The 55,686-nt window shown below is 63.3% G+C and carries 57 protein-coding genes and 2 pseudogenes (2 of these 59 cut by a window edge); 24 read left to right on the forward strand and 35 right to left on the reverse strand.

Annotated elements, in window-relative coordinates; genetic code table 11:
* The 3 genes from LB543_RS07355 to LB543_RS07365 form a co-directional block, all read left to right on the forward strand.
* A protein-coding gene (locus tag LB543_RS07355; RefSeq protein WP_224613615.1) for an amidase crosses the window boundary here: on the forward strand, positions 1-1,305 show its 3' portion. 138 nt of this gene lie to the left of the window's left edge; only the last 1,305 of its 1,443 coding nucleotides appear in the window; its start codon lies off the left edge, out of view; it ends in the stop codon at positions 1,303-1,305.
* 94 nt (positions 1,306-1,399) lie between these two features.
* A complete protein-coding gene (locus LB543_RS07360) occupies positions 1,400-2,014 on the forward strand; it encodes a LysE family translocator (protein WP_224613616.1) in 615 nt (204 codons plus the stop codon).
* Between the two features lie 46 nt (positions 2,015-2,060).
* Positions 2,061-2,468 (forward strand): hypothetical protein, encoded by a 408-nt coding sequence (locus LB543_RS07365; protein ID WP_224613617.1) that lies wholly within the window; start codon positions 2,061-2,063, stop codon positions 2,466-2,468.
* 45 nt (positions 2,469-2,513) lie between these two features.
* Here the strand turns inward: LB543_RS07365 and LB543_RS07370 are convergent, their stop codons facing one another.
* Positions 2,514-3,458 (reverse strand): nucleoside hydrolase, encoded by a 945-nt coding sequence (locus LB543_RS07370; protein ID WP_224613618.1) that lies wholly within the window; start codon positions 3,456-3,458, stop codon positions 2,514-2,516.
* A gap of 301 nt (positions 3,459-3,759) precedes the next feature.
* Here LB543_RS07370 and LB543_RS07375 point away from each other — a divergent pair, with 301 nt between their 5' ends.
* Both LB543_RS07375 and LB543_RS07380 read left to right on the forward strand, forming a co-directional pair.
* Positions 3,760-4,185 carry an Hsp20 family protein gene (locus tag LB543_RS07375; protein ID WP_013893014.1) on the forward strand — a complete coding sequence of 142 codons (426 nt, stop codon included), beginning with the start codon at positions 3,760-3,762 and terminating at the stop codon, positions 4,183-4,185.
* A gap of 64 nt (positions 4,186-4,249) precedes the next feature.
* Positions 4,250-4,507 (forward strand): DUF1150 family protein, encoded by a 258-nt coding sequence (locus tag LB543_RS07380; protein ID WP_015315721.1) that lies wholly within the window; start codon positions 4,250-4,252, stop codon positions 4,505-4,507.
* 71 nt (positions 4,508-4,578) lie between these two features.
* Here LB543_RS07380 and ptsN read toward each other — a convergent pair whose 3' ends face one another.
* From ptsN to lptC, 6 genes are all read right to left on the reverse strand, one after another.
* Entirely contained in the window at positions 4,579-5,043 is a 465-nt protein-coding gene (gene ptsN / locus LB543_RS07385; protein WP_010911486.1) for a PTS IIA-like nitrogen regulatory protein PtsN, read from the reverse strand.
* A 57-nt stretch (positions 5,044-5,100) separates the two neighbouring features.
* Positions 5,101-5,685 (reverse strand): ribosome hibernation-promoting factor, HPF/YfiA family, encoded by a 585-nt coding sequence (gene hpf / locus LB543_RS07390; RefSeq protein ID WP_027143036.1) that lies wholly within the window; start codon positions 5,683-5,685, stop codon positions 5,101-5,103.
* A 264-nt stretch (positions 5,686-5,949) separates the two neighbouring features.
* Complete coding sequence (rpoN, locus tag LB543_RS07395) at positions 5,950-7,476, reverse strand: RNA polymerase factor sigma-54 (protein ID WP_224613619.1); 1,527 nt, start codon at positions 7,474-7,476, stop codon at positions 5,950-5,952.
* A 295-nt stretch (positions 7,477-7,771) separates the two neighbouring features.
* A complete protein-coding gene (lptB, locus tag LB543_RS07400) occupies positions 7,772-8,590 on the reverse strand; it encodes an LPS export ABC transporter ATP-binding protein (RefSeq protein ID WP_224613620.1) in 819 nt (272 codons plus the stop codon).
* The gene (locus tag LB543_RS07405; RefSeq protein WP_140756259.1) at positions 8,590-9,198 is read right to left on the reverse strand and encodes an LptA/OstA family protein; all 609 of its coding nucleotides are present in this window, start codon (positions 9,196-9,198) and stop codon (positions 8,590-8,592) included. The genes lptB and LB543_RS07405 overlap by 1 nt, the downstream gene beginning before the upstream one ends.
* A complete protein-coding gene (gene lptC, locus LB543_RS07410; RefSeq protein ID WP_224613621.1) occupies positions 9,185-9,898 on the reverse strand; it encodes an LPS export ABC transporter periplasmic protein LptC in 714 nt (237 codons plus the stop codon). Before lptC ends, LB543_RS07405 begins: the two co-directional genes overlap by 14 nt.
* 355 nt (positions 9,899-10,253) lie before the next feature.
* Here lptC and sppA point away from each other — a divergent pair, with 355 nt between their 5' ends.
* The 4 genes from sppA to LB543_RS07430 all read left to right on the forward strand — a co-directional run bounded on the left by sppA (position 10,254) and on the right by LB543_RS07430 (position 12,984).
* Positions 10,254-11,210, forward strand: a complete 957-nt coding sequence (gene sppA / locus LB543_RS07415) for a signal peptide peptidase SppA (protein WP_224613622.1) — start codon at positions 10,254-10,256, stop codon at positions 11,208-11,210.
* A 79-nt stretch (positions 11,211-11,289) separates the two neighbouring features.
* The gene (locus tag LB543_RS07420; protein WP_006200394.1) at positions 11,290-11,574 is read left to right on the forward strand and encodes an integration host factor subunit beta; all 285 of its coding nucleotides are present in this window, start codon (positions 11,290-11,292) and stop codon (positions 11,572-11,574) included.
* 41 nt (positions 11,575-11,615) lie between these two features.
* Positions 11,616-11,981, forward strand: a complete 366-nt coding sequence (locus tag LB543_RS07425; protein ID WP_140756265.1) for a DUF1049 domain-containing protein — start codon at positions 11,616-11,618, stop codon at positions 11,979-11,981.
* A 37-nt stretch (positions 11,982-12,018) separates the two neighbouring features.
* Positions 12,019-12,984, forward strand: coding sequence for an ornithine cyclodeaminase family protein (locus tag LB543_RS07430; RefSeq protein WP_140756267.1), 966 nt, complete (start codon positions 12,019-12,021; stop codon positions 12,982-12,984).
* Between the two features lie 60 nt (positions 12,985-13,044).
* Here LB543_RS07430 and LB543_RS07435 read toward each other — a convergent pair.
* Positions 13,045-13,152, reverse strand: a pseudogene (locus LB543_RS07435) (transcriptional regulator); the annotation flags it as partial.
* Between the two features lie 82 nt (positions 13,153-13,234).
* Here LB543_RS07435 and LB543_RS07440 point away from each other — a divergent pair.
* From LB543_RS07440 to LB543_RS07470, 7 genes are all read left to right on the forward strand, one after another.
* Positions 13,235-13,720 (forward strand): DUF1772 domain-containing protein, encoded by a 486-nt coding sequence (locus tag LB543_RS07440; protein WP_224613623.1) that lies wholly within the window; start codon positions 13,235-13,237, stop codon positions 13,718-13,720.
* A gap of 90 nt (positions 13,721-13,810) precedes the next feature.
* Positions 13,811-14,893 (forward strand): class I SAM-dependent rRNA methyltransferase, encoded by a 1,083-nt coding sequence (locus LB543_RS07445; protein WP_140811553.1) that lies wholly within the window; start codon positions 13,811-13,813, stop codon positions 14,891-14,893.
* A gap of 1 nt (position 14,894) precedes the next feature.
* Complete coding sequence (locus tag LB543_RS07450; protein WP_140811554.1) at positions 14,895-15,752, forward strand: TrmH family RNA methyltransferase; 858 nt, start codon at positions 14,895-14,897, stop codon at positions 15,750-15,752.
* Between the two features lie 13 nt (positions 15,753-15,765).
* A complete protein-coding gene (lspA, locus tag LB543_RS07455; RefSeq protein WP_140756275.1) occupies positions 15,766-16,263 on the forward strand; it encodes a signal peptidase II in 498 nt (165 codons plus the stop codon).
* Positions 16,264-16,318: 55 nt separating this feature from the next.
* Complete coding sequence (locus LB543_RS07460) at positions 16,319-17,308, forward strand: MDR family oxidoreductase (RefSeq protein ID WP_224597294.1); 990 nt, start codon at positions 16,319-16,321, stop codon at positions 17,306-17,308.
* A 143-nt stretch (positions 17,309-17,451) separates the two neighbouring features.
* A complete protein-coding gene (locus LB543_RS07465) occupies positions 17,452-19,746 on the forward strand; it encodes a PAS domain-containing hybrid sensor histidine kinase/response regulator (protein ID WP_224613624.1) in 2,295 nt (764 codons plus the stop codon).
* 240 nt (positions 19,747-19,986) lie between these two features.
* Positions 19,987-20,862: a GNAT family N-acetyltransferase gene (locus tag LB543_RS07470; protein ID WP_224613688.1), complete on the forward strand. Its 876-nt coding sequence runs from the start codon at positions 19,987-19,989 to the stop codon at positions 20,860-20,862.
* Between the two features lie 149 nt (positions 20,863-21,011).
* Here the strand turns inward: LB543_RS07470 and LB543_RS07475 are convergent, their stop codons facing one another.
* Positions 21,012-21,644, reverse strand: coding sequence for a trimeric intracellular cation channel family protein (locus LB543_RS07475; protein ID WP_140756284.1), 633 nt, complete (start codon positions 21,642-21,644; stop codon positions 21,012-21,014).
* Between the two features lie 141 nt (positions 21,645-21,785).
* The gene (gene grpE / locus LB543_RS07480) at positions 21,786-22,418 is read right to left on the reverse strand and encodes a nucleotide exchange factor GrpE (RefSeq protein WP_140756286.1); all 633 of its coding nucleotides are present in this window, start codon (positions 22,416-22,418) and stop codon (positions 21,786-21,788) included.
* Between the two features lie 239 nt (positions 22,419-22,657).
* Between grpE and LB543_RS07485 the strand changes: the two genes are divergently transcribed.
* Complete coding sequence (locus LB543_RS07485; RefSeq protein WP_224613625.1) at positions 22,658-22,867, forward strand: hypothetical protein; 210 nt, start codon at positions 22,658-22,660, stop codon at positions 22,865-22,867.
* Positions 22,868-22,945: 78 nt separating this feature from the next.
* Positions 22,946-23,968 carry a fatty acid desaturase gene (locus LB543_RS07490; RefSeq protein WP_224613626.1) on the forward strand — a complete coding sequence of 341 codons (1,023 nt, stop codon included), beginning with the start codon at positions 22,946-22,948 and terminating at the stop codon, positions 23,966-23,968.
* Between the two features lie 137 nt (positions 23,969-24,105).
* On the opposite strand, the gene LB543_RS07495 is transcribed toward LB543_RS07490, so the two are convergent.
* The 6 genes from LB543_RS07495 to cysG all read right to left on the reverse strand — a co-directional run bounded on the left by LB543_RS07495 (position 24,106) and on the right by cysG (position 29,858).
* Positions 24,106-24,726, reverse strand: a complete 621-nt coding sequence (locus LB543_RS07495) for a DJ-1/PfpI family protein (RefSeq protein WP_224613627.1) — start codon at positions 24,724-24,726, stop codon at positions 24,106-24,108.
* 244 nt (positions 24,727-24,970) lie between these two features.
* Positions 24,971-25,504: a DUF934 domain-containing protein gene (locus LB543_RS07500; protein WP_224613628.1), complete on the reverse strand. Its 534-nt coding sequence runs from the start codon at positions 25,502-25,504 to the stop codon at positions 24,971-24,973.
* Positions 25,505-25,674: 170 nt separating this feature from the next.
* Positions 25,675-26,439 (reverse strand): phosphoadenylyl-sulfate reductase, encoded by a 765-nt coding sequence (locus LB543_RS07505; RefSeq protein ID WP_140756298.1) that lies wholly within the window; start codon positions 26,437-26,439, stop codon positions 25,675-25,677.
* On the reverse strand, positions 26,414-28,084 hold the full coding sequence (locus tag LB543_RS07510; protein ID WP_140756300.1) for a nitrite/sulfite reductase: 1,671 nt from the start codon (positions 28,082-28,084) through the stop codon (positions 26,414-26,416). The genes LB543_RS07505 and LB543_RS07510 overlap by 26 nt, the downstream gene beginning before the upstream one ends.
* Positions 28,085-28,119: 35 nt before the next feature.
* Positions 28,120-28,413: a DUF2849 domain-containing protein gene (locus LB543_RS07515; protein WP_224613629.1), complete on the reverse strand. Its 294-nt coding sequence runs from the start codon at positions 28,411-28,413 to the stop codon at positions 28,120-28,122.
* Complete coding sequence (gene cysG / locus LB543_RS07520) at positions 28,410-29,858, reverse strand: siroheme synthase CysG (RefSeq protein WP_224613630.1); 1,449 nt, start codon at positions 29,856-29,858, stop codon at positions 28,410-28,412. The genes LB543_RS07515 and cysG overlap by 4 nt, the downstream gene beginning before the upstream one ends.
* Positions 29,859-30,239: 381 nt before the next feature.
* Between cysG and LB543_RS07525 the strand changes: the two genes are divergently transcribed.
* Both LB543_RS07525 and LB543_RS07530 read left to right on the forward strand, forming a co-directional pair.
* Entirely contained in the window at positions 30,240-30,689 is a 450-nt protein-coding gene (locus LB543_RS07525; RefSeq protein WP_224613631.1) for a host attachment protein, read from the forward strand.
* A gap of 222 nt (positions 30,690-30,911) precedes the next feature.
* A pseudogene (locus LB543_RS07530) lies at positions 30,912-31,435 on the forward strand (sodium:proton antiporter); the annotation flags it as partial.
* Positions 31,436-31,460: 25 nt separating this feature from the next.
* Here LB543_RS07530 and LB543_RS07535 read toward each other — a convergent pair.
* Entirely contained in the window at positions 31,461-32,270 is an 810-nt protein-coding gene (locus LB543_RS07535; RefSeq protein ID WP_224613632.1) for an AraC family transcriptional regulator, read from the reverse strand.
* A gap of 96 nt (positions 32,271-32,366) precedes the next feature.
* Between LB543_RS07535 and LB543_RS07540 the strand changes: the two genes are divergently transcribed.
* Positions 32,367-33,287, forward strand: coding sequence for a zinc-binding dehydrogenase (locus LB543_RS07540; RefSeq protein WP_224613633.1), 921 nt, complete (start codon positions 32,367-32,369; stop codon positions 33,285-33,287).
* A gap of 27 nt (positions 33,288-33,314) precedes the next feature.
* On the opposite strand, the gene LB543_RS07545 is transcribed toward LB543_RS07540, so the two are convergent.
* The 3 genes from LB543_RS07545 to LB543_RS07555 form a co-directional block, all read right to left on the reverse strand.
* Positions 33,315-34,067 carry an SDR family NAD(P)-dependent oxidoreductase gene (locus LB543_RS07545; protein ID WP_140756313.1) on the reverse strand — a complete coding sequence of 251 codons (753 nt, stop codon included), beginning with the start codon at positions 34,065-34,067 and terminating at the stop codon, positions 33,315-33,317.
* A 78-nt stretch (positions 34,068-34,145) separates the two neighbouring features.
* Positions 34,146-36,419 carry a transglycosylase domain-containing protein gene (locus LB543_RS07550; RefSeq protein ID WP_224613634.1) on the reverse strand — a complete coding sequence of 758 codons (2,274 nt, stop codon included), beginning with the start codon at positions 36,417-36,419 and terminating at the stop codon, positions 34,146-34,148.
* A 116-nt stretch (positions 36,420-36,535) separates the two neighbouring features.
* Positions 36,536-36,787 (reverse strand): hypothetical protein, encoded by a 252-nt coding sequence (locus LB543_RS07555; RefSeq protein WP_224613635.1) that lies wholly within the window; start codon positions 36,785-36,787, stop codon positions 36,536-36,538.
* A 91-nt stretch (positions 36,788-36,878) separates the two neighbouring features.
* Between LB543_RS07555 and LB543_RS07560 the strand changes: the two genes are divergently transcribed.
* The gene (locus tag LB543_RS07560) at positions 36,879-37,418 is read left to right on the forward strand and encodes an inorganic diphosphatase (RefSeq protein ID WP_224597322.1); all 540 of its coding nucleotides are present in this window, start codon (positions 36,879-36,881) and stop codon (positions 37,416-37,418) included.
* Between the two features lie 42 nt (positions 37,419-37,460).
* On the opposite strand, the gene LB543_RS07565 is transcribed toward LB543_RS07560, so the two are convergent.
* The 6 genes from LB543_RS07565 to LB543_RS07590 form a co-directional block, all read right to left on the reverse strand.
* Positions 37,461-38,471 carry a lactonase family protein gene (locus LB543_RS07565; RefSeq protein WP_224613636.1) on the reverse strand — a complete coding sequence of 337 codons (1,011 nt, stop codon included), beginning with the start codon at positions 38,469-38,471 and terminating at the stop codon, positions 37,461-37,463.
* A 165-nt stretch (positions 38,472-38,636) separates the two neighbouring features.
* On the reverse strand, positions 38,637-38,783 hold the full coding sequence (locus LB543_RS07570; RefSeq protein WP_140756325.1) for a hypothetical protein: 147 nt from the start codon (positions 38,781-38,783) through the stop codon (positions 38,637-38,639).
* 25 nt (positions 38,784-38,808) lie between these two features.
* On the reverse strand, positions 38,809-39,063 hold the full coding sequence (locus LB543_RS07575) for a GlsB/YeaQ/YmgE family stress response membrane protein (protein WP_140756328.1): 255 nt from the start codon (positions 39,061-39,063) through the stop codon (positions 38,809-38,811).
* A 109-nt stretch (positions 39,064-39,172) separates the two neighbouring features.
* Positions 39,173-39,373, reverse strand: coding sequence for a hypothetical protein (locus LB543_RS07580; protein WP_224613637.1), 201 nt, complete (start codon positions 39,371-39,373; stop codon positions 39,173-39,175).
* Between the two features lie 41 nt (positions 39,374-39,414).
* Complete coding sequence (locus LB543_RS07585; protein ID WP_224613638.1) at positions 39,415-40,035, reverse strand: ribonuclease D; 621 nt, start codon at positions 40,033-40,035, stop codon at positions 39,415-39,417.
* Positions 40,036-40,181: 146 nt separating this feature from the next.
* Positions 40,182-41,567, reverse strand: coding sequence for a M20/M25/M40 family metallo-hydrolase (locus tag LB543_RS07590; RefSeq protein ID WP_411908749.1), 1,386 nt, complete (start codon positions 41,565-41,567; stop codon positions 40,182-40,184).
* Between the two features lie 434 nt (positions 41,568-42,001).
* On the opposite strand from LB543_RS07590, the gene polA reads away from it, so the two are divergent.
* Positions 42,002-44,959, forward strand: a complete 2,958-nt coding sequence (gene polA, locus LB543_RS07595; protein WP_224613689.1) for a DNA polymerase I — start codon at positions 42,002-42,004, stop codon at positions 44,957-44,959.
* A 15-nt stretch (positions 44,960-44,974) separates the two neighbouring features.
* On the opposite strand, the gene LB543_RS07600 is transcribed toward polA, so the two are convergent.
* The 8 genes from LB543_RS07600 to LB543_RS07635 all read right to left on the reverse strand — a co-directional run bounded on the left by LB543_RS07600 (position 44,975) and on the right by LB543_RS07635 (position 53,042).
* Positions 44,975-45,379, reverse strand: coding sequence for a Fur family transcriptional regulator (locus LB543_RS07600; RefSeq protein WP_140756338.1), 405 nt, complete (start codon positions 45,377-45,379; stop codon positions 44,975-44,977).
* A 237-nt stretch (positions 45,380-45,616) separates the two neighbouring features.
* Entirely contained in the window at positions 45,617-46,663 is a 1,047-nt protein-coding gene (gene mgrA / locus LB543_RS07605; RefSeq protein WP_224613640.1) for an L-glyceraldehyde 3-phosphate reductase, read from the reverse strand.
* Between the two features lie 132 nt (positions 46,664-46,795).
* Positions 46,796-47,953, reverse strand: coding sequence for a Gfo/Idh/MocA family protein (locus tag LB543_RS07610; protein ID WP_224613641.1), 1,158 nt, complete (start codon positions 47,951-47,953; stop codon positions 46,796-46,798).
* Positions 47,954-47,963: 10 nt separating this feature from the next.
* Positions 47,964-48,710: a sugar phosphate isomerase/epimerase family protein gene (locus tag LB543_RS07615; protein ID WP_224597340.1), complete on the reverse strand. Its 747-nt coding sequence runs from the start codon at positions 48,708-48,710 to the stop codon at positions 47,964-47,966.
* A gap of 76 nt (positions 48,711-48,786) precedes the next feature.
* The gene (locus LB543_RS07620; protein ID WP_224597342.1) at positions 48,787-49,887 is read right to left on the reverse strand and encodes an ABC transporter ATP-binding protein; all 1,101 of its coding nucleotides are present in this window, start codon (positions 49,885-49,887) and stop codon (positions 48,787-48,789) included.
* Positions 49,887-50,798, reverse strand: coding sequence for a carbohydrate ABC transporter permease (locus tag LB543_RS07625; RefSeq protein ID WP_411908751.1), 912 nt, complete (start codon positions 50,796-50,798; stop codon positions 49,887-49,889). The genes LB543_RS07620 and LB543_RS07625 overlap by 1 nt, the downstream gene beginning before the upstream one ends.
* Before the next feature lie 13 nt (positions 50,799-50,811).
* Positions 50,812-51,705, reverse strand: coding sequence for a carbohydrate ABC transporter permease (locus tag LB543_RS07630; RefSeq protein WP_224613643.1), 894 nt, complete (start codon positions 51,703-51,705; stop codon positions 50,812-50,814).
* A 98-nt stretch (positions 51,706-51,803) separates the two neighbouring features.
* Positions 51,804-53,042: an ABC transporter substrate-binding protein gene (locus tag LB543_RS07635; RefSeq protein ID WP_015315675.1), complete on the reverse strand. Its 1,239-nt coding sequence runs from the start codon at positions 53,040-53,042 to the stop codon at positions 51,804-51,806.
* Between the two features lie 403 nt (positions 53,043-53,445).
* Between LB543_RS07635 and LB543_RS07640 the strand changes: the two genes are divergently transcribed.
* The gene (locus LB543_RS07640; protein WP_140756350.1) at positions 53,446-54,498 is read left to right on the forward strand and encodes a LacI family transcriptional regulator; all 1,053 of its coding nucleotides are present in this window, start codon (positions 53,446-53,448) and stop codon (positions 54,496-54,498) included.
* Here the strand turns inward: LB543_RS07640 and gndA are convergent.
* A protein-coding gene (gene gndA / locus LB543_RS07645) for an NADP-dependent phosphogluconate dehydrogenase (RefSeq protein ID WP_224613644.1) crosses the window boundary here: on the reverse strand, positions 54,495-55,686 show its 3' portion. The gene runs 236 nt beyond the window's last position; 1,192 of the gene's 1,428 nt are visible here — the last part of the coding sequence; the start codon falls outside the window, past its right edge; the stop codon is at positions 54,495-54,497. The two genes, LB543_RS07640 and gndA, sit on opposite strands and share 4 nt — an antisense overlap.

Here is a 55,686-nt window from a genome sequence, read left to right on the forward strand (position 1 = left end):
GATGCGGTCAATCCGCAGGTCAACGCCATCGTCTCGTTGCGCGACCGCGCCGACATCCTGCGCGAGGCCGACGCCGCCGATGTCAGTCGGACGGACGGAACCGGCTCCCTTTTTGGCCTCCCCATCGCCATCAAGGACCTTGCCTCGACCGCCGGCCTCAGGACCTCGTTCGGCTCGCCGATCTTCGCCGATTTCGTACCGCAAGAAGACGATTTCTTCGTCGAACGCATCCGCGAGGCCGGCGCCATCATCATCGGCAAGACCAACGTTCCCGAATTCGGGCTGGGCTCCAACACCTACAACAACGTGTTCGGACCGACGCTGAACGCTTTCGATCCGGCGCTCACCGCCGGCGGCTCGAGCGGCGGTGCGGCGGTGGCGCTGGCACTGGACATGGTGCCCATCGCCGACGGCAGCGATTTCGGCGGCTCGCTGCGCAACCCGGCGGCCTGGAACAATGTCTACGGCTTTCGGCCATCGCAGGGGCTCGTGCCCAGCGGTCCCGACTTGGAGGTCTTCCACGCGCAGATGGGCGTCGAGGGGCCGATGGGCCGCAACGTCGCCGACATGGCGCTGTTGCTCGACGTGCAGGCCGGTTACCATCCGCAGGCGCCCCTATCCTATGAGAAGCAAGGCTCCTTCCTCGAAGGACTCGCGGCGGCGGCCGGCGGCCGCATCGCCTGGCTCGGCGACCTCGGCGGCCATCTGCCGATTGAACCCGGCATCCTCGATCTGTGCGAGGCAGCACTCAACCGATTCGCGGATGCCTCCTTCCTGACGGAACCGCTGTTGCCGGATTTCGATTTCGAGGCACTCTGGCAGGCCTTCGTGACGCTGCGCCAGGCCAGCAGCGGCTGCGCCCTCAAAGTGCACTATGACGATCCTGCCAGGCGCGGCCTGCTGAAGCCGGAAGCCGTCTGGGAGGTGGAGAACGCCATGCGGCTGACGGCGCCGCAAATCCGCGCGGCCTCGGTCGTCCGCACCTCCTGGCACCGGGCGCTGCTGTCGATCTTCGACCGCTTCGACCTCATTGCGCTGCCGACCGCGCAGGTCTTTCCCTTCGAGGTCGGCATTCATTGGCCCCGCGAGGTCGCGGGCCAAGCGATGGATAGCTACCATCGCTGGATGCAGGTTTCAGCCTTTGCCACCTTGGGCGGTTGCCCGGCGGTCAATGTGCCGGTCGGCTTCGACGACAGGGGCCGACCCATGGGCATGCAGCTGATCGGCCGGCCACGCGGCGATCTCGCCGTACTGAAGGCCGCGGCCGCCTATGAGACGACGTTGCCCTGGCCGGCCGGCGCCTGAGCCAAGCTTGCCGCGCGCCGGCTTGCGTCGTCCTTGCCGCCATGCATTGATTGTCGTCTGACAGGCCGCGATAGCGGCATTACGAGGGATGGTCATGTCGCTGGAACTCTACGCCGCCTATGTTCTTGCCTGTGTCGTCATCATCCTGGTGCCCGGTCCGACGGTCACGCTGATCATCGCAAACAGCATCCGCCACGGAACTCGTGCCGGTCTCGCCAATGTCGCCGGCACACAGGCCGGGCTCGCCGTCATGATCGCCATCGTCGGCATCGGCCTCAACACGCTGATCTCGGGCATGGGCCACTGGTTCGAGTGGGTGCGTCTGATCGGCGCCGCCTACCTGATCTGGATGGGGGTGCAGATGTTCCGCTCGAAGGGCACGCTGAACGCCGACGGAACCGCCCGCAAACCACGCGGTGGCTTCTTCCTGCAGGGCCTGCTGGTGGCGCTCAGCAATCCCAAGACGCTGATCTTCTTCGGCGCCTTCTTCCCGCAGTTCATCGCGCCGCAGGGCAATTATTCGCTGCAGATCGTCGTCATGGGCCTGACCGCCATGATCTTCGCCGCCATGTCGGATTCGACCTACGCGCTCGCCGCCGGCCGCGCCGGCCGCATGCTGTCGGCCAGCCGTGTCAAGCTCCTGTCGAGGATCAGCGGCAGCTTCATGGTCGGCGGCGGTCTGTGGCTGGCGTTCTCGAAGGCGAAGTAACCATGAAAGCGCCTTCTTCATAAATTTTTGCAGAGACATTGAAGAATTGTACGCTGCTGCACAACTCTTCAACATGCGCAAATCAAACGTTTCCTTTCGGGATCGCTTGCTTATTTGGCAATACGAATACAGCGACGCCGTGATCGGCGTCGCTTTCTTCTGCGCCTTTGCGCTGATGAAATCCATTGCGATTGTGGGGCTTCAGGCCAATCCGGTCGTCGCAACCCAACGCGTGATGGCCGTGGTCGAATACATCAGAGTGAAGCCTATCAGCCCGTACGCCATGGTAGGTCACAATCTATACTACACCTACGATGTGCGCCTTGATGACGACAACACGCGGATATCGATCGACGACGACGTCGAGCGACCGCATCTTATTGGCTCCCTCGTTCCTATTGAACGACAACACCACAAGCACGGCGTCGACACTTATCGATTGCTCAATGGGTGACAACGCGCGCTAGTGACAAGGCTCGCTTGTCGCCTGTCCAAAACGTCAGTTAAGCCGCCCCAGCCTCTCCACCAGCAGTGCGAAAAAGCCGTCATGGTCGATGTCGCGCATCACCATGGCGTTCTTTGCCCGCTTGGTCACGCCCCACCAGTCGATCACGGTCATGCCCATGGTCAGTTCCGAGGCCGTCTCGATGCTGACGTTGCAGTTGCGGCCCTTGAACAGGTCCGGCCTCAACAGGTAGGCGATGACGCAGGGGTCGTGCAACGGCCCGCCGTCGGTGCCGTACTTCTCCTCGTCGTAACGCTCGAAGAATTCGAGCATGTCCGCCGTGGCGATGCCGACCTTGCTGCCAAGCTTGCGGAAGGCTGCGATGCGCTTGGACGTGGTCAGCGCCTTGTGGGTGACGTCGAGCGGCATCATCACGATCGGGATGCCGGACTTGAACACCAGATCGGCGGCCTGTGGATCGACATAGATGTTGAATTCGGCGGTCGGCGTGACGTTGCCGCCTTCGAAGAAGCCGCCGCCCATCAGCACGATTTCCTTGATGCGCGGTCCAATGCGCGGTTCGCGGATCAATGCCAGCGCTATGTTGGTGAGCGGCCCGAGCGGGCAAAGCGTGATAGTGCCGCTCTCCTCCTTCATCAGCGTCTGGACAATGAAATCGACGGCATGCTGCTCCTGCAGCTTCATCGTCGGTTCCGGCAGTTGCGGCCCGTTGAGACCGGTCTTGCCATGCACTTCCTCGGCGGTGACCAGTTCGCGCGCCAGCGGACGGATGGCGCCGGCATAGACCTTGATATCGGGCCGGCCGGCCAGTTCGCAGATCTTGCGGGCGTTCTTTTCGGTCAGTTTCAGCGGCACGTTGCCGGCAACGGCGGTAATGCCGATGATGTCCAGTTCGCTACTGCCGAGCGCCAACAGAATGGCGACGGCATCGTCCTGGCCGGGATCGGTGTCGATGACGATCTTGCGTGGTTGGGGCATTTCAATTCCTTGTTTGGCTGGCCATCAACTCACCGGGCCGATCGTGCGCCCGAAAGACGCCAACCGGCTGCAAGCCGCCGAACCGCTTGACGGGGAACGGTCCCGGCCTGCGCGCTTCTCCTTGCATCCGCGCGTCGTTTCAAGCGCCATGTCGAATATTCCTGTGAGTCCACGATTGGTCTTTTTGGGCGGGTCTTTTGGTGGCTTGAACTTCGCCGCGGGGCGGACCATATCAAGGCCATCGGGAAAAATGCCATTTGGGTTTTTCCAGTTTATGTCGCTCTTGAGAGGACAGTGTAACATGAGCCGAATGACGCCTTTCTCCAGCCCGCTTCTTCTGGGTTTCGACGCCATGGAAAAGACCCTGGAGCGTCTGGCGAAGTCCGGCGACAGCTACCCTCCCTACAACATCGAGCGCCTCAGCGGTGCCGACGGCAAGGCCGAGAGGCTACGCATTACGCTCGCCGTCGCCGGTTTCGCCGAAAGCGATCTCGATGTGACAACGGAGGAAAACCAGTTGGTCGTGCGCGGCCGTCAAACCGACGACACCGAACGCGAATTCCTGCATCGCGGCATTGCCGCACGCCAGTTCCAGCGCTGCTTCGTGCTGGCCGACGGCATGCGCGTGATCGCGGCAGAGTTGAAGAACGGCCTTTTGTCGATCGATCTCGATCGGCCGGAGTCCGAACGGCTGGTACGAAAAATAAATATATCGGTGAAAGACTGATCTTCACTGATGGCTCTTATGCGGGATGGCCTTGAGCGGCGTCCTCGCGCCAAGGAGGCTTGAAATGACCAGAACTGACGAAACCATCACTATGACCAGCGGCGAATTCGCCCATCTCGGCGAGGGCTCGGTCGCCTATCTGCGCAAGGTCTCGAGCGACGAACTGCTCGGCCGGTTCCCCAACATCGGCGAAATCGCGCCCGGTATGGAGCTGTGGGCTCTGTTTGGCGCCAACGGCCAGCCGATCCTGCTTTCCGATGCGCGTGACCGTGCCCTGGCCGGCGCCATGGAAAACGACCTGACCACCGTCGCCATTCACTAAGGCGGGCGGTTGACGGAAACGAAAGGGCCGCTCACTGCGGCCCTTGGGGCGATATCTTAAAAAGGATGGCTTCAGGCCGCGTGCGAGGCCTGCGTGTCCGACAAAAGCGCGTGGATCGCCGTGGCATCACGCGTCCCCCTGATCTTGGCCACAGTGTCGGCGTCGCGCAGCACGCGCGCGATGCGCGACAGCGCCTTGAGGTGATCGGCACCCGCCCCTTCGGGCGCCAGCAGCAGGAACACCAGATCGACCGGTTGGTCATCCAGCGATTCGAAATCGACCGGCGTCTCCAGCCGGGCGAAAACGCCGGCGATGCGTTTCACGCCGGCGAGCTTGCCGTGCGGGATGGCGATGCCGTTGCCGACGCCGGTCGAACCCAGGCGTTCGCGCTGCAGGATGGTGTCGAACACCTCCCGTTCCGGAATGCCCGAAATCGCCGCTGCCCGCTCGGACAGCAATTGCAGAAGCTGCTTCTTGGAGTTCGCCTTCAACGCCGGCAAAATCGCCGGAACGCTGATAAGATCGCTCAGATCCATGCTTGAAAATCCTTGTTCGCCTGCCGCGCCAGTCCCCACCCCTCGTGCGGCCGGCTTTTATCCCTGTGCGACTTTGGTCGTGGACGGATCGATCCAGCCGATGTTTCCGTCGGGCCGGCGATAGACGATGTTGAGATGGTCGGTTCCGGCATTGCGAAAAACAACCACCGGACTGTCCTTGGTATCGAGCTCGATGACCGCCGACGCCACCGACATGGTCTTCAGCGTCATGGTCGATTCTGCGACGATGGCCGGTGCGAAATCCTCCGGGATCTCCTCATCGTCATCGGCAAGCGGTGCCATCACGGTATAGGCAATGTCGGTCAACTCGCCATTGGCATTGCCCGAATTGTGCGATTTCAGACGGCGCTTGTAGCGCCGAAGCCGGGTCTCCAGCCGATCGGCGGCGGCCTCGAAGGCGAGCGTCGGATCCTGGGCATCGCCCGTGGCCTGCAGCGAGGCGCCGGAATCCAGCCGAATCATGCAATCCGCCGAATAGCGCGAGCCCGACTTGATGACGGTGACGTGTCCCGCGAAGCCGCGATCGAAATATTTGCCGATCGCTTCGCCGACACGATCGTTGATGCGTGTGCGGAACGCATCGCCGATATCCATGTGCTTTCCCGATATGCGCAGATTCATCTGAAAACTGACCTTCCTTGCTCAGGCTTCAAACTGGCCCGAGTTTATACTCGTGATCCGTGCGCACAAGCTTTGCGGCGTCACTCGCGCCGATTTAAATCCGAACTTTCCGGTTGATCACAAGCCGCCTTCTTGACCGTCCCGGGTCATTGTCGTGACGGACCATCCGCTAGCGGGCATCAAGCCCATCTCATGCGGGCGGGCTTCTAGCCACTTCACCGTGGCTTGTCAATGTAACTCGAAAACTGTGGAAATCGCGAACGCCTAGCGGCCGGCGCTGGCGAGCGCCCGCTTCTCGCGCCGGCGTTGCACCGACGAGGGAATATTCATGCCTTCCCGGTACTTGGCGACCGTGCGCCGGGCGATATCGACGCCGCTTTCCCTCAGCATGTCGACGATAGCATCGTCCGACAGCACATCGACGGGCTTCTCCTCGTCGATCATTTGCCTGATGCGATCACGCACCGCTTCGGAGGAATGCGCGTCGCCGCCGCCCGAGGCCGCGATCGAGGCGGTGAAGAAATAGCGCAGCTCGAACACGCCGCGCGGGGTGAGCATGTATTTGTTCGCGGTGACTCGGCTGACCGTCGATTCGTGCATGCCGATGGCGTCTGCCACCGTGCGCAGGTTGAGCGGCTTCAGATGGCGTACGCCATGGACGAGGAAAGCGTCCTGTTGGCGCACGATTTCCGAGGCCACTTTGAGGATCGTCTTTGCTCGCTGGTCGAGGCTGCGTGTCAGCCAGTTGGCGTTCTGCAGGCACTCGGCCAGGAAGTCCTTCTCCGCCTGGTTTTTCGCGTGCGGCGATACCTGGGCGAAATAGATATGGTCGACCAGCACGCGCGGCAGCGTTTCGGCATTGAGTTCGACGGTCCAGCTGCCATCATTGGCAGCCCGGACCTCGACATCGGCGACGATGGCGTCGCTCGCGCCGCCCGAAAACGCCATGCCCGGCCGTGGGTCGAGCGCCCGGATTTCGGCCAGCATGTCGAGCAAATCCTCCTCGTCGACGCCGCAGAGCCGCTTCAGCGTCTGGAAATCGCGCCGCGCCAGCAGTTCCAGATTGGCGACCAGGGCCTTCATCGCCGGATCGAGCCGATCACGCACGGCAAGCTGCAGGGAAAGGCATTCCGCGAGATCGCGGGCAAACAGGCCGGCCGGTTCGAAGGTCTGGCATACGGCCAGCACCTTGCCCACCGCCACGCTGTCGATGCCAAGCCGCGCGGCGATCTCCGCCAGATCGGCCCTGACATAGCCGGTCTCGTCGAGCCCGTCGGTCAGCTCTCCGGCGATCAGCCGCCCTACGGGATCGGTGAAGGCGAGTGCGATCTGCTCGCCGACATGGTCGCGCAGCGTGATCGCGCTCGCCGCCATGTCGCCGGCATCGAGCCCCTCGGACGAGGAGCCGCCGCCACTGCCCGAAGCCGATTTCCATTGCGCCGTCAGGTCGGGTCCGAGCCGTTCGCTGGTGCCGGGATCATCGGGAAACAGGTTTTCCAGGGACGCATCGAGCTTTTCCGAGATCGCCTCTGCGCTCCATGCCGTCTCGTTCTCGAACCAGTCGCCATCGGGGGCCGCTTGCGGCTCTGCCTCGGGCTTCTGCGCCTGATCGCTCGCGGCATCGTCCTGCGGCTCGGCGCGCTCCAGGAGCGGGTTGCGCTCGATCTCCTCGTCGATGAAATGCTCGAGCTCGGCATGGGTGAACTGCAGCAGCCGAATCGACTGCATCAGCTGCGGCGTCATCACCAGCGACTGCGACTGTCGGAGCTGTAGTTTCGCCGCTAATGCCATGGTTCGGTTTCAAACGCCTCCTCTACGCGTCCGGACTTCCGGAATGAATTTCCCAGCCGGCCATAGAAACTGGCCCGGCTTTTGCTTGTCAAGGCAAAGCCTAGCAAAACTCGCTTACCGGAGCGTTATTCCGGATCAAAATCGCGGAAAACAGGTCGTCGGCGCGTAAAAAATCGTATCAGGAAACAAATTTCACGCTGAGAGCGATTTCAGGAGCCGGGAAAGAATGGCTTTCCGATCGGAATTCCGTGAAAAAAGAGACGGGGGCGGTTCGCCGTCTCAGACAGTGAACGTCTCAGAGCGTGAAACCCTCGCCGAGATAAAGCCGCCGCACGTCGGCATTTGCCACCACTTCGTCGGCGCGGCCATGGGTCAGCACCTGGCCGGCATGGATGATATAGGCACGGTCGATCAGGCCGAGCGTCTCACGCACATTGTGGTCGGTGATGAGGACACCGATGCCGCGTGCCGTCAGGTGACGCACCAATTGCTGGATGTCGGCGACGGCGATCGGATCGATGCCGGCGAAGGGTTCGTCGAGCAGCATGTAGGCCGGGCGCGTCGCCAGAGCGCGCGCGATTTCCAGGCGCCGCCTTTCGCCGCCCGAGAGCGACATGGACGGCGCCTTGCGCAGATGGCTGATGTGAAATTCCTCGAGCAGTTCGTCGAGGTTGCGCTCGCGGACCTTGCGATCCTTTTCGACCACTTCGAGCACGGCGCGGATGTTCTGCTCGACATTGAGGCCGCGGAAGATCGAAGCCTCCTGGGGCAGATAGCCGATGCCGAGGCGCGCGCGCCGATACATCGGCATCGAGGTGACGTCGAAGCCGTCGATCTCGATCGTGCCTTCATCCACCGGCACCAGGCCGGTAACCATGTAGAAACAGGTCGTCTTGCCGGCGCCGTTGGGGCCGAGCAGCCCGACGGCCTCGCCGGCGCGCACGCCCAGCGTGACGCCGCTGACGACCTTGCGGCCCTTGTAGCTCTTGGTCAGACCCTTGGCGATCAAGGTTCCCTTGAATTTCGCCTTGTCGGCAGTGACGGTGGCCGGAGCCGAAAGCTTGCCTGCGGCCCGTCCCGGGAGACGCGCCGTCAGCGACGACAGGCTGACCATCAGGGGTTCGTCGCTCCCGATTTCGACGCATCCGATTTCGGCGGGGGTGTGATCGACATCTGGACACGCTGCCCAGCGCATGGATCGACCTGGGCGAGCCCGCTTTTCATCTGCACGGTGAGCTTGCAGCCGACCAGGACGTTGTCGTTTTGCGACAGGACGACCTTTTTGCCCGAAAGCACCAGCACCTGGCTCTTCATGTCGAAGCTGCCCTGATCGCCGGTCGCGACCTGCTGATCCGATTTGATGTAGACCTTGTCGGAAATCTCCAGGTGATCGATGTTGGCCGAACCGGTCATGGCTGCCGCCCCGGCGGCTTCGGTACCCTTCGTACCCGCGTTGGGATCCTTGACGTAGTAGACCATCATCTTGCCGGCCTTCATCAGCGTCGGCCCCTGGACGACGGTGACATTGCCCGTGAAGATGGCGACACTGTCGGCCTGGTGGACTTCCAGCTTGTCGCTTTCGATCTGGATCGGCTTGTCGCCGGCCAGCTTGAGACCCGACACCTGGCTGGCCGCCCCCGACTGCGCCAGCGACGGCGCCAGGCTGAGCAGGAACAGCGCCGAAGTCGCGGCCGCAAGCCGTGTCGAACTAGTGAGCCACATTCGCTTCTTCGCCCTTTGCCTCAGCCGCCTTCAGAACGGCGGGATCGATATTGACACGAACTTTGTTCTCGAACACCAGGATCTTGCCATTGTCCTGGACCGACATCGAATCCGCCGTGATCTGCGACCCGCCACGGCTGACATCGACGGGATCATCCGTCTTCATAGTGCCTTTGCCCATGTCGAGGAAGACCGATTTGAACTTGGCCTGCATGCCGTCGGTCGTGGTGATGGTGACGTCGCTGTTCAGTTTCATCGTATTGCCATCGCGATCGTAGGTGCCGCGCGAAGCTTTTACCGCCGCGACATTGTCGGGAGCGATCGGCACCTTGGCGTCGATGCCTTCGAGTTCGATGATGCCTTGCGTGCTCACATCCTGTATCGCCCGCAGCGCCGTCATCGAATAGGGCTGCTTCAGCTTGGTGAAACCATTGAGTTTGGGATTGGCCATCACCAGCTTGCCGTTGGAGAAGGCGGTACCTTCCGCCTGTACCGCGACGGAAACAGGGGCGGCGAAATAGGAATAGACCGGGAAGGCGACGGCGATCAACGCGGCGGCCAAGGGCACGGCGAATTTGAGCACGCGCACGCGGCGCGAATGGCGCTGGGCGCGGTCGAAAGCCTCGCCCCGCGTCCAGCCATCCGCCGGGAGAGCCAACTCCGTCTCCGGGCTGGTCGGTTCATTCGGTCGCGCTAACATGACTGCTTTCTTCTAAAACCCCGCCCCGGGAGCACCGCCTATAGGTGGGACGCCAGCGCCCTCACGCAAGCACAAGCCGACGAAAACCGCAAAAATGTGACAGCTGCCATTGCACAAACGAAACCCGGGTCGGCGCAACAGCCAGTGCTTCATAGCAGAAATAGACGTGTTTGCGTCTTTTTTCATCACCGAAGTTCTTCCCACTTACCTTGCGTCGCTCGTACAGGCCAGTCACAAAACAGACAACATGTGGACCGTCGTGCGCGGATTGCCGCGCCATGTGCGGACGGAACTGCTTCCCGATGAAGACATCATGGTCTAAAAGCGTCTCTTCCCGCTGACTGTGAGGCTGACGATGGCATTGAGAGCCGACGACCTGATCGACCGCCGCCGCTTGCGGCGCAAGCTGACTTTCTGGCGCGTTGCGGCCTTTGGCATCGTGGCGCTCGGGGTGATTATGCTGTCGGCCTGGTTCTATGGCGACGATTTCGGCGGCTCCGCCATCGACCACATCGCCAAGGTCAGGATCGAAGGCACCATCACCGAGGACGACGAACTGATCAAGCGGCTGGAGACCATCCGCCAGTCGCCGAAAGTAAAGGGCGTGATCCTGGTGGTCGATTCTCCTGGCGGCACGACCGTCGGCGGGGAATCGATCTACGAGGAGGTGCGCAAGCTCGCCGCCGACAAGCCTGTCGTGGCCGAGGTCGGCACGCTCGCCGCGTCGGCCGGCTACATGATCGCCAGCGCCGCCGACCATATTGTCGCCCGCAAGACCTCGATCGTCGGCTCGATCGGCGTGCTGATCCAGTATCCTGACGTCAGCGGCCTGATGGACAAGCTCGGCGTCAAGCTGGAGGAGGTTAAATCCTCGCCGCTGAAAGCCTCCCCCTCGCCCTTCAAGCCGACCAATGACGACGAGCGCGCCATGGTCCGCAAGCTCATCCTCGACAGCTACGACTGGTTCGTCGGCATCGTCGCTGAACGCCGCAAGATGACCCACGAACAGGCGCTGGCGCTCGCCGACGGTTCGATCTTCACCGGCCGCCAGGGTGTTGCCAACGGGCTGATCGACGCCGTCGGCGGCGAATCCGTGGCGATCGACTGGCTGGCGACCAAGGGTGTCGACGCCAAACTCAAGGTGGTCGAGTGGAAGGACACGGAACGGCGCGGCGGTTTCCTGTTCTCGAAGGCGATGGCACACACGATCGCCGGCGCGCTCGGCCTGCCGGACTCCGGCGGCGACGTCATCCACGAACTTGGCGCCGACCGCTTGTTTCTTGACGGTCTCGTTTCCGTCTGGCACCCTTGAGACGCGTTGGGACAGCTGAAAAAGCAAATAAAATCATCCTGATAATTTTGGCCGAACTGCTTTCACGGGGACCCGTCTGATGATCAAGTCCGAGCTTGTGCAGATTATTGCCACGCGCAATCCGCATCTTTTCCTGCGCGACGTCGAAAACATCGTCGGCGCGATCTTCGATGAAATCACCGACGCGCTTGCCGAGGGCAACCGGGTCGAATTGCGCGGTTTCGGCGCTTTTTCGGTGAAGAATCGACCCGCCCGCACCGGCCGCAACCCGCGCACCGGCGAATCCGTCGAGGTCGAGGAGAAATGGGTGCCGTTCTTCAAGACCGGCAAGGAACTGCGTGAAAGGCTGAACGGCGGCAAGTAGCCGGACGACCTTGTCCCGGCCCGCTTGCGACGGAAATTATCATGCTCAATCGTTTCATGCTCATCGTGGTCTTCGTGCCCCTGGCGATCATCCTGATCGCCTTGGCCGTCGCCAACCGCGAACTCGTCGCCTTCACGCTGGACCCGTTCAACCCCGGCAATCCCAAGCTGACGCTGACCTTGCCGCTGTTCATCTTCCTGTTCCTGGCGCTCGCCATCGGCATGATCGTCGGCAGCCTGGCGACCTGGGTCAAGCAGGGCCGCTACCGCAAGCTGGCGCGCCAGCGCGGCGTCGAGGCCGAAAACCTGCGCCAGGCGGTCCGCGCGCCTTCAATGCCGCAAGCCCCGGTCCAAGGATCGGCCCAGGGGTCGGCCCAGGGGTCAGCATTGCCGAAGCCCACCAATTGAAGCGCCGGCCGGCCCATTTCTTTTCACGGAGCTTTTCATGCTGACCATTTCGGCGGCGGAGGTCGATCGTGCACTGACCTTTCCTGGACTGGTCGAGACGCTGCGCGCGGCTTTTCGCGAGGGCGCGGTGCAGCCAGTCAGGCATCATCATGCGGTCGAAAGGCCCGACGGTGCGGCGTCGACCCTGCTGCTGATGCCGGCCTGGACCGATTTTCACGCCGCGGGCGGTTCCGCCGGCGGCCATATCGGCGTCAAGATCGTCACCGTCTCGCCCGACAACAACGCGATCGGCAAGCCCGCGGTGATGGGGCTCTACCTCCTGCTCGATGGCGGCACCGGCGAACCGGAAGCGCTGATCGACGGCCAGCGGCTGACGCAGTGGCGCACGGCCTGCGCCTCGGCGCTCGCGGCATCCTATCTCGCCCGCGACGATGCCTCGCGGCTGCTAGTGGTCGGCGCCGGCGCGCTGTCACCCTTCCTGGCCAAGGCGCACAGCGCCGTGCGGCCAATCAAGACCATCCGCATCTGGAACCGTACCCCGGCCAACGCCGAGAAAGTCGCGGCCGAGCTGCGCGCCGAGGGCTTCGCGGCCAGCGCCGCGACCGATCTCGATGCCGAGCTTGGCCAGGCCGACATCGTCTCCTCGGCGACAATCACCACCACGCCGCTGATCAAGGGCGCACTGCTGCGGCCAGGGACCCATGTCGATCTGGTTGGCGGCTTTACCCCGACGATGCGCGAAAGCGATGACGAGGCGATCTTGCGTGCCCGCGTCTATGTCGACACCCGCGCCGGCGCCACCAAGGAGGCCGGCGACATCGTCCAGCCACTGGCCTCCGGCGTGCTGAAACCGGAAGCCATCGTCGCTGACCTGCACGAACTGACGCGCGGCCAGAAGCAAGGCCGCGGTAGCCCTGACGAGATTACGCTGTTCAAGTCGGTTGGCGCAGCACTCGAGGACTTGGCCGCCGGCATTGCCGTCTACAAGGCGCTCAGAGGCTAGCTCAAGCGAGTTTGGCGCCCATCGCCCCTGCGATCAGGGCGAAATCGGCCGCGCCACAAAGGTGCGGACCGAAATCCCGAGATCATCGGCCAGCACCCGCCCGCTCACCGGCCAGCGGTGCCGGCGCAGCGACTTGATCAGATCGAGCAGGCGTTCGGAACGGGACATGGACGACGATAAGGGCCAGGGCTGAGGCAACGGCAAGTGGCGACGGTTAGGAACGGCTTCGGCCCGGAACCGTTGTTGCGTCATGCGAATACATGGCTTCCTGCTGTTCTGGTCTGTCTTGACCGCCACCATCGCTGCGCTCAGCCTCGGACCGTCCTTCGCCCATGTCCTGGAATCGGCGCCCCGGCTCACCCGGTGGTCCCCGGCGCTTTGGCGCGAGGCGACCGTTTTCAATGGCCAGTTCCTGCTCTTCGCAATCGTTGGCGCGCCGCTGGATGTCGCGGCGGTCGCCTGCCCGGGACTGCTGGCATGGCTGCTGCGCGAGGATCGGTCGGCGTTCTCGTTCGCACTCGCCGCCACCTTGCTCTATGCGCTGTCCCTCGTGCTTTGGTTCGTTCTCGTCAAACCGGCCAACAACGTTCTCGCCACCTGGGTGCCAGGCCCGATTCCCGACAATTTCGAAGCCATACGGCTGCGCTGGGAGACCGGCCACATGGCGGTCACGGCAGCCAAGGCTGCCGGTTTCGTTTCGCTGCTTGTCGCCCTGCTTTCGATCGGGCGTGGCTGAGCCGTTCGCAATCGCAATGTCGCGCGGGTTTGTTGCGCCGATGGGCATAGCTGTGGCAGAAGCGGGCCGAACCGCCGGAGAAGCTGCCTCTTGAAGTCTTTTCGCGACAAACGCCGCGACGGCCGACCGCACCCAGCGAAGAGCGGGACCGTAGAGCCGCGCCCCACCGAGAATCGTTCCGCGGTCAAGCCAGATCCCAGGCCGCGCGAACAGCACAATGTGAAACCGGAAAACCAGCCGAAATCCGCGCCGCGCATCCTCGCCCGCCGCGAAGGCGCGCTGCCCGCTGAGCAACTTCCGGTAATTCTCGAAGTAGCTCCCAACGCGGATTACGCGCTGCTCGACAGCGGCGCCGGCCAAAAGCTCGAACAATACGGCCCCTACCGCATCGTGCGCCCGGAGGGCCAGGCGATCTGGCAGAAGGCCCTGCCGGCAAGGGACTGGGAGCGCGCCGACGCGATCTTCACCGGCGACACCGACGAGGAAGGCATCGGCCGCTGGCGTTTTCCCAAGACACCGCTCGGCGAAACCTGGCCGATGAAGCATGACGGTATCGACTATCTCGGCCGTTTCACCTCGTTTCGCCATGTCGGCGTCTTTCCCGAGCAGGCTTCGCACTGGGACCATATGGCGGGCTTGATCGTGGCGGCCGGGCGGCCGGTCAAGGTGCTCAACCTGTTCGGCTATACCGGCCTTGCCTCTCTGGTGGCCGCGCGCGCGGGCGCGGAGGTCACCCATGTCGACGCCTCGAAGAAGGCGATCGGCTGGGCGCGCGAGAACCAGGAGATGGCCGGCCTTGGCGCCAAGCCGATCCGCTGGATCGTCGACGACGCGGTGAAGTTCGCCGAGCGCGAGGAGCGTCGCGGCAGCCGCTACGACATCATCCTGTTCGATCCGCCGGCCTATGGCCGCGGCCCCAAGGGCGAGGTCTGGCAGTTGTTCGAGGACCTGCCTGATCTGACGGACCTCTGTCGCTCGATCCTGACCCCAAAGCCGCTTGCCGTGGTGCTGACCGCCTATTCGATCCGTGCTTCCTTCTTCGCCATCCACGCTCTGATGCGCGACACCTTCGCCGGTATCGGCGGCAAGGTCGAATCGGGTGAGTTGATCATCCGTGAAAAGTCCGCCGGCCGGGCGCTTTCGACTTCACTGTTTTCGCGCTGGGTGGCTTGACATGAACGAACGGCACGCCGGCGCGCCTGGCCAGGTGAAGGAAGTCACCAGCCTCGCCAACCCGCTGGTCAAGGACATCAAGGCGCTCGCCTTGAAGAAATTCCGCGACCAGCAGAACGCCTTCATGGCCGAGGGGCTGAAGCTGGTCATCGACGCGCTCGACTTGGGCTGGCAGATCAGGACACTTGTTTTCGCCAAGGCCGGACGCGGCAACGCGGCCGTGGAAAAAGTCGCGGCGCGCACGGTTGCAGCCGGGGGTACCGTGCTCGAAGTGTCGGAAAAGGTGCTTGTCGCCATCACCCGCCGTGACAATCCGCAAATGGTGGTCGGCGTCTTCTCGCAAAAATTCCTGGCCCTGAAGGACATCCGTGCCGACAATGGCGACGTCTGGGTGGCGCTCGACCGGGTGCGCGATCCCGGCAATCTCGGCACCGTCATTCGCACGGTCGATGCCGTCGGCGCCAAGGGCGTCATTCTGGTCGGCGACACCACCGATCCGTTTTCCGTCGAGACGGTACGCGCCACCATGGGATCGATCTTCGCCGTGCCAGTGGCGAAGGCAACGACCGAAGCATTCCTTGCCTGGCGCGGCGGCTTTTCAGGTCTCGTCGCCGGCACGCATCTGAAGGGCGCGGTCGATTACCGCTCGGTCGATTTTTCCCGCGGGCCAGTACTTTTGATGATGGGCAATGAGCAACAGGGCCTGCCCGAAAGCCTGACGGCAAGCTGCGACAGGCTGCTCAGGATTCCGCAGGCGGGCCGTGCCGATTCGCTCAATCTCGCGGTCGCCACCGGCATCATGCTGTTCGAGATCCGGCGCGGCGCGCTGAAGCTCGAACCAATCCCGGACCAGCAATGAGGGCTGCCCAATCGTGAAATCATGGTCTCCCTACGCACTGCTCGTCATCGTCGCCATCGCGCTCGACCAATGGATAAAGGCACTGGTCGAGGCCGGCCTGCCCTTCCAGGAAAAGCTCGACCTCCTGCCCTTCCTGGCACTGTTTCGCACCTATAATACGGGCATCGCCTTCTCGATGTTCTCCTCCTTCGGCGACACCGGCCTCGTGGTCATCGCCGTGCTGGTCGTGGCTTTCGTGCTTTACCTCGCCACGCGGACGCCATCGGGCCACGTCATCACCCGCATCGGCTTTGCGCTGATCATCGGCGGCGCGGTGGGCAATCTGATCGACCGTGCCGTCTACGGCCATGTCATCGATTACATCCTGTTCCACACGCCGGTCTGGTCCTTCGCCGTCTTCAACCTTGCGGATGCCTTCATTTCCGTGGGCGCGGCACTGGTCGTCTTCGACGAACTCATCGGCTGGCGGCGTGAACCGAAACCTTCGAACGCCAAGCCTTCCAAAGATTGACCCCAAGCGGCCATCGCCGCACAGTCAGACGCCAAGCAAGTTCGCGGAGAGAAAGATGACCGAAACCTTCAAAGCCATCCTCGTTTCGCGCGATGCCGAAAAAAAACAGTCGGTCGCCGTGACCGATCTCACCGACGCCGATCTGATGGAGGGCGACGTCACCGTCGCGGTCGAGGCGACGACGGTGAACTACAAGGATGGACTGGCCATATCGGGCAAGGCGCCGGTGATCCGCCGATGGCCGCTGGTGCCGGGCATCGACCTTGCCGGCACCGTCATCTCCTCTTCCAATCCCGAGTGGCGCAAGGGCGACAAGGTCATCCTGAACGGCTGGGGCGTTGGCGAAACCCATTTCGGCGCCTATGCCGGGCGCGCCCGCGTCAAAGGCGACTGGCTGGTGCCTCTGCCGGAAGGCATGAGCGCGCATGATGCCATGGCGGTCGGCACCGCCGGCTACACGGCCATGCTCTGTGTCATGGCGCTGGAGCGGCACGGCATCCTGCCCGATCGCGGCCCTGTCGTGGTGACGGGCGCCGCCGGCGGCGTCGGTTCGGTCGCGGTCTCGATCCTGTCCAGCCTCGGCTACCATGTCATCGCCTCGACCGGCCGCAATGCCGAAAGCCCTTATCTGATCAACCTTGGCGCCGCCGAGGTGATATCGCGCGACGAGCTCAACCAGCCTGCCAAGCCGCTCTCCAAGGAGCGCTGGGCCGGCGGCATCGATTCGGTCGGCAGTCACACGCTGGCCAACGTTCTGTCGATGACCTCCTATGGCGGGGCGGTCGCCGCCTGCGGCCTGGCCGGCGGCATGGATCTGCCGTCGAGCGTCGCTCCCTTCATCCTGCGCGGTGTCTCGCTGCTCGGCATCGATTCGGTGATGGCGCCGAAAGCCGTACGCCTCGAGGCCTGGCAGCGCATCGGCGCCGATCTCGATGTCGACAAGCTTGCCAGCCTGTCCACGACCATCGGCTTCGACGGCATCATCGGTGCGGCACACGACATCGTCGATGGCAAGATCCGCGGTCGCGTCGTCGTCGACATGTGATCGACACAGGGATCGCAGGCGCCGGACAGAATTGCCACATCGGCTGGCAAATCCGTCGCAGCCGGGTCAAAAATGCCCGATCCGCTAAAATTCGAACGATCCCCCGCAATTTTCCATAATCTCTGTCTGGCAAAGGATTTCGCATGATCGCGGAATCCGACAGCCAACGGGCCGACGCTGGCGACGACACCGATGCGGCACCGGCGCAAGCGCCGGCATCCGCGCGGCGGTTTATCGCCGCGCCGCCGCTGGTGCCCGATCAGCAACCGGCCAAGCGCGAAGGCCTGCCGATACTGACCTTCGTTGCCGTTCTGGTGCTGGCCGGCCTCTCCTACCTGACCGGGGCGCCGGCCTTCATCAGTCTGGCGTTGCTGGTAACCGGCCTTGCCGGCCTGGCCATGCACCTGCACGCCAGACGCAGCGTACGCCGCAGTACGGTGCTGCTCGACGAAACCACCGCCCGCAACCGCGCCGAGATCGAGACGCTGGCCGACCGCATGTGGGAGATGCAGGAAAGCGAGGAGCGCTTTCGCGGTCTCATCGACGCGCTCGGCGATCTCGTCATCCATCGCGACCGCGACGGTTACATCGTCTATGCCAACAAGGTGTTCGCCGACCTCGTCGAAACCGACCAACGCGACCTTGCCGGCAAGACGCTTGCCGAGCTCGGCATCGAGGTCGGCCTCGTTCCCGATGCTGCTTTCTCCGACCATGAATGCCTGAGTTCCACCGACGTTGCCATCCGCACGCCGACCGGCCCGCGCTGGTTCTCGTGGATCGAGCTATCGGTGCGCGACAAGGACAGCAATGCCGTCTCGCATCGCGCCATCGCCCGCGACATCACCGCACGCAAGCGCGCCGAATCGTCCATGATCACCGCGCGCGAGCGGGCAGAGTTCGCAAGCCAGGCAAAGTCGCGCTTCCTCGCCACCGTCAGCCATGAGATCCGCACGCCGATGAACGGCATCATGGGCATGGCCAGGCTGCTCGCCGACACCAGCCTGTCGCCGGAGCAGCAGACCTATGTCGGCGCCATCTCGACCTCGGCCAGCGCCTTGCTTGCCCTGATCGAGGACCTGCTCGACTATTCCAAGATCGAGGCCGGACGCTTCGATCCCGAACCGCAGCCCATGTCCGTGCGCGAGATCGCCGACAACATCATCGAACTGATGGCCGCGCGCGCCTTCGCCAAGAATATTGGCCTCGGCTGCCATGTCGAACCGGACGTGCCGCAATTGATCACCGCCGATCCGGGCCGGGTCAGGCAGGTGCTGCTCAACCTCATCGGCAACGCCATCAAGTTCACCGACGGCGGCGGCGTGCTGGTCAGCGTCGCGCGCGCCCGCACCGAGATCAGCGACCGCATCTGCTTCACCATCGCCGATACCGGTCCTGGCCTGCGCGACGAGGACATGGAGCGCATCTTCGAGGAGTTCGAGCAGGCCGACGGCACCTCGACGCGCACACATGGCGGGGCCGGATTGGGACTTGCCATCTCCAAGCGCCTGGTGACCGCCATGGGCGGCACGATTTCGGTTTCCAGCCGGCTTGGCCAGGGATCGGAATTCGTCTTCGAAATCCCGGCCATGTCGGCCACCGAGCCGCCGCAGGGCCGGCAGAACGCGCTTGCCGGCCGGCGCGCCGTGATCCTGTCCAAGAACACCGTCGAGGCCGACGCCATCGCCCGCACCATCCGCGCCAATGGCGGCGTGGCCGGCATCGCCACCACCGTGGCTCAGGCCGCTTCCTTTGCCGACGGCTGCGACGTGCTTCTGGTCGACGCGGCCATGGAAGAGAGTGACGGAAGGCTGCTCAAGCGGCTTCGCCAGCATGGATTCTCCAATTGCGAAGCCATCACGCTGATTGCCCCCACCGAACGCGGCATGCTTGGCGAGTTTCGCGCCAGCGGCTACGCGACATTCCTTGCCCGGCCAGTGCGCGGAGGAACACTTTTGCGTGTCCTTTTGAGCAGCCACGCACCGGTCCTCGCCCCGCCGCAGCCGGAAAAACGCCGCGCACCGGCACTTCGTCCGTCAGGCGGACGCCAGCAGGGCCTGTCAGTGCTGATCGCCGAGGACAACGACATCAATGCCATGCTGGCCCGCGCAACGCTGCTGAAGGCCGGGCATCGCGTCAAGGTGGTCGGCAACGGCAAGGCCGCCGTCGAGGCGGTCACCGGCGCCGGCCACAACCGCCGCTTCGACGTGGTGCTGATGGATCTGCATATGCCGGTCATGGACGGACTGGACGCCATTGCCGCGATTCGCCGCCATGAGGAGGAGACATCCGTGCCGCCCGTGCCGATCATGGTGCTGTCGGCCGATAGCCAGGAAAAGACCCGCCATGCGGTGCTTGCCCATGGCGCCAGCGGCTTCGTCACCAAGCCGCTCGACCCCGAAGCGCTGGTCAGCGCCGTCGAAGGCCAGGTCGCCGCCTGAGCCCTCTTTTCCCGGTGCGTGGCTGACGAAGACTACCAAAAAAGCAGTCCGGTTTCGGCGCCCGCGAAGGCGACGCGCCCAGGGACTTGTGACGCAACGTAGCCGGTTGACCGTTTTCGCCAGCCGACGAAGTATTGCCCGCGACGCCGTATCACGGTACTGTCACAATCCTGTTGCACCTACACCGTATCCCCGTGCCAAGAGGGATGGCTCGAAGGAGAATCACTCGTGCATACAGTTATGCCGGAATGTGACACTCGGCCGAACGCCAGCAGCGCCTTGCTCGCAGGACGTAATGTCGATTCCGTCATAAAAGGCGCAGCGCTCGGCCGTATCGGCAACCTCGAAGTGCGGCTCGCCCGCAACGAGGCCGAGATCGCGGCTGCGCAGGAAGTGCGTTACCGTGTATTCTATGACGAGCTTGGCGCCAGGAAGGATCTGTTCCAGGCGCATGACCGTCGCGACGCCGACCGCTTCGACCCGCTCTGCGACCATCTGCTCGTCCTCGATACCACGCTTTCCGGACCTGAGCACCGCCGCATCGTCGGCACCTATCGCTTGCTGCGGCAAGAAATCGCGGCAACCGCCGGCGGCTTCTATTCCGAAGGCGAATTCGAGCTGACCAAGCTCATCGCCCGCCATCCCGGACAGCGTTTCCTCGAACTCGGCCGTTCCTGTGTCTTGCCCGAATACCGTTCGAAGCGCACCATCGAGGCGCTATGGCAAGGCATCTGGGCCTATATCAATCATTACGAAATCGGCGTGATGACTGGCTGCGCCTCCTTCCACGGCACCGTGCCGGCCGCGCATGCCGAGGCGCTCACCTATCTCGCCCATCATTGCCGCACCAACTCGGCCTGGGACGTGCGCGCGGTGTCCGGGCGCTATTGCTCCATGGACCTGATGCCGATCGAGGCGGTCAACACCAAGGCGGCGATCGCGGCGATGCCGCCTCTGGTCAAGGGATATCTGCGGGTAGGCGCTCGCATCGGCGATGGTTGCGTCATCGACCGCGAATTCTCCACGGTCGACATTTTCGTCGTGATGCCGGTCAAGGAGATCGGCGCCCGTTACGTCAACTATTATGGCGGGGAAGCGCAGCGCTTCGCCGCGTGAGCGAGTAGGCAGTAGGCAGTAGGCAGTAGGCAGTAGGCAGTAGGCAGTAGGCAGTAGGCAGTAGTGAAGACGCCATGATTCACGCATCGGCGACTACTGACTATTTCCCTACTCCCTACTCCCTACTCCCTACTCCCTATTCCCTCTCTTCACGGAATGTCTTCCGGCCGCCGGCCGGGCCGGCTCTTGTAGGATGGAAACGTCCAGCCGAAACGGAGCGCACCGCCGCGCACCGCGAACGCCGCGGCGAAGCCGGCCAGCTCTGAAACGATCGGCGGCAATCCTGTGACGTCGCCAGCCGTGAAGATTGCAGCGCCCGCGAGAGCGGCCGTAACATAGATTTCCGGTCTCAGCAGCACCGAGGGTTCGCCGGCCAGCAGATCGCGCAGGATGCCGCCTGACGTGGCGGTGAGCACGCCGGTAATGACGGACACGACCGGCGAACCGGTAATGGCCAGCCCCTTGGCAGCACCCATCACCGAAAAAGCGGCCAGTCCGATGGCGTCGAGCCAGAGCAGCCATTTCCAGCGGGACTCGACACGGTGCGCAGCAAAGAACACCAGCACCGCGACCGCCGCGCAGATCAGCACGTAGCTGGAGTTGGCGACCCAGAAAACCGGTAGATTGAGGATGACGTCGCGAAGCGTGCCGCCGCCGATGCCGGTGACACTGGCCAGGAACAGGAAGCCGATAATGTCGAGCTGTTTGCGCGAAGCCGCCAACGCCCCCGTCGCCGCGAAGACGGCAACGCCGGCATAATCGAGAAGGGCGATGGGGTTCATGGGCTGAGTGAGTAGTGAGTAGTGAGTAGTGAGTAGTGAGTAGTGAGTAGTGAGTAGTGAGTAGTGAGTAGTGAGTAGCGGAATAGCACGAAGCCGCAGCTTAGTGTCAGGCCCCTACTCCCTATTCACTACTCACTATCCTCACGCATCCTTCTCGGCCTGCTCATTGACCGGCCCTGGCTCGACCGGCGCGTCGGCGGCAATTTTCGGGCCGCCCTTGGCGACGCCGACCATGGCCGGGCGCAGCACCCGCTCGCCGATCGAATAGCCCGGCTGCACGACCTGGACCACCGTGTTGGCCGGGACATCGGGATTGGGTACCTCGAACATCGCCTGGTGGAAATTGGGATCGAACTTCTCGCCTTCCGGAGCGAGTTTCTTGACCCCATGCCGTTCCAGCGCCGACAGCATGGCACGCTCGGTCAGATCGACGCCTTCGATCAGTGCCTTGAAGCCAGCATCCCCCGACGCCTTGGCCTCGGCGGGAATGGCATCCAGCGCGCGGCGCAGATTGTCCGACACCGACAGCATGTCGCGGGCGAAATTCGCCACCGCATAAGTGCGCGCATCATGCACATCGCGCGCGGTGCGGCGGCGCAGGTTCTCCATCTCGGCCGCGACGCGCAGCGCGCGGTCCTTCAGCTCTTCATTTTCCTTCAGCAGCCGCACAAGCGCTTCATAGTCGCCGTCGATGCCGCCTTCCGTACGCTCGGTATTTGCCTCGGCCGCCTCGGCTTCACTGGGCGCGCGTTCGTCTTTTGCCTGGTCGCTCATCGCCGTTTCCCGTCATCTCGAATGGTGTGGATTTGTGCCCGATATCGAGGTTCGCAGGCCAAAAATCAAGGGGAAAGCGACCGCAAGGACCTTTTGACAGGACCTGGAAGGCGCCAACGCCGCAGTTCGATTTTAATTCAAATTTTACCGTGCTTGCCGGCTTTGCTTGCCACAACGCCGTGATGCGGGAACCATTCCGTCGCTGGAGGAGTTTCGGAACCGACGCAGGATTTGAACCCATGACCCGCAACAAGCTCGAAAAAACAGAAAGGCTCGCTGCGGAGGTTCGGCGCCAGATCGGCGCCGAGGCGATGAAGCGCTTTCTGCGCACCTTGCCAGCCTTCCGCACCGAAGCCGACATCCCGGACCGCTTCGGGCAATTGCTCGATCACCTCGACCGGGTCGAGGAGGGCGACGTCGGCTGGCGACGGGCAGTGAGGGTCGACTAGCCTTACGCGACAATTACGCACAGTAACTTTACGTGATCATCGTCTTGCGGTGGCGGCACACCCTGCCTATGCTTTCTGATGAACATGATTTCCCCCGAAGAGGCGGCCAAGAGCAAGCGCGCCTGGCTCAAGGTCCTGGCGCGCTACAAGAAGCCTGACAGGCGGCGCAGCGCACTCGAACTCGCCATCACCCTCATTCCTTTCGCCACGCTGTGGGCTCTGTCTTCCGCGGCCTATGCCTATGGTCATTGGTGGGGACTGATCCTCATCCTGCCCGCGGCCGGATTCCTGGTGCGGATTTTCATGATCCAGCACGATTGCGGCCATGGCTCCTTCTTTGCCAATCGCCATGCCGACGACTGGATCGGCCGCGCGCTGGGCATCCTGACGCTGACGCCCTACGACTGCTGGCGGCGTGCCCACGCCACGCATCATGCCAGCGCCGGCAATCTCGACGAGCGCGGCATGGGCGACATCAGGACGTTGACCGTCGCCGAGTACCGGCAGATGTCCTGGCGGGGTCGCCTGGCCTATCGTCTCTACCGCCATCCGCTGGTGATGTTCGGCCTGGGGCCGATCTGGCTGTTCATCTTTTCGCAAAGGCTGCCCATCGGCATGATGCGCGGCGGCTTGACGCCCTGGGTGTCGTCGATGACCACCAATCTAGGCATCGCGCTTGCCGCGGCCATCCTCATCTGGATCATCGGTCCCGGCGCGTTCCTGATCGTCCATCTGCCGATCGTCATTCTCGCCGGTTCGGCCGGCATCTGGCTGTTCTATGTCCAGCACCAGTTCGAGGAGACCGAATGGGCGAAGGATGAGGAATGGGAGTTCCAGCACGCCGCTCTGCACGGCTCTTCCTACTACGACCTGCCGCCGGTGCTGAACTGGCTCACCGGCAATATCGGCGTTCACCACGTCCACCACCTCTCCGCCAGGGTGCCCGGCTACCGGCTGCAGGAAGTGCTGCGGGACTATCCCGAGCTGCGCGGCATCGGCCGCATCACGCTGCTTGAGAGCCTGCGCTGCGTCAAACTGGCCTTGTGGGACGAAAGCCGCAGCAAGCTGATATCGTTCCGCGAGGCGCACGCGGCGCTGTAGCGCCTGCCTTTTCCCGGTTCGCGGGACGAGGTGAGGCGTGGTCCGCACAGCGGACGAAAAGCCAATTGCTTGGCTTTTCGAACAACGCTTTCCAATCTGAATTGAGAAGCGTGGACGAGAAGCCGGTTCTCAGAGCCTCAGGCCGCTTGCCGCTCGTCACGCATCAGGATCTCGCCATGGCGGATCTCGGTGCCCAGCACCTTCAGGCATTCGCGTATGAAATTGGACAGGCCCGGCCAGCCCTTGGCCGAAACGAGATTGCCGTCGACATGGGCCCCGTTCGGCGCGACGTCGATATAGATGCCGCCCGCCAGCGTGACTTCCGGCTCGCAATAGTGAAGCGCCGCCACCTCCCTGCCCCGCACCACGCCGTCGACCGCGATCAGGATCTGCACGCCATGGCAGATGGTGAAGATGGGCTTGCCTGCTTCATGGAAGTGCCGCACCAGCGCCTGCACGCGCTTGTCGATTCGGATGTATTCGGGGCCGCGCCCGCCCGCCGCGTAGACGGCATCGTACTGGGCCGGATCCACCTCGGAAAACGTCTTGTTGAGGATGTAATCGTGGCCGGGCTTTTCGGTGTAGGTCTGGTGGCCTTCGAAATCGTGCAGCGATGTCTTCAGCACATCGCCAGCCTTCTTGTCCGGGCAGACGACATGCACGGTGTGGCCGACGGCATGCATGGCCTGTTCGAAGACGAAAATCTCATATTCCTCGCTGAACTCGCCAACGAGCATCAGTATCTTCTTGCCAGCCATTTCCGGTTCCTCCCTTTTGGCAATTTATTTCCGGCCGCGAAATAACAGCGTTATCCTAAGGGCGGGATCACGTGGGGAAAAGCGCAAATCGCACAATTGGTACGACCAGTTTACGCCTTCCCCGATTGAAAGGGCCTTGGGGCCCTTCATAGAAAACGAAAATAGTCCCACTGGTTCGACCAGCAGCGCAATCAGGCGTCAGCCCTGATCATATCGGTTACGGTATAGGCGTGCAGAACTGGCGTCAGTCGCCGCGAACCCGGCGCCAGGAATATTTCGGGCCTTTGGGCTCCGCTATGGCAGCCGGCTGGTAGTAAAGCCCCAACCCGCCGGTACGGCCCTCTTCCAGGCGCTTCAAGAGCACTGGATTCGAGATCTCGAACTCGTCGAAACCAAGCCGCAGCATGTGCGGCAACGGGTCGACCAGAACCTGCCCGGTGGCACGCAGCGCGCCCGTGAAATGATAGCGGCCGCGCAGCAATTCGCCCTTGGAGAAAGAGCGGCCGTCGCCGAAGGCCGGAAAGGCCAGCGCCACTAGCGACAACTGGTCGAGCAGGTCGGCGATCTTCTCCATCTGATCGCCGGGCTGCAGCAGGACGCCGAGCCGCTCCTTCGCCGAGCGGCGCACCTCCGGGTCGAGATCGAGGAACGCCTGCAGCGGCAGGATGAAGCGGCCATTGCCGGAGAGCGCATCGGCGCTTTCGGCATGGGTCCACTCGTCTTCGCGAAAACCCTCCGGGGTCCAGAGCCGGGTCTCCGGTGTCGTCAGTTCAGTCATCAAAATTCCTAAAATTCGAAGAGCTCAAGGGTGTGTTGAAATTCAGGCCAGGCCGCGTCGAAAACGGCTGCTTCCGAGAACCAGAGCGGAGCGTACTTGAAGTACGCGAGCAGCGGAAGCGCAGGAAACTGCCGTTTGCAAGGCCGGCCTCACCTGAATGGCAACATACCCTATAGTGATGCGTCGGTCAGCGACACTTCCAGTCCCGACAGGTGAATGCCGCACTCGGTCTTGGCGTGCCCGGCCCAGCGGCCGCTGCGCGCGTCCTCGCCCGGCTGCACCGGCTGCGTGCAGGGAAAGCAGCCGATCGACAGATAGCCGTAGGCGACCAGTGGATTTTCGCGCAGCGCATGCGCGCGCATGTAGTCGGCCTGGTCCGATGTCGTCCAGTGCGCTAGCGGATTGATGCGGATGCGCGGGCCGACGGCCTCGAACACAGGGAGTGCGGCCCGTGTCGAGGCCTGGAAGCGCTTGCGGCCTGTGAACCAGGCGCGGAAGGGTGCGATGCCACGTGCCAGCGGCTCGACCTTGCGCACGTCGCAGCAGGCGTCGGTGTTGTTCTGGTGCAGATTGCCGGTCGGGTCGATCCGTTCGAGCGCCGCTTCGTCGGGCTTGATCACCCGGATGTTGGTCAGCCCGAAATCGGCGACCAACGCGTCGCGATAGCCGAGCGTCTCCTCGAAATGCTTGCCGGTATCGAGGAAGATGACCGGCAGCGTGCGGTCGATCTTGGCGATCATGTGCAGCAGCACCGCCGAATCCGCGCCGAACGAAGACACGGCGGCGATCTCGTCGTGAAACAGTTCCTTGGCCGATCGTTCGATGATCTCGATCGGGCTGAGATGACCGTAGAGTGCGTCTAACCCCGCCGCCTTGGCGGCGATGCCGTCATCGACGTCGACGATATGGTCAAGCGGCCTTGGCTTCGCCAGCATAGAGCGCCTCCTTGAACGGCGCGGGACCGACACGGCGGTAGGCGTCGATGAATTTTTCCTGCGGGTTGAGCCGAAGGCCGAGATAGGTGTCGACGATCTGCTCGATGGCATCGGTGATTTCTTCCGAAGAGAAGCCGCGGCCGATGATCTCACCGACCGAAGTGTTCTCGTCGGCCGAACCGCCCAGTGTCACCTGATAGAGTTCGGAGCCCTTCTTCTCGACACCGAGGATGCCGATATGGCCGACATGGTGGTGGCCGCAGGCATTGATGCAGCCCGAGATTTTCAACTTCAGCTCGCCGATCTCGCGCTGCCGCTCCAGCGAGGCGAAGCGACGCGAGATTTCCTGTGCGATCGGGATCGAGCGCGCGGTCGCCAGCGCGCAATAATCGAGGCCCGGGCACGAGATGATGTCCGAGATCAGGTTGGAATTGGCCGTCGCCAGCCCGATGTCGACCAGCGCGTCATAGACCGCCTTGAGGTCGGCGCGCGCCACATGCGGCAGGATCAGGTTCTGCTCGTGGCTGACGCGAAGCTCGTCAAAGGCATACTTCTCGGCAATGTCGGCGACCGCTTCCATCTGGCTGTCGGTCGCATCGCCCGGCACCTCGCCGATACCCTTGAGTGAGATCGTCACCGCCGCGTAGTCGGGGTGGCGGTGCGTCACCACGTTCTGGTCGAGCCAGTCCGAGAAGCCCTTGGAATCCAGCCGCGCCAGCTTGACGGCCGCATCGCCGTCCGGCCGCCCGGCCAGCGCCGGCGGGGCGAAATAGGCCTCGATGGCGCGGATGTCCGCCTCCGGCAACTTCAGCTCCGCGTCCTTCAACTCCTGCCACTCGGCCTCGACCTGGCGGGTGATTTCCTCGGCGCCGGTCTCGTGGACCAGGATCTTGATGCGCGCCTTGTACTTGTTGTCGCGGCGGCCATAGAGATTGTAAACGCGCAGGATCGCCGTGCAGTAGGACAGAAGGTCGGCCTCCGGCAGGAAGTCGCGGATCTTGCGCGCCACCATCGGCGTGCGGCCCTGGCCGCCACCGACATAGACGGCGAAGCCGAGCTCGCCGGCGGCGTTCTTTTTCAGGTGCAGGCCGATGTCGTGCGTCTGTATGGCGGCGCGGTCGCGCTCGGCTCCCGTCACCGCGATCTTGAATTTGCGCGGCAGGAAAGAGAATTCCGGATGCACCGAGGACCATTGCCGCAGGATTTCCGCATAGGGACGCGGATCGGCGACCTCGTCGGCGGCCGCCCCGGCAAAATGGTCGGCGGTGACATTGCGGATGCAATTGCCGCTGGTCTGGATGGCGTGCATCTCCACGCTGGCCAGGTCCGCCAGGATCGCTGGAATATCCGACAGCGCCGGCCAGTTGAACTGGATGTTCTGGCGCGTGGTGAAATGGCCGTAGCCCTTGTCGTATTTGCGGGCGATGTGGCCAAGCATGCGCAGCTGCTTGCCGTTCAGCGTGCCATAGGGCACGGCGATGCGCAGCATATAGGCGTGCAGCTGCAGATAGACGCCATTCATCAGCCTGAGCGGCCGGAACTGGTCCTCGGTGATCTCGCCGGACAGCCGGCGCTCGACCTGGTCGCTGAACTCGGCGACGCGGGCCTGGACAAAATCGTGGTCGAACTCATCGTAACGGTACATGCTTAGTCTTTCAGGGCGCGTCCGCCCGTGTCTGGTTAGGCTGCCTGGGCAGCCTGCTTGCCGAGATCGTTGCGGATGGTGGGACCGGCGGCGCGGATCTTCTCGCGCAGCCGCACCGGCTCGACGACGCCGTCGACGACTTCCGCATCGATCAGATTGACGTCGACCACTTCATTGTCGGCGTGGGCCTTGGCGCCGATGGCCTCCAGCCGATCCTCGGCCGCCTTGTCGTGGGCAAGGTCAGCATGGTCCACCGTCTCGGCCCAGCCGCCGTCGGCGTACCAGACGGCAATGCCGTCGCCGAGGCGATTGGCGGTCAGTATCTTCATGGCTGAACTCCCTCGGCGGCCGCTACGGGCGCACTCTCATGTCTGTGTGCCGCGAGCGGCTCCGACCGCTCGAAATTGGCACCGGCGACGGCGTCGCCGATGATGGTCATGACCGGGCCGGACAGATCGGCGCGCGCTTCCAGCGACGGCAGGTCGGCAAGCGTGCCGTGGAAGCGTCGGCGATTGGTCAGGCTGGCATTCTCGACCACGGCGACCGCCGTGTCCGGCGACAGGCCGGCCTCGATCAGCCGACCGGCGACTTCGGCCGCGACCGAGCGGCCCATGTAGACGGCGACGGTAGCGCCGGAAATGGCGAGCTTGGCCCAGTCTGGCAACGAATTGCCCTTGAGATCGTGGCCGGTGGTGAACACCATCGAGGAGGACACACCGCGCAGCGTCAGCGGCAGTTCGAAATCTGCGGCAGCGGCGAAGGCTGCGGTGACGCCCGGAACCACCTCATAGGCGATGCCGGCATCGCGAAGCGCCGCCATCTCCTCGCCGGCGCGGCCGAACACCAGCGGATCGCCCGACTTCAGCCGCACGACGCGCTTGCCCTCAAGGCCAAGCTCCACCAGCAGCGCGTTGATTTCGGCCTGGCTCTTGGTATGGCAGCCCTTGCGCTTTCCCACCGGCAAGCGCTCGGCATCGCGGCGCCCCATGGCGACGACCGCCTCCGGCACCAGCGCGTCATGGACGATGACGTCGGCCTCCATCAGCAGGCGATGCGCCCGCAGCGTGAGAAGGTCCTCGGCGCCGGGACCGGCGCCCACCAGGGCGATGTGGCCGCGAACCGGCGCGTCGGACAACAGGAGATCGGCGGCGGCTTCGTGCGCCTGCGAAAAATCGCCGGCCTCGATGGCGCGCGCTGGCGCTCCGCCGAAGAAGTCACTCCAGAAACGGCGGCGCACATTGCCCCTGGGCAATCTCGCGGCGGCATTGCGGAACGACGCGGCAAGCGCGGCCAGCGCCCCAAGCGACGGCGACAGCATGCCGTCGATGCGGCCGCGCAGCATCTGCGCCAGCACCGGACCCGCACCTTCGGTGCCGATGGCAATGGCGACCGGTGCGCGGTTGACCAGCGCCGGGGTGAAGAAATCGCAGAGGTCCGGCCGGTCGACGGCATTGACCGGAATGCCCAGCCGGCGCGCGTCGGCGGCTACGCGCCGATCGAGCGCCTCGTCGCCGCTGGCGGCGAACACCATCACGGCGCCTTCGAGTTGCGAGGCATCATACGCGCGGGCCACATGGTTCGCGCCGGTTTCGGCGATGAAGGTCAACAGCTCCGGCTCGGCATCGCTGGCGATGATGTGCAGAACGGCACTCGACTGGGCGATCAGCCGCGCCTTGGCCAGAGCCTCCTCGCCGCCGCCGACAATGGCCACGGCTTCGCCCTCGACCCGCATGAAGACGGGAAAGGCGTTGAGCTTGGTGGTGGCTTGCGACATGATAATAGCAATCCGGGAACAGTTTCGCAGTTTTACGCCCAGGCGTAAAAAAGCAGAAGCAAAGCACTCGCGCATCCGGTGATGGCAGGCAATCGCTTTTTCGCAACCGCGAAGGGCAAGAGAAAAATATTCCACGCCCATGCCTTTGGCCAGGCCAGGTCGCCGAAATCGACCTTGATTTCAGGCGCTTCTAGCTGCCTGCGACCTGTCCGGAAAACAGTTTTTTCCAATTTCTACCATTTTAGTAGATTAAAGTCGTCTGGTGACGATTTCATGTTCGGCGCCCGGTCTGCACGGTTATTCGGTCCGTGGCGGGGGTTGGAACGTTGACGGGCGGAAACGCGTTCCCGGTATAGCCACCACGCAACAAGGAGCGTCCTCATGAACACGATCAAACTGAAGCATGGCATTTGGGTTGTGGTGGCCGACGGTGAAAAGGCGCTCCTGCTCAAGAACGGCGGCGACACCAAGTTTCCCAATCTTGAAGTCGTGCAGGTGATTGAACAGGAAAACCCGCCCACACGCGAACAGGGAAGCGACAGCCCCGGCCGATACAATGATGGCCCATCCATGCACCGCAGCGCGGTCGAGGATACCGACTGGCATCGCATAGGCAAGGAACGCTTCGCCGAGGAGATTGCCGCCCGGCTCTACAAACTCGCCCATGACGGCGAGTTCGACAGCCTTGTGCTTGTCGCCCCACCAGTGGTGCTCGGCGCCATGCGCAAGAAGCTGCATAAGGAGGTAGCTGACAAGGTTACGGCCGAAATCCCGAAGACCATGACCAACCACGGCATCCCCGAGATCGAGGCGCTGTTGCAGGCAGCCTGATCGCCAGCAACGGATTGGTCGTCAAGGCGAATATCATAGCCGGCTCAAGCAGATCGGCGGCGTCTCGGTCGCCGGTCCAGCATTTTGTCGCCGCGCCATCGCCTTTCGCACCCTTTGCGGGTTGCATCACAGTTACGCCTTCCACCATGTTGCGAAACAGGCGGCGGCTTAGGGCCGCGCATATCCGACATCGCTGGCTTGAAAGGCGCTCCATAGACAATGCCGCATGACACGCCCCTTATCGCCACCATCAGCCTTGCGCAGATCGGCGAATCCTCCTTCATTCTGGCCGAACTCGGCGTCGGGCTGAAACTCCTGCCCGAGCAAGGCCGCGACCTGATCCTGGCCGGCGCCATCCTGTCGATCGTGCTCAACCCGTTGATGTTCCTGGTCATAGACTGGATGAAGCCGTGGCTCGAGGCCCGTGCCATCAGGACGGCGCCGCCGGCGGACACCAAGCCGGTCGGCCCGGCGACGGAACCGGGCCAGGTGGCCTCCGTCGCCGCAACATCCAGCAAGGAAGACGGTCCTCCGCCGAGGACGACCCTTGCCGGCCATGCCATCCTCATCGGCTATGGCCGGGTCGGTGGCCTGGTCGGTGCCGCGCTGAAGGAAGCGGCACAGCCTTTCCTCGTCATCGAGGACGCGCCGACACCGAGATCATGGGCGAACGCGAGATCGCGCGCGGCATTGTCGAGGAGGTGTTTGGCCACAAGCCGCGGGTCGCGGAACCGTCCGCGGCCTGAGCCGACGTGCCCACGGGCGTGTTAACTATGCCACGAATGCCGAGCCGCCGTTTTGCGCGACGCTGTCGAGGTATTTTGCCGGGGGCTTGCCAAGCGCCTTCTTGAACATGGTGATGAAGGCGGTCACCGAGCCATAGCCGAGATCGCCCGAGACTTGCTGCACGCTGGCACCGGACGCCAGCTCCCGAATGGCGACGATCAGGTGCAATTGCTGGCGCCAGCGCCCGAAGCTCAAGCCAGTCTCCTTGACGACGAGACGCGCCAGACTGCTTTCGCTGAGCGCGACGCGGTTGGCCCATTGTGCCAACGTGCTGCGATCGGCAGGGTGCTGCGCCAATGCCTCGGCGATCCGCCTCAAGCGCGGCTCGGATGAAATCGGCAGATGCAGCTGCTGGATAGGCATGCGCGGCAGTTCTGCAAGCAAGGTCCTGGTCAAGAGATCATCCCTTGCCTGGTCGTCCTGCACGCTGTCGGACAGCTCGACGATCAGTTCGCGCAGCAGCGGCGAGATCGAAAGCGTGCAGCACCGGTCCGGCAATTCGGCGGCTCCCGGCTCGATGTAGACGAAGAATATCCGGGCATTGGCCGTCGCGATGTTGCTGTGCTCCATGGCGCCGGGGATCCATACCCCGCAATGCGGCGGCACCATCCACAAGCCGCTCGGAACGCGGCATGTGACGCCGCCTCCGAGCGCAAAGACGAGCTGGCCCTTGCGGTGCCAATGGGCGGGTACCTCCGCTCTGGTCTCGGTGACGTCGACACGCACGGCGATGGCCGGCGCCAGCACGTCATCGACATCGAAATTGGGCCATGGGTAGCGAAGAGGCTGTCTCATGATTGACTGCTTTTAGCGATTAAATGCCAGGATAGCTAAATTCTTCAAGCGGGGAGGCCGATAAAGTTCCGGCCTCCAGCAAGAAGGTCCGTAACCATGCTCGCCTTAGTCATATCTTCCGACAGCGCCACGGGATTGAGGCTCGCCGAGGTGGAAGAACCTCGGCCCCTTGAGGACGAGGCGCTCGTCTCGGTGCACGCAAGCTCGTTGAATCGGGGGGAACTGCGCCTGCTGACCATCCGCTCGAACGGCTGGATACCCGGCCAGGATATCGTTGGGATTGTCGAACGCGCGGCCGCCGATGGGTCCGGGCCGGCCGCTGGCACCCGGGTCGCGGCTCTGGTCGACCAGGCAGGCTGGGCCGAACGGGTCGCCGTTTCAACCGACCGTCTCGCCGTCCTGCCGGATGAGGTCAGCTTCGTCTCGGCAGCTACGCTTCCGGTGGCGGGCACGACGGCGCTCAGGACCTTGCGCCATGGCGCTGACCTGGCCGGCCTAAAGATCCTGATCACCGGTGCAAGCGGTGCCGTCGGTCGCTTCCAGATCCAGATCGCCCGCGAGCAAGGCGCGTCGGTGACGGCCATCGCCGCCGCCCGGCACCACGAGGATCTGCGTGGACTGGGCGCCGATCGGATCGTCGAGTCGATCGAGTTCGCCGAGGGACCGTTTTCACTGATCACCGAGTCGGTCGGCGGCAAAAGCCTCGCACACGCGATCGAACGCGTCGCCCCCGGCGGGACAATCGTCATGTTCGGTTCGAGCAGTGGCGAACTCACGCCGGTTGGGTTCCGTCAGTTCGTTCCGGGTCACGAAGGGGCGAGGCTTCAGACGTTCGCCTACTACGCGTCCGGTTCGGCCATCGGCGCCGATATCGCCACGCTGCTCGACCTGGCCGTCGCCGGCCGGCTGGATACCCGCATCGCCTTGACCGTGCCATGGACGGACATCGGACAGGCCCTGGACGCACTGCGCCAGCGCGGTATCAGCGGCAAGGCCGTTCTCACCATCGGCAGTTGAGCCGGCCCCAGCCTGAAGTCGACCAGTTCAAACGTGCTGGCCGCCATTGATGTGGATTTCCGAGCCCGTGACGTAGGACGCCTGACCTGAGCAGAGGAAAAAGATGATGTCGGCGACCTCCGCCGTGGTGCCCAGGCGCCGCAGTGGGATGGTCTCGACGATCTTTTCCGTGCCCGGCGATAGGATCGCGGTATCGATCTCGCCCGGCGCGATGGCGTTGACGCGGATGCCGTGCGGGCCGAAGTCATGCGCCATCTCGCGTGTCAGCGAGCCGAGCGCCGCCTTCGACGTCGCATAGGCAGTGCCGGCGAAGGGATGCACGCGGGTGCCGGCGATCGACGTCACGTTGACGATCGAGCCCTTGGCCGCCGCCAATTCCTTGAACAGGCCGCGCGCCAGCATGATCGGCGCGAAGAAATTGACCTGGAACACGTCGCGCCAGACATGCATCGGCGTGTCGATCGAGTCCATGCGGCTGTTGCCATCCCCGAGCTTGGGCGAAATGCCGGCATTGTTGACCAGCGCGTGCAACTGCCCGCCATGCGCTTCGAGCCGATGACGGATCTCGGAGACCGCAATACCGACATCTTCCTGATCGGCGAGATCGACCTTGATGTGGTCCTCCGGACCGGCAGGCCACGGGCAATCCTCGGCGAAGGCCTGGCGCGAACAGGTGATGACGCGCCAGCCCTCGCGCGAAAAGCGCTTGACCGTGGCATGGCCGATACCGCGGCTGGCGCCCGTCAGCACGATGGTCTTTCTGGTGTCGGTTTCGGTCATGTCGCGGTCTCCGGGCTGGACATGTAGCCGAACGCAGCCGGGGTGGCGAGAGGCGGATTGACGCCGCTAGCCGGTTGCTCAGCCGCCGCCAAGAATATCCAGGATCGAGGTCTGCCGCTTCTTGAGCGGACCGCCGACGCTGCCTGGCGGCACCGGATGTCCGACCGAAGCCGTGGTGCCGCCATCCGCCGGCATGTTGAAGCCATCGGCATCGACGGTCTGGGCAGGCCGCGCCGCACGGACCGGCGCTGGCGTCGCCGGTGCCGCCGCTTGCGCGGCCGGCGCTTGCTGTCCAACCGAAGCCGACGGAACCGGTGCCGGCTGGTTGTTGTCTGCCGAGGGAATGTCGTCGGGTACTATCGTGTCCGCCGGCGTCGACTTCCAGGTGCCGGGCAGCGGCCGCACCGGCACGCCCTCATGCGCGGCGACCATGAATTCATGCCAGGCCTGTGCCGGCAACGCGCCGCCGGTGACCTTCTTCATCGCCGTGCCGTCGTCATTGCCGAACCACACGCCGGTGGTGAGATTGGCGGTGTAGCCGACGAACCAGGCGTCGCGCGAATTCTGGCTGGTGCCGGTCTTGCCGGCCGACGGCCAGGCGAAGGCCGCCTTCTTGGCGGTGCCGATCTCGACCGTGCCGGTCATCATCGAGTTCATCATGCCGACGATCTCGGGTTTTACGACACGTGGCGCGGCGCCGCCGGCGGCGTCGTAAAGCACCTTACCCTCGGCGGTCGTGATGCGGCGGATGAAATGGATGTCGGGTTTGTAACCGCCATTGGCGAAAGGCACATAGGCCGAGGTCAGTTCCAGCGGCGTCACTTCCGACGTGCCGAGCGCGATCGAGGTATTGGCCTGCAAATCGGACTGGATGCCCATGCGGTGCGCGGCTTCGACGACCGCGTTCGGCCCGACCTCCATGGTCAATTGCGCCGCAACCGAGTTCAGCGATTTGGCCAGCGCCGTCGCCAGGGTGACCTTGCCAAAGTACTTGCCGCCGTAATTGTCCGGCGTCCAGTTGCCGATCTTGATCGGCGCATCGTTGCGGATACTATCGGGCGTACGGCCGGCCTCGAGCGCAGCCATATAGACGAACGGCTTGAACGCCGAGCCAGGCTGCCGGCGCGCCTCCGAGGCGCGGTCGAACTGGCTGGTCGAATAATCGTAGCCGCCGACCATGGCGCGCACCGCGCCGGAATCGTCGATCGACACCAGCGCGCCCTGGGTGACGTTGAGCTTCTTGCCGCTGTCGTCGATCAGCCGGCGGATCGACTGTTCGGCGAGTTTCTGCAGGTTCAGGTCGACGGTGGAGTCGATGACGATATCGCCGCGCACGTCGCCGATCAGGTCGGGCAGTTCTTCCATGATGGTGTCGGCGACATAGTTTTCCGAGCCGGTCCAGTAGGATGGCGAGCGCGTCGCCGGCGCGCTGAGCGCCGTCTTCAGTTCCTTCTCGCTGATCTTGCCCTCCTCGCGCATCGCTGCGAGCACCAGTTGCGAGCGCTCTTCGGCGGCCTTGGGATCGCGCGCCGGCGACAGCCGCGAGGGTGCCTTCAGCAGGCCAGCCAGGAGTGCGGCTTCCGACAGAGTGACGTCGCGCGCGCTCTTGCCGAAATAACGCCGCGAGGCCGCCTCGACACCATAGGCGCCGGAGCCGAAATAGACCCGGTTGAGGTACATTTCGAGGATCTGGTCCTTGGTGTGCTTGTGCTCCAGCCACAGCGCCAGCAGCACCTCCTGCACCTTGCGTTCCAGCGTGCGGTCAGGCTTCAGGAACAGGTTCTTCGCCAATTGCTGCGTCAGCGTCGAACCACCTTGCGAGAAGTGCCCGCCGATGAGGTTGGTCACCATGGCGCGCGCCAGGCCGATAGGATCGACGCCGAAATGCGAATAGAAACGGCGGTCCTCGATGGCGATCACCGCCTCGGGAATATAAGGCGACATTTCGTGCAGGCCGACGGCTTCACCGCCGCTCATGCCGCGATTGGCCAGCAACTGCCCGTCGGCCGAGACGATCTTGATGTTGGGTGCACGGTCGGGGATCGACCAGGTCGTGGCCGCGGGCATCTTGGCTCCGTAGTAGATGACGACGCCCGCCACCGCGATGCCGCCCCATATGGCGAGCACGAAGCACCAGTAGACCAGCCGGCCGAGCACGCCGAACAGGCCGCGCCCGCTTCCGCCGCGCCTTCCCCGCGACGATTTCCCCTTCGATGATTTGCGTTTGGCGGAGGCTTTGCGATTGCTCGGCACGACGCGGTCCTCCTCGCTCACCGAAAGACCCGTCTGGGATCTCGCTCGTGGCGGCCCTTCGAAGCTGGGCTCGATGCGACTGTCTCTGCGGTTCGCCATGCGCTGCGCTTGATGTCCCCGGTGCCAATGGCGCTCGGGTTGAAGAGTAGATGCGGCGATTTAAGGGCGGGTTAAACAGAGGTTCGGCCAAACCGTTGAAATCCGTTAGGAATTTGTTAATCCTCTTCTCCCGTCACCTGGTGATCCCAACGAGCGCCCTTATTGTCTTCCCTGCGTTTTTCGATCTCATAGGTCAGCCATCGGCAGAACATGCCGGCAATCGACGTCGCCGCGCCGACAAGCAGACAGGTGGTCAGCAGCGGGCTTCTGGAAGCGCTTGACCAACTGACGATGGCCAGCAGCACAACGCTCAGAGTTGAAATCAAATAACCCACGCCCTTGAGCAAGTGCAAAGAAGCCTTTGTCATCTCCTGGAACCTCCTCGGCCTGTTCCTCGGAACATTCATTGCGCCTTGGAGTTCCAATCCCGGACCAGCCGGAACGCGACAGAGGCACCTCATGCCCGACTATCTCAAGCTGCCGACGACGACGAAGGGCCTTGTCAGAGTCGTCATCGAAACCCCGCGCGGTGCAGCGGCCAAGGTAGCCTATGAGCCGGCTACCCAGGTATTCGGCTATGTCCGCCCTTTGCCGGTCGGAATGACGTACCCCTACGATTGGGGGTTTATTCCCTCCACATTGGGGGACGATGGCGATCCCCTGGATGGACTTGTCATCCATCAGGCCGCCACGGGTCCCGGCACCGTCATCAAATGCGACCTTTTGGGTGCGCTGCGGGTCAAGCAGAAGGATCAGGGCGGCGAGGCCCTGCGCAACGACCGTTACGTCTTCTGTCCTCACCGGGAAGACGCTGCGGACGAGCCGGTGGCTGCGGACCATGTGCCCGAGCGTCTCAGGCGCGAGATCGAACAGTTCTTTCTGTCGTCGGTGCTTGGGACCGGCAAAACCATCAAGTTCAAAGGCTGGCAGGATGCCGATGAGGCGCACAGGGCAATCAAGAAGGGGATGAAGGCCTTTGCTGCCAGGTCGCGGAAGTAGGCATGGCCACTTTCTGGTGCCTTGTTCCGCTCGATCAGGCGCTTAAGGATGCGCCACGCCTGGCTCGATCCCCGACATTGTCTTTCCGACAATCGACGCCAGCGGATAGAAGGCCAGCGCCTGCTCCTCGCAGGTGACCGCAACGACACTGTTCGAACGGTCGATGTCGAGGCCCTTTGGACCGCCTTCCTCGACACTGGCCCTGCCCCGCAGAAATATCTCCTCGTCGAGCACGCCGACCGAACGCACAGGGCCGCGTCGCCCGGTCCAGCCGTCGCCGCGTTCATAGACATGCACCGCCGGGCTGCCGGCATCGGCCACGAGGATTTGCCGGTCATCCCTGGTGAAGCGCAGGCCATGTGGAAAGCCGGCATCTTGCAGGATGCCGACAGGCTCGCTCTTCGGCCCAAGCGATGAGGACATCTGGTAAAGCTTCACGTCCCTCGTGCCATGGCTGCTGACGGCAATCCATTTGCCGTCATGGCTGATTGCGATCCCGTCGGGTATGTCGAGGCCGTTCCTGAGCAATGGCTGGTTCCTGACTGTCCGATGGCCCAGCCAGCGGATAGCCACGTGCCGGGTGACCAGATGCGTGTAGTTGTTGCAGACCAGCAGGCTGACGCGGCCGCCGGACTCGCGCCGGACGACGACCGAGCCCGGTGTCCTGAGTTTGCAGAAAGGCTTGCCGTCGATCCGCCGAAGCGCGGTGATCTCCCGATGCTGGCCCGCCATGCTTTCCATGGGCAGGGCAAATATCGCAAGCTGCCCATCGCGGTTGGCAACCACCAGGGTCTTGTCATCCATGAAATCGAGGCCATGGACCTCGCCTATGCCGTCCGATCTCAGTTCCATGAAATCATGGATGGTGACGTCAGGACCATCAGGCCGCGTCTCGACATCGATACGCAGGAGCAGGCAGCGTTTGCGCGCGAAGGCCGCGATCGCCAGCAGCCGGTTGTCGGGCGAAAAGCGCAGATCCTCGGTGCGTCTTATGGCCGAAAGCGCTGCCCGAACGGCTTGGCTGGCCCTGAATGCGACGGGAGGTATCGTCATGCAACCCCACCGAGCTCGGGCATTGGAAGATCCGTCTTGCAGACCCCGACCACGGACGAACCCCCGCACAGCCCCTGGATTTCGGGCCGACCTTGCCCTCGCGCTTGTCGATCAAAGGCTGCCCGCCATCCGGAGAATCAAACGACATGCCAGTCGAGCGTAGGCTCAGTTCTGCTGGATCGAAATGCCCTTGTCGTCGATTTTGAGTTCGACGCCTTTCGGCCTGGTCTGCTCGCGATAGACGTAGACGCCCAGCGCGATGACCACGACGATGAGCCCGCCAATGATGAGATAGAGCGTGTTCTGCTTCATGCCGCGCCTTTTGCCGTGCCGAGCCTCAGGCTCGTTTCAGGACCTTGACCAGCACCAAAAGGATGATGGCGCCGATCGTTGCGTGGATGATGGAGGCGATGATGCCGCCGCCGATGGAGAAGCCGATCCGCGGGAACAGCCAGCCGGCGATGAACGCGCCGACGATGCCGACGATAATGTTGCCGATCAGCCCGAAGCCGAAACCCGAAACGATAAGACCGGCGAGCCAGCCGGCGATGGCACCAATGATGATGAAGACGAGAAGGCTTTCGGCACCTATAGCAGTTTCCCCCGAGCAAGAGCGCGTGCGGAGCGGAAGGGTCCGAATCGGCCCCGATATCAACGGCTTCAGCCTATGCGAAAGCCCCCGGCCTCGCCAGCGGGCGCGCTCACTGGTCGTCGTCGCCGGCGGTGGGCCGCCAGTTGGTCGGCTCGACCTTCTTTTGCGTGTGGCTGTCGGTGTAGACCCACCAGCCGCCGTCGCGGTATTGCGCTATGGATTCATTGAGGACGCCATCACTGTCCTTCCAGGTGACGGTGACCTTGGAGCCGTCGGTCGGCGCGGTCGATATCGGCTTTCTGTCCGCCATCTCATCCCCTTCTTCCAGCCGGTTGATCGCCACGAGGGCCATCAGCTGTGAGCGAAGATATCCTCTTCGTCCCAGCCCATCAGGTCAAGCTTGGCCCGTGTCGGCAGGAAGCGGAAACAGGCGTCCGCCTCCTTGGTGCGCCCCTCGCGCGCCAGCCGCCCGGCCAGCACGTCGCGCAACCGATGCAGATAGAGCACGTCCGAGGCCGCATATTCGAGCTGCTCGGGCGACAGCGTTTCGGCCGCCCAATCCGACGATTGCTGCGCCTTGGACAGGCCGACGCCGAGAAGCTCGAAGCAGATGTCCTTCAGCCCATGCCGGTCGGTGTAGGTGCGCGTCAGCCGTGAGGCGATCTTGGTGCAGAACACCGGCTCGGACATTGCGCCAAACGCGTTGTAGAGCACGGCGAGGTCGAAGCGACCGTAGTGGAACAGCTTGGTGATCGTGCGGTTCCTCAACAGGCTGACAAGGTTCGGCGCCTTCTTCTGGCCCGGCGCGATCTGGATGACGTCGGCGCTGCCGTCGCCAGGCGAGATCTGCACCACGCAGAGCCGGTCGCGGTGCGGGTTGAGGCCGAGCGTTTCCGTATCGATGGCCACCGCCGCGACATCGTAGCGGGAGAGGTCAGGCAGATCGTTTTTATGGAAGCGGATATCGCTCATCGTCTTCTCCGGGTCGCGGCCTTCGGCGTCGCGCATCCATCGAAGAAGCGCACGCGCTCCGACACATTGCGCTGTCGACCCGTCCTCGCCGTGATCGGCGGAAAAATCAACAGAAAGTTGTTTTCCGCCGTCCAGGGTTGTCCGCCTTACCGTGTCAGCGCGTCCAGAATGCGCGCCCAGGAGCGCTGGCCCTTGTGGAAGGAGCTGAGCTCGTATTTCTCGTTGGGCGAGTGGATGCGGTCGTCGTCGAGGCCGAAGCCGACCAGCAGCGATTCCATGCCGAGATAGGTCTGGAAGTCGCCCACCACCGGAATGGAGCCGCCGCTGCCGGTCGTCACCGCGGGCTTTGGCCATTCGTCCGAAAGCGCGGTCTTGGCCTTGGCCAGGAACGGCGAGTCGTAGGAAAGCTGGATTGCCGGTGAACCGCCATGAGCATGGAATTCGACCGAGCAATCGGCCGGGATGCGCTCCTTGACGAATTTCTGGAAAGCTGCGCGGATCTTCTCCGGATCCTGCTTGTGGACGAGGCGGAAAGACACCTTTGCCGAGGCTTCCGCCGCGATCACCGTCTTGAAACCCTTGCCGGTATAGCCGCCGATGATGCCATTGAATTCGGCGGTCGGCCGCGCCCAGGTCAATTCCAGCACCGAGCGGCCTTTTTCGCCCGATGGGATCGACAGGCCGACAGGTCCGAGGAAGGTTTCGGCCGTCTCGCCCAGCGTCTCCCATGATTTCAGCACCTGCGATGGCGTTTCCTCGACACCGTCATAGAAGCCCGGGATGGTGATATGACCGTCCTTGTCGTGAATGTCGGCAAGCACCTTGGCCAGGATGCGGATCGGGTTGGCGGCAGCGCCGCCATAGAGGCCCGAATGCAGGTCGCGGTCGGCCGCCTTCACCGTGATCTCCTCGCCGACCAGGCCGCGCAGCCCGACGCAGATCGACGGCGTGTCGCGGTCCCACATGCTGGTATCGCAGACCAGCGCGAAGTCGGCCTTGAGCTCCTCGGAATTGGCCTCGAGGAACGGCTTCAGCGAGGGCGAGCCGGATTCCTCCTCGCCTTCGAACAGGATGGTGACCCGGCATGGCAGACCGCCATGCACCTGTTTCCAGGCACGGCATGCCTCGACGAAGGTCATTAGCTGACCCTTGTCGTCGGCCGAGCCGCGCCCGGTGATGATCCTGCGACCAGCTTCGACCTCCTTGATCGCGGGGGCGAAGGGGTCGTTTTCCCACAGTTCGATCGGATCGACCGGCTGAACGTCATAGTGGCCGTAGAACAGCACATGCGGCGCGCCGGCCGGCCCGTCGTGATGCGCAACCACCATCGGGTGTCCAGGCGTGTCGCGCACGCTGGCGTCGAAGCCGATCAGCTTGAGTTCCGCCATCAGCCATTCCGCCGCTTTGCGGCAATCGGCGACATAGGCTGGATCGGTGGAGATCGACTTGATCCCGAGCAGGCCGAAGAGCCGTTCGAGGCTCTGGTCGAGGTTCTGGTCGAGACGGTCGAGGACGGGGGAAACTGCGGACATTTGCATAGCCTTTCGATTCAGTGCCGGAACCGTAAAGGCAGAGCGGCGAAACGAAAAGCCGGGACGATTGGACCACGGCCCAGGACGGTCGCCGCAGACAAAAAAAGCCGCCGTGGTGGAGGGGGAACCACGGCGGCCTTTTACTCGAAACGATGCGGCAGCCCGGAGAGGGGGGATAGGCTGCCGCAGGTGTCCGGTATAGGCGGGGGACGGGCCTTGCTCCGGACTTCGGCGAAAATTGCCGATGAGCCGTATTTGGGTCTCTGAACATGGCGATTCAAGGGCACGAACGTTACACTTTTGTAACGTGCCCGTGAGCGGGCTTGTATAGGCCGATTTGTCAGGGTCCCGATCTGTCAGGGTGTTGACGGAACCTGTATCTGGCGATGTCTTTGGCATGGACCAAGCCATCGCGCCGCGCTATCCCTGCCGGCATGAAAAAAGGCGATCATCTCTTCCTCATTGACGGCTCTGGCTACATCTTCCGGGCCTATCACGCACTGCCGCCGCTGACCCGCAAGTCCGACGGCCTGCCGGTCGGCGCCGTTTCCGGCTTCTGCAACATGCTGTGGAAGCTGATGCAGGATGCCCGCAACACCGATGTGGGCATTGTGCCGACGCATTTCGCCGTCATTTTCGATTATTCCTCGAAAACCTTCCGCAACGACCTCTATCCCGAATACAAGGCGAACCGTTCGGCGCCGCCCGAGGACCTGATCCCGCAATTCGGCCTGATCCGCCAGGCAACCAGGGCCTTCAACCTCCCTTGTCTCGAGATGGAAGGCTTCGAGGCCGACGATCTCATCGCCACTTACTGCCGGCTGGCCTGCGAGGCCGGTGGCGACACCACCATCATCTCATCCGACAAGGACCTGATGCAGCTGGTTGGCGACACGGTCGGCATGTACGACCCGATGAAGGATCGCCAGATCGGCATCCCCGAAGTCGTCGAGAAATGGGGCGTGCCGCCGGAAAAGATGATCGACCTCCAGGCGCTGACCGGCGACTCCGTCGACAATGTGCCTGGAGTGCCCGGCATCGGGCCAAAGACCGCGGCGCAACTGCTCGAGCAGTTCGGCGATCTCGACGGATTGCTCGCCCGCGCCGGCGAGATCAAACAGGAGAAAAGGCGGGAATCGATCATCGCCAACGCCGACAAGGCGCGCATCTCGCGCCAGCTGGTGACGCTGAAGAACGATGTGCCGGTGGCCGAGGGCCTGGACGATTTCGTGCTGCATGCGCCCGACGGGCCGAGGCTGATCGGTTTCCTCAAGACCATGGAATTCACCTCGCTGACCCGCCGCGTCGCGGAAGCGACCGGCACGGAGGCCGGCGACGTCCAGGCCGTCGCCGTGGCCGTCGAACGCGCCGATAACGCGCATGGCCCCGATGTCGGCGCCGGGACGCCGCCCGTTGTCCGAAACGGGGCGGGCTCCGAGCCTGGCCAGGCTGCTGAAACCGAGACGGCGGAAAAGCCAAAACAGGGTGACACCCCTTCGCTGCTCGCCGCATTGCGGCTGGAGAGCGCGGCAACACGCAAGATCGATATCTCGGCCTATCAGTGCATCCGCGATATCGCGACGCTGAAAGCCTGGGTCGCCGAGGCGCGCGAGGCCGGTATCGCTGCCTTCGACGTCCGAGCCACCTCCACTGATCCGATGCAGGCCGAACTGATCGGCATGGCAATAGCCACGGCGCCCGGCCGCGCCGGTTACATTCCCTTCGCCCACAAGAGCGGCAACGGTGATCTGCTCGGCGGCGGCACGCTCGAAAACCAGATACCGCTTCGCGAGGCGTTGGCGGTGCTGAAACCGCTGCTTGAGGATAGATCGGTCCTCAAGATCGCGCAGAACCTGAAATATGATCTGGTCATCATGAGCCGCTACGGCATCGATGTCGCGCCCTTCGACGACACCATGCTGATCTCCTACGTGCTCGACGCCGGCACTCCGCACGGCCACGGCATGGATGCCCTGGCCGACAAATGGCTTGGCCATACGCCTCTTCAGCTCAAGGACGTGACCGGTTCCGGCAAGAGCTCCGTCGGTTTCGACCAGGTCGACATCGACAAGGCGACCGCTCACGCCGCCGAGGATGCCGACGTGACGCTGCGGCTGTGGCTGGTGCTGAAGCCGCGGCTTGCCGCCAAGGGCCTGGTCTCGGTCTATGAACGCCTCGAGCGGCCGCTGGTGCCGGTGCTGGCGCGCATGGAACAGCGCGGCATTTCGGTCGACCGGCAAATCCTGTCGCGGCTTTCGGGCGAGCTGGCGCAAGGTGCGGCCCGGCTCGAAGAGGAAATCTACCTGCTCATTGGCGAGCGCATCAATATCGGCTCGCCCAAGCAGCTCGGCGATATCCTGTTCGGCCGCATGGGCCTGCCCGGCGGCTCCAAGACCAAGACCGGCCAGTGGTCGACCTCGGCGCAACTGCTCGAAGACCTTGCCGCCGAAGGCCACGAACTGCCGCGCAAGATCGTCGACTGGCGCCAGTTGACCAAGCTGAAATCGACCTACACCGACGCACTGCCCGGCTTCGTCAATCCCGACACCAAGCGCGTCCACACCTCCTACGCGCTGGCCGCGACGACGACCGGCCGTCTGTCGTCATCCGACCCGAACCTCCAGAACATCCCGGTGCGCACGGCTGAAGGCCGCAAGATCAGGACCGCCTTCATCACCGACAAGAGCCACCGGCTGGTGTCGGCCGACTACAGCCAGATCGAACTGCGCGTGCTCGCCCATGTCGCCGAAATCCCGCAATTGCGGCAGGCCTTTGCGGATGGCGCCGACATCCACGCCATCACAGCGTCCGAAATGTTCAACGTGCCGGTGCAGGGCATGCCGTCGGAAGTGCGCCGCCGCGCCAAGGCGATCAATTTCGGCATCATCTATGGCATTTCGGCTTTCGGCCTTGCCAACCAGCTGTCGATCCCGCGCGAGGAGGCGAGCGCCTACATCAAGAAGTATTTCGAGCGCTTCCCCGGCATCCGCGACTATATCGAGGAGACCAAAGCCTATGCCCGCGAGCACGGCTTTGTCGAAACGATCTTCGGCCGCCGCATCCACTATCCCGATATAAGGTCCTCCAACCCCTCGATCCGCGCGTTCAACGAACGCGCCTCGATCAACGCCCGCCTGCAAGGCACCGCCGCAGACATCATCCGCCGCGCCATGATCCGCATGGAGGAAGCCTTGGACAAGGCCAAGCTGTCCGCCCGCATGCTGTTGCAGGTGCATGACGAACTGATCTTCGAAACGGTCGAGGCGGAAGTCGAGGCGACGATCCCTGTCGTGCGCCACGTCATGGAAAACGCGGCGATGCCGGCGGTGTCGATGTCTGTGCCGCTACATGTCGATGCGCGGGCGGCCAACAACTGGGACGAGGCGCACTGACGGTAGCGCAGGCCTTCAGGCTGCTTGCGCCGAACACTTCGCGCAAGTCCCGCGAAATTCGATCACCGCCTTCCTGGCGGCGAAGCCGGTCGAGTTAACCCATTCGTTCAACCGGTGGTCGACGTCGTGATCGGACATTTCGGTTACTTGCCCGCAGCTGTCGCAAATGGCGAAGGCAGTCATCGAGTGACTGTGGTCGTGCGGCTCGGCGCAGGCGACGAAGGAGTTGATGCTTTCCAGCCGATGCACGAAGCCTGACTTCACCAGCGTGTCGAGCGCGCGATAGACCTGCAATGGCGCGCGAAAACCGCGCTCGCGCAGCTGGTCGAGCAAGGTGTAGGCGCTGAGCGGCCCGCTGGCGGTCTCGAGTTTCTCGAGCACGCACAGCTGGTTTTTCGTCAGCACATCCCTTGCCGCCATGGCTCTGTTCCAACCTGTCCTGCGCCATCCATGGGCTGTTTGCTCACGCAAACGGCCTGATCCCATTCAGATAGCGACGAACCGCCTTCTTTGCTACTCTTCTGTTGCTATCCCGAGCCGGTCGATGACATGCCGGCACAATGGTGGCGGCAGGATTGATAGCGGAGCGACGTTCCGCTTCCATGCAAAACGGCGGGACAGGTCCCGCCGTTTTGCTTTGCCGCCTTGCGAGGCGGACTATTTCCTCGGCGGGCCTTTGCGCTCGGCGGAGGCAGCCCACAGATTGATGTCGGACTCGCGCGCGTAAGTGTCGATTTCGGCTAGCTCGGCATTGCTGAAGTCGAGCACCTTGAGCGCGCCGACGCAGTCCTCGACCTGCTCCGGCCGGCTGGCGCCGATCAGCGCCGACGTCACCTTGCCCCTGCGCAGCACCCAGGCCAGCGCCATCTGCGCCAGCGTCTGGCCACGCTTGTCGGCGATCGCGTTGAGCGCCTTGATGTTGGCGATGGTGCGGTCATTGATGAAAGCAGTCTTCAGCGACTTGCCCTGGGACGCCCGGCTGCCGTCGGGAATGCCGCCAAGATATTTGTCGGTCAGCATGCCTTGCGCCAATGGCGAGAACACGATGGAGCCGACGCCGAGCCCTTCGAGCGTGTCGAGCAGCCCGTCTTCCTCGACCCAGCGGTTCAGCATCGAATAGCTCGGCTGGTGGATGACGCAGGGCGTGCCGAGTTGCCTCAATATGTCGGCGGCCTCGCGGGTGCGCTGCGAATTGTAGGACGAGATGCCGGCATAGAGCGCCTTGCCCGAACGCACCGCATGGTCGAGCGCGCCCATGGTTTCTTCGAGCGGCGTGTCGGGATCGAAGCGGTGCGAATAGAAGATGTCGACATAGTCGAGGCCCATCCGCTTCAAGCTCTGGTCGAGGCTGGCCAGCACGTATTTGCGCCCGCCCCATTCGCCGTAGGGGCCTGCCCACATCTCGTAGCCGGCCTTGGTCGAGATGATCAGTTCGTCGCGATAGGCGGAAAAATCGGTGCGCAGTATCTCGCCGAAAGCCGTCTCGGCCGAGCCGGGCGGCGGCCCATAATTGTTGGCCAGGTCGAAATGGGTGATGCCGAGGTCGAAGGCCTTGCGCACAATCGCCTGCTTGGTCCGATGCGGCGTGTCGTCGCCGAAATTGTGCCACAGCCCGAGCGAGATCGCCGGCAGCTTGAGGCCGGACCGCCCGCAGCGGTTGTAGATCATTTTCTCGTAGCGGTTTTCAGCGGCGATATAGGGCATGGAAAATCCTCGAATCTGAACGGATGGGGCACCGTCATGGCAGAGGCGATGAGCATGCCCGTACCCATCCTTTACCCCCTCCCCGGAGGAACGGGGAGAGGGGCAGGCAAAATTATCGATAATCTCCGCGACCTATTTCTTCTTGGCCAGAAGATCCTTGGCTTGCTTGACGCCAAGCGCGGCCGGGCGCTCGCAAGTGGTCTGCATGGGGACGAACTTGCCGGTTTCGCCCGAGCGCAGGAGGCCGGTCATCACATCAACGGCATGCAGCGCGAGTTCCATCGAGCAGCGGTGCGGCCGCCCTTCGGCGATCGCCAGCGCCATGTCGGCGAGGCCCGCCGTGCGGTAGTTGGCCATCATGCCCTGGCCGTGCATCTCGTTGGGGATGCCAAGCGGATGCTTCCATTTCGGCAGCTTCTTGACCGGCTTGCCTTCTTCGGTGAAGCGCACGTCGCCGCCGAAGAAGTTCGGATCCGGCACGAACACCGTGCCGGCCTCGCCATAGAGTTCCATCGGCGCGTGGCCGTGGGCCCAGACGTCCCAGCTGGTGTTCAGCGTCACCACGGCGCCGTTCTCGAATTCCAGCAGGCCGTGAATGGTGGTCGGCGTGTTGACCGGGATTTTTTCCCCCGCGCGAGGCTTTGAGCTGATCGTCCGCTCCTTGGCCGGAGTCGTCGCGAAAGCCGCCACCTGCTTTACCGGCCCGATCAGCTGGATCAAATTGGTGATGTAGTACGGTCCGATGTCGAGCACCGGTCCCGCGCCGGGCTGGAAGAAGAAATCCGGATTGGGGTGCCAGTGTTCCATGCCGTGGCCCATGACATGGCAAGTGCCGCTGGTGATCCTGCCGAGCTTCCCCTCGTCGATCAGGTCACGCACCAGCTGGTGCGCGCCGCCCAGGAACGTGTCCGGCGCCGAGCCGATGCGCAACCCCTTCTTCTCGGCCCGTGCCTTGAGGTCCTGGCCCTCCTTGAGCGACAGCACGAACGGCTTTTCGGAATAGACATGCTTGCCGGCATCGAGCACCTGCTTCGACACCTCGTAGTGCACGGCCGGAATGGTCAGGTTGACGATGATGTCGATATCGTCAGCCTTGAGCAGATCCTCGACGGTCTCGGCACGGAGCTTGAATTCCTTCGCCCGCGCCTTGGCCACATCCATGTTGATGTCGGCGCATGCGCGCATCTCGATGCCGCGAAACAGCGGCGCCAGCGAGAAGTACGCCTTCGAGATGTTGCCGCAGCCGATGACGCCAATACCCAGTTTCCCATTACTCAGCTTCTTTGCCATGTGGTTGTTCCTAGTAGCTCTTGACGGTTGCGATCGAGCGGCGGGCGAAACGCTCGATGTCGTTGGGATTGTCCTGTTCCATGACAAAGTATTTTGCCGCGCTCTTGGCCCGCAGCACCTTGATCAGGCCGGCCCAGTCGATCGTGCCATGCCCGACATCCGACCAGCCATCCTCATCCAGCCCCTCGCCTGGCTTCGCCATGTCCTTGACATGGACGGCGACGATGCGCTGGCCATGCTTTTCGATCCAGGGCAGCGGGTCGGCGCCGCCGCGCACCACCCAGGCAACGTCCATTTCCCAGCCAATATTGGGGGCGGACGACAGGATATGATCTTGCGGCACCGAGCCGTCGGCGAGTGTCTTGAATTCGAAATCATGGTTGTGCCAGGCGAAGCCATAGCCGGCCTTCGAGGCCACCTCGCCGACCTTGGCCAGACGCTCTCCGAAGCCGCGCCAGCCGGCAGCGTCGGACGGCCTGTCCTCGGCCATCAGGTAGGGGCAGATCAAGAGCTTGACGCCGAGTGTTTCTGCGATCCGGCGCACACCGTCGAAATCCTTCTCCAGCGCGCCGATGGAAAAATGCCCGGTCGGCATCGAAAGGCCGTTCTTGTCGAGTTCGGCGCGGAAGGCCTTGGGATCGTCATAGACGCCGCCGAATCCTTCGACCTCGGCGTAGCCGAGCTTGCCGAGCATTTCGAGCACATCGGTCCAGGGCAAGAAATTGCGGGCGCTGTAAAGTTGGAATGACCAGTTCATCGTCTCTGTCCGTTCTGCTTGGGATTGTCCTTGGGAGGATGGTTTGGGGAGAATGGTTCGGGGAGGCTCTGGTAAGCTACATGCGGTTGCCGCTCGCCAACTCGAAAAGCGAAGCCCGCATCGGATCGAAGCCGATGCTCACGGTATCGCCATTGCCCGGCGTGCGTTCGGCCGTTACCCGCACGGTGAAATTCTGTTTGCCGAGCTTCAGCCAGACCAGCGTGTCCGAGCCCATCGGCTCGACGACCTCGACATTCGCCGTCGCTGTAAACGGCCAGCCGGTGCCGCTGTTCAAGGCGACATGTTCCGGCCGGATGCCAAATACGGCTGGCCCAGGCACCGGCTCCTTGTCGAAAGCATAGGTCGAAAGCGGGACGCGGGCATTCTCGACGGCGAAGTGCCAGTCCCCGCCGTCCTTCTCCAGCCGGCCCTCGATGAAATTCATGGCCGGTGAGCCGAGGAACCCTGCAACGAACCGGTTGACCGGACGGTTATAGATGGTCTGCGGCGCGTCGAGCTGCTGGATGACACCGCCCTTCATAACCGCTATGCGATCGGCCAGCGTCATCGCCTCGATCTGGTCGTGGGTGACGTAGATCATGGTGTTCTGCAATTTACGATGCAGAAGCTTGATCTCGACGCGAAGTTCCGAACGCAGCTTGGCATCGAGGTTGGACAGCGGTTCGTCGAACAGGAAGACGTCGACATCGCGCACCAGCGCCCGCCCGATCGCCACGCGCTGGCGCTGGCCGCCGGATAGGGCGGCCGGCTTGCGCTGCAGCAGCGGCTCGATCTGCAGGATCTCGGCTGCCCGCGCGATGCGCTTGGCGATCTCGTCCTTGGCGATGCCGGCGACACGCAGCCCAAAAGACAGGTTCTTCTCCACCGTCATCTGAGGGTAGAGCGCATAGGACTGGAAGACCATGCCGATGCCGCGGTCCTTGGGCTCTTCCCAGGTGACGTTCTTGCCCTTGATGAAGATGCGGCCTTCCGAAATGTCGAGCAGGCCGGCGATGCAGTTGAGCAAGGTCGACTTGCCGCAGCCGGAAGGCCCGAGCAGCACGATGAATTCGCCTTCGGCGACATCGAGGTTGAGCGTCTGCAGCACCGAGACCGCGCCGAAGTTCAGCGACAGATCCTGGATCGAAACACTGGTGCCGTTCGCCGCCATCGCCATCACCCTTTCACCGCGCCGGCGGCGATGCCGCGCACGAACAATTTGCCGGAAATGAAGTAGACGACCAGCGGCACCAGCCCGGTCAGGATGGTGGCGGCCATGTTGACGTTGTATTCCTTCACGCCCTGCACCGAATTGACGATGTTGTTGAGCTGCACCGTCATCGGGTAGGTGTCGGGCCGGGTGTAGACGACGCCGAATAGGAAGTCGTTCCAGATGCCGGTGACCTGCAGGATGATGGCGACGACGAAGATCGGCAGCGACATCGGCAGCATGATGCGCAGGTAGATGCCCCAGAAGCCGGCGCCGTCGACGCGTGCCGCCCGGAACAGCTCTTCCGGCATGGAGGTGAAATAATTGCGGAACAGAAGCGTCAGGATCGGCATGCCGAAAATGGAGTGCACGATCACCAGACCGGTAAGGCTGCCATAGAGGCCGATCTCGCGCAGGATGATGACGATCGGATAGATCATCACCTGGTAGGGAATGAAGGCGCCGACGATCAGGATGACGAAGAACGTGTCGGCGCCTTTGAAGCGCCAGTTGGCCAGCGCGTAGCCGTTCACCGAAGCGATGGCGATCGACAGGATTACCGAGGGAACGGTGATGCGCACCGAATTCCAGAAACCACGCGAAAGTCCGTCGCAATTGAGGCCGGTGCAGGCCTGCGACCATGCCTTGACCCAAGGCTCAAAGGTGATCTCGAGCGGCGGCGAGAAGATGTTGCCGAGGCGGATCTCCGGCATGCCCTTGAGCGAGGTGACGACCATCACATAGAGCGGCAGGAGGTAGTAGAGCGCCACCACGACGAGCGTGCCGTAGAGGAAAATGTTGCGGCGCGAAAACATGTGCCGCGGCTTTGGCCCGCTCGGCCCGGAGGCATCATCCCGCAGGTTTGACGTGGCGGACAAGGAGACGGCATGGTCAGGCACGCTTGCGGCCTCCGAATTCGAGATAGGCCCACGGCACGATGACGATCATCACCGACAGCAGCATCATGGTCGAGGCGGCAAAGCCCTGGCCGAGGTTCTGGGCGAAGAACATGTAGTCGTAGACATACTTGGCCGGCACTTCGGAGGCGATGCCCGGCCCGCCGCTGGTCTGCGCGACGACGAGGTCATAAACCTTGACGATGCCGGACGCGATGATCACCAGCGTGGTGATGAACACCGGCCGCATCATCGGGATGATGATGAAGAGATAGGTCTTCCACATGGGTATCCCGTCCACCCGTGCAGCCTTCCAGATATCCTCGTCGATGCCGCGCAGACCCGCCAGCATCAGGCACATGATCAGCCCCGTGCCTTGCCAAAGCGCCGCGATCGATATGCCGTAGATGACGATGCTGGAGTTGTAGAGCGGATTGAATTCGAAGCTGGTCCAGCCGAGGCTTCGCACCACGCCCTGGACGCCGAAATCCGGATTGAGCAGCCATTGCCAGACAAGGCCGGTGACGATGAAGGACAGCGCGAAGGGATAGAGGAAGATGGTGCGGAACGTATCCTCGAAACGGATTTTCTGGTCGAGCAGAGCCGCCAGCAGAAAGCCGATCACCAGCGAGAATACCAGTGAGATCACGCCGTAGATCAAAAGATTCTCGATCGAGATCAGCCAGCGCGGTGTCGCCCACAGCCGGTAGTACTGGTCAAGCCCGACGAAGTTCAGCCGCGGCAGGAGCTTCGAATTGGTGAAGGAATAAAGCACGGTCCACGCCGTGCCGCCGACGAACACCACCATTGCGGTGAGCACCATCGGGATCGAAGCGACCTTCGCATTGAGATTGCGGAAGAGTTGGCTCGGGCGTTCGCTCTTGCTCATCGGTACAGCCGTGCTGGATCGGATAAGGGCGGAAAGTCAGCGCGCCTGGGCTCCCGGCCCTGCCTGGCAAGGTCGGGAGCGAGGCGGCCCGTCAGTCGTCAATCTGCCGAAGCGATGATGTCGGCGAAGCGCTTCTGCGCCTCTTCGAGGCTCATGTCGGGCTTGGCGAAGAATTCGGAGAAAAGATCCTCCTTCTGCTTCTGGCTGTCCTGCGAGAGCAGCTGGTCCGTCCATGGGATGACCGCGCCCTTGGCCAGGATGGCGAGGCCCTTCTTCATGCAGTCATTGGCCGCGTTGAGGTCGACGTCGCCGCGCACCGGCAGCGAACCCTTCTTGAGGTTGAAGGCAACCTGGGTCTTGGGATCGAGCAGTGTTTCGGCCAGCACTTCCTGCGCCTTGGCCTTGTCGGCATCCTTGAGCAGTGGGAAGTAGAAGGCGTCGCCGCCCGTGGCAATGACCTCGTTCAGGCCAAGGCCGGGAAGGCAGGTATAGTCCTTGCCGGCGGTCTTGCCGGCGACCTGGAACTCGCCTTGCGCCCAGTCACCCATGATCTGGCCGCCGGCCTTGCCGGTGATGACCATGTTGGTGGCCTGGTTCCAGTCCTGCACATTTGTGTTCTTGGCCATCTTGCGGGCGTCGTCGGCTGCCTTGAAGACCTTGGCGACTTCGGGACCGGCGGCGAACTTGGCGTCCTTGTCCTTGTAGACCTTGAGGAAGGTGTCGGTTCCTCCGACCGCGGCAAGCAGCACGTCGAAGGCGCCCGATGCCTGCCAGGCCTGCCCACCGACCGCGAGCGGCACGATGCCTGCCTTCTCCAGTGCCGGGGCCGCGGCCACATACTCATTCCAGTTCTTCGGCACCGGAACGCCGGCCTTCTCGAAAGCCGCGTTCGACAGCCACAGCCACTGCCAGGAATGGATGTTGACCGGCACGCAATAGATCTTGCCGTCGATCGTGCACGAGTCGAGCAGGCTCTTGGGCCGTACCACCTCCGTCCACTTGCCCTTGGTGGCGACGTCGGTGAGGTCGCGCATCAGGCCGGCCTGCACCAGCTCTTCCGCTTGCCTTCCATGATTGAATTGGGTGGCCCCCATCGGATCGCCGCCGGTGATGCGGCTGATCATGATCGGCCGTGCCGTGCCGCCGGACCCGGCGATGGCGCCGTCGACCCAGTGGTTGCCGGTGGCGTCGAATGCCTTGGCGAGTTCGGCGACCGCTGCCGCCTCGCCGCCGGAAGTCCACCAATGGGTGACTTCCAGATCGGTCGCGGCCGCCGGGCCGGCGAAGTTGAGCGCAACCGTCGCTGCAAACGCAGCGGTCAGGAATTTGTATCGCATTTCGGCTTCCTCCCAGAAATCTGAAACGTTACAGATTTTCGATACGGCAATTGAGGACCATGCGCAACCCCTTCCGGCAAGCTCGCTTTGACATTTTTCGAGTCGCGAACAAAATCCTTTCGCTGCGGTGGCATTGTGCGGCGCAACGCGCAAGAGCGCGCCGCACAACGAGCAAAAACAGCAAAAAAACTTGCTGGCAGCATGCTTCCCACTGAATCCCAACGATTTTTCGCCACACGGTCGACGACGTGTTTTCCGCGTCGCCAGCACCCGTTTCTACACCGATCGTGACAAGCTGTAACGTTTCAGTATACTGCTTCCATGCAGGTGACGCGCCCTGGGGAGCGGCCGCAAACATTGCCGGGCTGCCCGGCGGCTGCTATGCGCCTGATGGGCGGGACGGATGGACAGACAACGCACGGACAAGGATGACGAGGCGACGGCACAGGAACGGCCGACGCTGAAGACGCTTGCCTTCATGACCGGGCTTGGCGTCACCACCGTCTCGCGCGCCTTGAAGGACGCGCCCGAGATCGGCGCCGAGACCAGGCGTCGTGTCCAGCTCGTGGCCAAGCAGATCGGCTATCGGCCGAACCGTGCCGGCGTGCGTTTGCGGACCGGCAAGACCAATGTCATCAGCCTCGTGCTCAACACCGAGCACGAACTCATGAGCTTTGTCTCCGACATCATCTACGGCGTGACGGAAGTCATCGCCGACACGCCCTACCACCTGATCGTCACACCCTATTCGCGCTCGCAGGATCCACTGGATCCGGTGCGCTATCTCGTGGAGACCGGCTCGGCCGACGGCGTCATCATCTCGCGCACCCAGCCGAACGATCCGAGGGCCCGCTACATGCTGGAGCGCGGCATTCCCTTCGCCACGCATGGCCGCACCGAGATGGGGCTGGTTCATCCCTATCATGATTTCGACAACTACGCCTTCGCGGCCGAGGCGGTGCGGCATCTCGCCGGCATGGGCCGCCGCCGGCTCGCCTTGGTGACGCCGCCGGTCGGTTTGAGCTACTACCGCCATACGGTTGACGGCTTTGCCGACGCTCTGAGCGAAGTCGGCGCCAGCGAGGTGCCGTTCAACACCGTTTCGATCGACCATTCGATCGAACAGATCAGGATGAGGACCGCGCAGCTGATGCGGCGCGACATCAGGCCGGACGGTATCATCAGCAGCGCCGCGGCGGCGACGCTCGCCATCGTCGCCGGCATCGAGGATGCCGGCCTGAAGCTCGGCCGCGACGTCGACGTGGTGTCGAAGCAGTCGTCGGAACTGCTGCATCTGTTCAGGCATGAATTGCTGGTCGTCAACGAAGACTTCCGGCTGGCCGGCTCCGAACTCGCCCGCTCGGTGCTCGGCTGGATCGGCGGTGCCTCGCCCGGCACGCTGCAGAGCCTGAGCGAGCCGAAGGGCGTCGTGGCCTATCGGCCCTCCGGCGATTAGCCAGCCGCGCCGCTGCCCCACGGCCCGTGGAACGCACCCTGCTCGCCGATGCGCTCGAAACCATGCGCACCGAAGAAGTCGCGCTGCGCCTGGATCAGGTTCGAGGTACCGCGGCCCTGGCGGTAGCTGTCAAAATAGGCAAGCGCCGAAGACAGCGCCGGCACCGGCGCGCCGGCTTCGGAAGCCCTCGCCACGATGCGCCGCAGCGACGGATGCGCCTCCTTCATCAAGCTGATGAAAGCCGGCGCCATCAGCAAGTTGGTCGAAGCGCCGCCGCTGCCGAAGGCCTCGGCCATCGTGTCGAGCATCTGCGAGCGGATGATGCAGCCGGCGCGCCAGATCTTGGCGATGGTCGGCATCGGCAGGTTCCAGTTGAACTCCTTCGAGGCGCCGGCCATCACGGCAAAGCCCTGCGCATAAGCTGATATCTTGCCGGCGAACAGCGCCAGTTCGAGGTCTTTCAGCAGCGCGTCCTTGTCGCCGGAAATTTTCGTCACACCGATATTGCCATAGGCTTTTTCGGCTGCCTGCCGCTCGTCCTTGATCGACGACAGCACGCGCGCCGCCACCGCCGCCTCGATCGCGGTCGCCGGAATGCCGAGTTGCTGCGCCTCGATGACGGACCATTTGCCGGTGCCCTTCTGGCCGGCGCGATCGAGGATGATATCGACCACCGGCTTGCCGGTCTTCGGATCGTCGGCTGCGAGCACCTTGGCGGTGATCTCGATCAGGTACGAGTTGAGCCGGCCCTTGTTCCAGTTGGAAAACACCGTGCCGATGTCCTTCGGCCCCATGCCCATTCCATCACGCAGGATGCCGTAGATCTCGGCGATCATCTGCATGTCGGCATATTCGATGCCGTTGTGGATGGTCTTGACGAAATGGCCGGCACCATCGGTGCCGAGCCAGGCGGCACAGGGCTCGTCCTTGAACTTGGCGGAGATGGCGGTCAGCACCTTCTCGACACGCTTCCACGAATCCTCCGTGCCGCCGACCATGATCGACGGTCCGTGGCGCGCGCCCTCCTCGCCGCCGGACACACCCATGCCGATGAAGGTCAAGCCCGAGCCGGACAGTTCGGAGAAGCGCCGCATCGTATCGCGGAAATTGGCATTGCCGGCATCGATGACGATGTCGTTGGCGGACAGCACGCCGCGCAACGCTTCGATCTGCTCGTCCACCGGCTTG

This window comes from Mesorhizobium sp. ESP7-2 (assembly GCF_020164715.1).
In the GTDB taxonomy this organism is placed as follows: Bacteria; Pseudomonadota; Alphaproteobacteria; order Rhizobiales; family Rhizobiaceae; genus Mesorhizobium.

Bases quoted from the DNA above. Each gene is read 5' to 3' on its own strand.
- LB543_RS07440 (WP_224613623.1), top strand. From the start codon at position 13,235: ATGCGAATACATGGCTTCCTGCTGTTCTGGTCTGTCTTGACCGCCACC.
- lptB (WP_224613620.1), bottom strand. From the start codon at position 8,590: ATGGTCAGCCTGTCGTCGCTGACGGCGCGTCTCCCGGGACGGGCCGCA.
- rpoN (WP_224613619.1), bottom strand. From the start codon at position 7,476: ATGGCATTAGCGGCGAAACTACAGCTCCGACAGTCGCAGTCGCTGGTG.
- LB543_RS07495 (WP_224613627.1), bottom strand. From the start codon at position 24,726: ATGGCTGGCAAGAAGATACTGATGCTCGTTGGCGAGTTCAGCGAGGAA.
- LB543_RS07610 (WP_224613641.1), bottom strand. From the start codon at position 47,953: ATGGCAAAGAAGCTGAGTAATGGGAAACTGGGTATTGGCGTCATCGGC.
- sppA (WP_224613622.1), top strand. From the start codon at position 10,254: ATGGCATTGAGAGCCGACGACCTGATCGACCGCCGCCGCTTGCGGCGC.
- cysG (WP_224613630.1), bottom strand. From the start codon at position 29,858: ATGTCGCAAGCCACCACCAAGCTCAACGCCTTTCCCGTCTTCATGCGG.
- LB543_RS07565 (WP_224613636.1), bottom strand. From the start codon at position 38,471: ATGACGATACCTCCCGTCGCATTCAGGGCCAGCCAAGCCGTTCGGGCA.
- LB543_RS07460 (WP_224597294.1), top strand. From the start codon at position 16,319: ATGACCGAAACCTTCAAAGCCATCCTCGTTTCGCGCGATGCCGAAAAA.
- LB543_RS07470 (WP_224613688.1), top strand. From the start codon at position 19,987: ATGCCGGAATGTGACACTCGGCCGAACGCCAGCAGCGCCTTGCTCGCA.
- LB543_RS07525 (WP_224613631.1), top strand. From the start codon at position 30,240: ATGAACACGATCAAACTGAAGCATGGCATTTGGGTTGTGGTGGCCGAC.
- LB543_RS07405 (WP_140756259.1), bottom strand. From the start codon at position 9,198: ATGTGGCTCACTAGTTCGACACGGCTTGCGGCCGCGACTTCGGCGCTG.
- LB543_RS07635 (WP_015315675.1), bottom strand. From the start codon at position 53,042: ATGCGATACAAATTCCTGACCGCTGCGTTTGCAGCGACGGTTGCGCTC.
- LB543_RS07560 (WP_224597322.1), top strand. From the start codon at position 36,879: ATGCCCGACTATCTCAAGCTGCCGACGACGACGAAGGGCCTTGTCAGA.
- LB543_RS07485 (WP_224613625.1), top strand. From the start codon at position 22,658: ATGACCCGCAACAAGCTCGAAAAAACAGAAAGGCTCGCTGCGGAGGTT.
- LB543_RS07475 (WP_140756284.1), bottom strand. From the start codon at position 21,644: ATGAACCCCATCGCCCTTCTCGATTATGCCGGCGTTGCCGTCTTCGCG.
- LB543_RS07490 (WP_224613626.1), top strand. From the start codon at position 22,946: ATGAACATGATTTCCCCCGAAGAGGCGGCCAAGAGCAAGCGCGCCTGG.
- LB543_RS07590 (WP_411908749.1), bottom strand. From the start codon at position 41,567: ATGTCCGCAGTTTCCCCCGTCCTCGACCGTCTCGACCAGAACCTCGAC.
- LB543_RS07425 (WP_140756265.1), top strand. From the start codon at position 11,616: ATGCTCAATCGTTTCATGCTCATCGTGGTCTTCGTGCCCCTGGCGATC.
- ptsN (WP_010911486.1), bottom strand. From the start codon at position 5,043: ATGGATCTGAGCGATCTTATCAGCGTTCCGGCGATTTTGCCGGCGTTG.
- LB543_RS07600 (WP_140756338.1), bottom strand. From the start codon at position 45,379: ATGGCGGCAAGGGATGTGCTGACGAAAAACCAGCTGTGCGTGCTCGAG.
- LB543_RS07360 (WP_224613616.1), top strand. From the start codon at position 1,400: ATGTCGCTGGAACTCTACGCCGCCTATGTTCTTGCCTGTGTCGTCATC.
- LB543_RS07550 (WP_224613634.1), bottom strand. From the start codon at position 36,419: ATGGCGAACCGCAGAGACAGTCGCATCGAGCCCAGCTTCGAAGGGCCG.
- LB543_RS07500 (WP_224613628.1), bottom strand. From the start codon at position 25,504: ATGACTGAACTGACGACACCGGAGACCCGGCTCTGGACCCCGGAGGGT.
- LB543_RS07535 (WP_224613632.1), bottom strand. From the start codon at position 32,270: ATGAGACAGCCTCTTCGCTACCCATGGCCCAATTTCGATGTCGATGAC.
- polA (WP_224613689.1), top strand. From the start codon at position 42,002: ATGAAAAAAGGCGATCATCTCTTCCTCATTGACGGCTCTGGCTACATC.
- LB543_RS07570 (WP_140756325.1), bottom strand. From the start codon at position 38,783: ATGAAGCAGAACACGCTCTATCTCATCATTGGCGGGCTCATCGTCGTG.
- LB543_RS07380 (WP_015315721.1), top strand. From the start codon at position 4,250: ATGACCAGAACTGACGAAACCATCACTATGACCAGCGGCGAATTCGCC.
- LB543_RS07515 (WP_224613629.1), bottom strand. From the start codon at position 28,413: ATGAAGATACTGACCGCCAATCGCCTCGGCGACGGCATTGCCGTCTGG.
- lptC (WP_224613621.1), bottom strand. From the start codon at position 9,898: ATGTTAGCGCGACCGAATGAACCGACCAGCCCGGAGACGGAGTTGGCT.
- LB543_RS07370 (WP_224613618.1), bottom strand. From the start codon at position 3,458: ATGCCCCAACCACGCAAGATCGTCATCGACACCGATCCCGGCCAGGAC.
- grpE (WP_140756286.1), bottom strand. From the start codon at position 22,418: ATGAGCGACCAGGCAAAAGACGAACGCGCGCCCAGTGAAGCCGAGGCG.
- LB543_RS07510 (WP_140756300.1), bottom strand. From the start codon at position 28,084: ATGTACCGTTACGATGAGTTCGACCACGATTTTGTCCAGGCCCGCGTC.
- mgrA (WP_224613640.1), bottom strand. From the start codon at position 46,663: ATGCCCTATATCGCCGCTGAAAACCGCTACGAGAAAATGATCTACAAC.
- LB543_RS07585 (WP_224613638.1), bottom strand. From the start codon at position 40,035: ATGAGCGATATCCGCTTCCATAAAAACGATCTGCCTGACCTCTCCCGC.
- LB543_RS07545 (WP_140756313.1), bottom strand. From the start codon at position 34,067: ATGACCGAAACCGACACCAGAAAGACCATCGTGCTGACGGGCGCCAGC.
- LB543_RS07450 (WP_140811554.1), top strand. From the start codon at position 14,895: ATGAACGAACGGCACGCCGGCGCGCCTGGCCAGGTGAAGGAAGTCACC.
- LB543_RS07465 (WP_224613624.1), top strand. From the start codon at position 17,452: ATGATCGCGGAATCCGACAGCCAACGGGCCGACGCTGGCGACGACACC.
- LB543_RS07640 (WP_140756350.1), top strand. From the start codon at position 53,446: ATGGACAGACAACGCACGGACAAGGATGACGAGGCGACGGCACAGGAA.
- LB543_RS07630 (WP_224613643.1), bottom strand. From the start codon at position 51,705: ATGAGCAAGAGCGAACGCCCGAGCCAACTCTTCCGCAATCTCAATGCG.
- LB543_RS07375 (WP_013893014.1), top strand. From the start codon at position 3,760: ATGAGCCGAATGACGCCTTTCTCCAGCCCGCTTCTTCTGGGTTTCGAC.
- LB543_RS07540 (WP_224613633.1), top strand. From the start codon at position 32,367: ATGCTCGCCTTAGTCATATCTTCCGACAGCGCCACGGGATTGAGGCTC.
- LB543_RS07420 (WP_006200394.1), top strand. From the start codon at position 11,290: ATGATCAAGTCCGAGCTTGTGCAGATTATTGCCACGCGCAATCCGCAT.
- LB543_RS07555 (WP_224613635.1), bottom strand. From the start codon at position 36,787: ATGACAAAGGCTTCTTTGCACTTGCTCAAGGGCGTGGGTTATTTGATT.
- LB543_RS07505 (WP_140756298.1), bottom strand. From the start codon at position 26,439: ATGCTGGCGAAGCCAAGGCCGCTTGACCATATCGTCGACGTCGATGAC.
- LB543_RS07580 (WP_224613637.1), bottom strand. From the start codon at position 39,373: ATGGCGGACAGAAAGCCGATATCGACCGCGCCGACCGACGGCTCCAAG.
- LB543_RS07615 (WP_224597340.1), bottom strand. From the start codon at position 48,710: ATGAACTGGTCATTCCAACTTTACAGCGCCCGCAATTTCTTGCCCTGG.
- LB543_RS07430 (WP_140756267.1), top strand. From the start codon at position 12,019: ATGCTGACCATTTCGGCGGCGGAGGTCGATCGTGCACTGACCTTTCCT.
- LB543_RS07620 (WP_224597342.1), bottom strand. From the start codon at position 49,887: ATGGCGATGGCGGCGAACGGCACCAGTGTTTCGATCCAGGATCTGTCG.
- hpf (WP_027143036.1), bottom strand. From the start codon at position 5,685: ATGAATCTGCGCATATCGGGAAAGCACATGGATATCGGCGATGCGTTC.